The sequence below is a fragment of the Streptomyces sp. NPDC033165 genome (genome assembly GCF_055577965.1).
In genome coordinates this window covers 112,886-167,086 of the sequence record NZ_JBVIPK010000015.1, presented here as the reverse complement: position 1 = coordinate 167,086, position 54,201 = coordinate 112,886, and the positions used below count along the sequence as shown (strand labels likewise).

The window sequence follows — 54,201 nt, the reverse complement described above, 5'->3', positions numbered from 1 at the left end:
CCGTTGAAGAACCCGAGCCAGTCCACCAGCTTGGTCCGGTGGTAGCGCTGCCAGACGACCGCGGTCAGCAGGCCGATGATGATGCCGCCGAGCACTCCGGGGTTCTGCGGCTCGCCCAGGGGCAGATCGTCCGTCACGGTGCCGTCGATGGGGAACGCCCCGAGGACGCCCCGGTAGACCAGGAAACCCACCACGGCCGCCAGCGCGGTGGAACCGTCCGCCTTCTTCGCGAAGCCGATGGCCACGCCGATGCAGAAGAGCAGGGGGAGGCCGAGCTTGCCGTCCAGGATCGCGGTGCCGCCGTTGAGCAGCACCAGGGACGTCTTGTCCCAGAAGGCCCCGTGCAGATAGGAGGCGAAGAGGTTGCCGAGGCTGACGAGCAGGCCCGCCGCCGGGAGGACGGCCACCGGGAGCTGGAGGCTCCGCCCGACCTTCTGGAGGCCCTGGACCGGTCCGTTCCACCATTTTCGCTGCGGTGCCGCAGCGGCGCTCGAACTCATGGGCGTCCTCCCGGAACACATCGCGTTTGGCGGTCGTTGCAAACTGGTGTAGACCAGTTGCGTCACGGTCCGGGCCCCGCCCGGAGGCAGGGGACCGGTGATCGTCATCTTTGGGGATCGTCCGGTCACCCGCCCGCGAAGTTGGGCCAACCGTGCGTTACCGTGACGAAACGGACCCGCAGCGGGCGGCCGTCTGCGCGCGAAGAACCAGGGAGAAGGACATGGCCACCAAGGCTGAGAAGATCGTCGCCGGGCTCGGCGGTATCGACAACATCGACGAGGTCGAAGGCTGCATCACCCGCCTCCGCACCGAGGTCCACGACCCCAGCAAGGTCGACGAAGCCGCCCTGAAGGCCGCCGGCGCCCACGGCGTCGTCAAGATGGGCACCGCGATCCAGGTCGTCATCGGCACCGACGCCGACCCCATCGCCGCCGACATCGAAGACATGATGTGACCGACTGACCCTCGACGGCGCACGCCGCCCCGACGGCCCGGCTCCGCACCCCGCAGGCCCCGCACCCACGTGACTCGGTGCGGGGCCCGCGCCGTACCGGGCCCCACACGCCGACGCGTCCCCCGTACGGCCGCCGACCGCACCCGAACGGAGCCACCCGCGTCAGCGGATAAAGTCGAGCCCATGTCTCGCATCGACGGCCGCACCCCCGAACAGCTCCGCCCCGTCACCATCGAACGCGGCTGGAGCAAGCACGCCGAAGGCTCAGTCCTCATCTCCTTCGGCGACACCAAGGTCTTCTGCACCGCCTCCGTCACCGAAGGCGTCCCCCGCTGGCGCAAGGGCAGCGGCGAGGGCTGGGTCACCGCCGAGTACTCCATGCTGCCCCGCTCCACCAACACCCGCGGCGACCGCGAAGCCGTACGCGGCAAGATCGGCGGCCGCACCCACGAGATCAGCCGCCTGATCGGCCGCTCCCTGCGCGCCGTCATCGACTACAAGGCCCTCGGCGAGAACACCATCGTCCTGGACTGCGACGTCCTCCAGGCCGACGGCGGCACCCGCACCGCCGCCATCACCGGCGCCTACGTGGCCCTCGCCGACGCCGTCACCTGGGCCCAGGGCAAGAAGATCGTCAAGGCCGGACGCAAGCCCCTCACCGACACCGTCGCCGCCATCAGCGTCGGCATCGTCGACGGCACCCCGCTCCTCGACCTCTGCTACGAGGAGGACGTCCGCGCCGAGACCGACATGAACGTCGTCTGCACCGGCGACGGCCGCTTCGTCGAGGTCCAGGGCACCGCGGAGGGCGCGCCCTTCGACCGCAAGGAACTCGGCGCCCTCCTCGACCTCGCCACGGCGGGCTGCGTGGACCTCGCCACGCTCCAGCGCGATGCACTCGCCAGCACGCAGGACGCGTAACGACCCGCCCCTCCCGGGTAAAGAAGCAACCAAATACGCACCACAGAGCGTCGTTACCGGCACGGACGCACGGGTCGAACCGTGCGTCCGTCCACGTAACGATCCCCGGGGAGGGACTCCACCATGGCTTCGCGCCGCCACCAACGCCTCGCACTCGCCACCGCCGCCACGCTGCTGACGCTGACCGCGGCCGTGGGCTGCGCCGGACTCGACAAGGCGCTCGACTGCGTACGCACCGCCGACGCCATCGCCACCAGCGTCGGCAACCTCCAGAACGCCGTCTCCAGCGCCTCCGAGGACATCACCCAGGCAACCGAGGCCCTGGACGACATCGACCGCGAACTCAAGAACCTGAACGACACCACGGACGACGCCGACCTCTCCAAGGCGGTCGACGACCTCCAGGCGGGCGTCACCAACGTGCGCGAGTCCATCGAGAAGGGCGACGCCACCCCCGACATCACCCCGGTGACGGAGGCGGCCACGGAGATCGGCAAGGTCTGCACGCCGTAGGGGGAGCGGCCGCGGACCGACGGAGACCGGCGACAATGGGCCCATGACGCGCCTGATCCTCGCCACCCGCAACGCCGGGAAAATCACCGAACTCCACGCCATCCTCGCCGACGCGGGACTCGACCTCGACCTCGTCGGCGCGGACGCGTACCCCGACATCCCCGACGTCAAGGAAACCGGCGTCACCTTCGCCGAGAACGCGCTCCTCAAGGCCCACGCCCTGGCCCGCGCCACCGGCCTCCCCGCCGTCGCCGACGACTCCGGCCTCTGCGTCGACGTCCTCGGCGGCGCCCCCGGCATCTTCTCGGCCCGCTGGTCCGGCACCCACGGCGACGACAAGGCCAACCTGAACCTGCTCCTGGCCCAGCTCGGCGACATCGCGGACACCCACCGCGCCGCCCACTTCGCCTGCGCCGCCGCCCTCGCCCTCCCCGACGGCACGGAACGCGTGGTCGAGGGCCGCCTGAACGGCACCCTGCGCCACGCCCCGTCCGGTACGAACGGCTTCGGCTACGACCCGATCCTCCAGCCGGAGGGCGAGACCCGCACGTGCGCGGAGCTGACGCCGGCGGAGAAGAACGCGATCAGCCACCGCGGCAAGGCGTTCCGGGCGTTGGTGCCGGTGGTGCGGGAGTTGGTGGGGTAGACCGGGACGGAAAACGGCCTGCGCATCGGTTCTTCGATTCGCAGGCCATTCTCGGTGCGGCGGAAGGGATTCGAACCCTCAAGCCGTTTCACGGGCCACAGATCCTAAGTCTGCTGTGTCGCCAGTTGCACCACCGCCGCCAGACGCATGTCATCGTACCGGGCGAGGTGGCCGGGGCGGCGTGCGAGTTCCCTGGCGTGGGATTCCCCGGGCGCCTCCTCGGCACCAGGTGCTGGTGACGGCATGGCAGTTCGGACACAGCAACCGGAGGTTCTCGGTGCGGTCGTCGCTCCAGTCGCCGTTGATGTGGTCGATCTCCAGAGTGATCGGCGATCCGCGCCAGACCGGCTTGGTTCCGCACTCGTCGCACTGCTCGGCCACCCCGATCTCGCGCAAGACCCGACGTAGCAACACAGTCTTCGTGCGATGTCTGCCGTCGTGCCTAACCAACACTTCCTCGGGGCGTCTGGCGGGAGTCGGGCCCGGCCTGCCACGTTGGTGTGCCTGGCCGAGGAAGTGCGAGGTCGACAGGCCCTCTTCCGCGATCCACTGTCGCAAAAGGTTTCGCTGGTGCCCGTTCGCGGGGCGTCCGAGTTTGCGGAGCAGCTCCGCGATGGAGCGTGAAGCTGCCACAGCCTCACGGAGTGTGTCCCGTGAGGGACGTGAGGCAACGGTGTGTGAACCGCGGTGCCTGAAGTGGGAGACATCGATGCCGAAGTGGGCGAACCGCCTCAGTAGATGGCGTTGGAGCTGCGCGTAGGGACGAGTGCCCAGGAACGTGATGACCTCGTCGATGTCCGAGCAACGTTCTGCGGCCTCGACCAGCCGCTCGCGGGTGTGGTGCTGTCGCTGGTTCACCGGCTGCCGCCATGCCTGGCGCGGCGGCCTTTGGCCCGGCCGCGGTAGGTGTCGGTCGCCGAGTGACAGTTGGGGCAGAGGAGCCGTAAATTCTCCAGGCGGTTGTCGCTCCACCTGCCGTTGATGTGGTCCACCTCCAACGGAAGCGGACGACCGCGCCAGAGCGGTTCCGTGCCGTGGAGGGCACAGCGTTCCGCCACCCCGAGCGCGGCCATGGCGGGCTTGAGGCGAGAGCTGGGGGTGCGGCGAGGGTGTGGTGAGCGGTCTTCCACCAGCAGGTTCTCAGGCGACAGGCGACGTTTCTTCGTCCCGGCACGCGACGGCTGGGCGAAGTGTGAGGTATCGATGCCGTACGCCTTGATGCGTCTGCTGATGTTGCTGTGGTGGCCCCCCACGGTCTCCAGGCCGAGACGCCGCAGCACCTCATAGACGCTTGTCGACACGGCGACCACGGGCTCAAGGACCTCTTTCGTCCAGCGAGCGCCCTCGCGCTCGAAGTGCTCCGTGGCTATGCCCATCCTCCTCATGCGGTCACGGACGTACCGCCGCGTCGGACTCTTCGGATCCACCCCCAACTTCGTCAGCGCCTCCGAGAGCGTCCGCGACGACCCCGCCGCCTCCGCCAGCCGCTCCCGTGTGTACGGGCTGCTCCCCATGTCCCCCTCCGTCTCCGGCCGCACGTTCGCAGCCTCGTACGGAGTAACGAACCGTTTATCGGATGGTTACGTCCGAAATCCGGATGAGGTGCACGGAGAGGGCGAAGGCAACAGGTCTCAGAACCTCGGCTCCGGCGCCTGCGCATGCACCAGCTCCGCCGCCTCCTCCTCCGTCTCCACCGACGGCGGGGACCCGATCAGCGGCTTCTGGGCGGTCTCCTTCATGCAGGCCACCGCGATCACCCCGACCAGCGCCGCCGCCATCGCGTAGTACGCGGGCATCAGGTTGGAGCCGGTCCAGCTGATCAGGGCCGTGATCACCAGCGGCGTCGTGCCGCCGAAGAGCGACGCGGACAGGTTGTAGCCGACCGACAGGGACCCGTAGCGGACGTTCGTCGGGAACAGGGCCGGCAGCGCCGCCGACATCGTGCCGAGCATGCAGACCAGGGAGAGGCCCAGCAGCAGCATGCCGACCGTGATCGGGAAGATGCCGTCCACCCGGATCAGGAGGAAGGCCGGGAGCGAGAGGAAGAGGAAGCCCAGCATCCCGGTCATCAGCAGCGGCTTGCGGCCGAAGTGGTCGGAGGCCCTGCCGATCTGGCTGATGACCGCCATCAGCAGCACCATCACCGCCAGCAGGATCAGCAGCCCGTGGGTCTCGCTGTAGCCGAGCTCGTCGGAGAGGTACGTCGGCATGTACGACAGCAGCATGTAGTCGGTGACGTTGTACGCGCCGACCAGGCAGATGCAGAGGATCAGGGTCCGCCAGTACTGCCGGAAGATCTTGGCCAGGTCGCCCTTGGCCGTCGTCTCGACGCCGTCCGCCGCCTCGCTCGCGTGCGCCGTGCCGCCCTCCAGCTTCTGGAAGGCCGGGGTCTCGTCCAGGCGCAGGCGCAGGTAGAGGCCGACCAGGCCCAGCGGGCCCGCGACGAGGAAGGGGATGCGCCAGCCCCAGGTTTCCATCTGTGCGTCGCTCAGAAGGGCGTACAGGGCCGTTACGAGGCCCGCCGCGCAGACGTAGCCCGCCAGGGTGCCGAACTCCAGGAAGCTGCCGAAGAAGCCGCGGCGCTTGTCGGGTGCGTACTCGGCGATGAACGTGGACGCACCGCCGTACTCACCGCCCGTCGAGAAGCCCTGGAGCATCCGGAAGAAGATCAGCAGGACCGCGGCCCAGACCCCGATCGTCTCGTGCGAGGGGATGAGGCCGATGGCGAACGTGCCGACCGCCATCAGGATCATCGTCAGTGCGAGGACCTTCTTGCGGCCGATCTTGTCGCCCATCGGGCCGAAGAACATGCCGCCGAGCGGGCGTACGAGGAAGGCCACCGCGAAGGTCGCGAAGGAGGAGAGGAGCTGCGTGGTCTCGTTCCCGGACGGGAAGAACACGTGCCCGATGGTGACGGCCAGGTAGGAGTAGATGCCGAAGTCGAACCACTCCATGGCGTTGCCCAGCGAGGCGGCCTTCACGGCCCGCTTGACCGCGGCGTCGTCGGTGACCGTGATGTCGGTCCGGCGCAGCCGCGGATTCCGGCGCTTCCGGATGGCCCGGAAGAGCGTGGGGTGGCGTTTGACCGCTGCTGGGTCGGCCGCCTGGTGGGGGTCGGGGGCCGCCATGGCCGGAGTCCTTTCCTCGGAGGGTGTTCCAGGAAAGGCTTCTGCGCGGTCATGGCGGCCGCAAACCGGCTTGGCGAGCCGGTGTGATCTCCCTCACGCCGCCCGGCGTGCGATTCCGGCGCGCCGGACGTCGGGAGGGGCTCAGATCCCGAGGTCCCTGATGATCTTGGCTACATGGCCCGTCGCCTTGACGTTGTAGAACGCGTGCTCGACCTTTCCGTCCTCGTCGACGACGACGGTGGACCGGATCACACCCGTCACCACTTTGCCGTAGAGCTTCTTCTCGCCGAAGGCGCCGTACGCCGTCAGGGTCTCCTTGGCGGGGTCGCCCACCAGAGTGACCTTGAGGTCTTCCGCCTCGCGGAACTTCGCGAGCTTCTCCGGCTTGTCGGGGGAGACGCCGATGACGTCGTACCCGGCGTTCGCGAGCAGGTCGAGGTTGTCCGTGAAGTCGCAGGCCTGCTTGGTGCATCCGGGGGTGAGCGCGGCCGGGTAGAAGTAGACGATGACCTTGCGGCCCTTGTGGTCCGCGAGCGATACGTCGTTGCCGTCGGCGTCGGGAAGGGTGAAGGCGGGAGCGGTGTCGCCGGGCTTCAGTCGCTCGCTCATGGGTTCTCCTCGGGTGGCGCATGGGTCGGACGGGACCGAGCGTAATAGGGGTGCCGTCGGGTATGCGGAGGTTCGAGCTGACAGACTGTCGACGAAGGTTCAGATGAAGGTTGACCGGACGACGACCACGGAGGCGGCGCAGTGTCGGATGCCAGGACCCCTGCGCAGATCGAGGCGGACATCATCAGCAGGCGGGAGCAGCTCGCTGTGGTGCTCGACGAGATCGGGGTGCGGGTACACCCGAAGACGATCATCGGTGACGCGAAGGCGAAGGCGGCCGAGTCCGTGGACCGTACGGTCGGCCGGGCTTTCGTCGCGGTGAACCGCTCGGTGTCGGATGTGAAGGCGCAGTTCGTCGCGGAGGACGGCTCGCCGCGGCTGGAGCGGGTGATTCCCGCGGCACTGCTGGTGGTGGGGGTGGTGGGGCTGCTCACCGCGTCGAGGAAGCGCCGCAGCGCGTGATCCGTACCCGGAGGCGTACGGTCCGGGGCGCGGCAGGTAGGTTGCGGGCGTGAGCGAGAACACCCACGACGACAAGCTGCCCATCCGGATGCTGCACGACCGGGTGCTGGTACGGAACGACACGTCCGAGGGGGAGCGCCGTTCCGGCGGCGGCATCCTGATCCCGGCGACGGCCGCGGTGGGCCGGCGCCTCGCCTGGGCCGTGGTGGTCGCGGTCGGGCAGAACGTGCGGACGGTCGAGCCCGGTGACCGCGTGCTGTACGACCCCGAGGACCGTGCCGAGGTCGAGGTGCGGGGCGTGGCGTACGTCCTGATGCGGGAGCGCGATCTGCATGCGGTGGCCGCCGACCGGTTCGAGGGGTCGGTGGATTCGACCGGGCTGTATCTGTAGGCGTCCCGGAGAGAGGCACTCCAGGAGAGTGCGGGGAAGGGTCTGGTGACCGGTGTCACCGGGCCCTTCCCCTCTTTCTTGCTACGGTGGAAGCACCCCGACGAGACGCGCCGTACCGGGTTGGCAAAGACGACGCACCCGTTCTGTTCGCGTGGTTGTCGTCGGAGGTTCCTGTCATGGCGTGGGTTCTGTTGACCATCGCCGGTCTGCTCGAAGTGGGCTGGTCGATCGGGATGAAGTACACCGAGGGGTTCACCCGGCTGTGGCCGAGCGTGTTCACGGGGCTCGGGATCGTGGCGAGCATGGTGCTGCTGTCGCATGCGGCGAAGACGCTGCCGATCGGTACGGCGTACGGCGTGTGGGTCGGCATCGGCGCGGCCGGTGCGGCGATCCTGGGCATGGTCGTGCTGAACGAGCCGGTGACCGCGGCCCGGATCTTCTTCGTGTGTCTGCTGCTGGTGGCCGTGGTGGGTCTGAAGGCGACCTCGGGGCACTGAGCCTCGGGGCACTGAGGCCGTGGGGCGCTGGGTCCCTGCCGTATCACCCGGTGTCCGTGGGGGCGTCGGAGCGGGCGGCCGACGGCGGGCCGGACGGGTCCGTGCCGCTGCCGGGGTCCTCGTCGAGGTCGGGTTCGTCCACCTCGTCGGAGCCCGGGGCCGTCTCCAGGTCGAACTCCCTGGCCGGGGAGGAGCGCAGTGCCGCTTCCGTGTAGGCGGCCCAGGTCTCGGCGGGGACGCCGCCGCCGTTGACGCGGGACAGGCCGAGGGCTCCGTACAGCGGGGTCTGGGCGCCGGTGTCCGGGTTCTGGCCCATCACGGCGACGACGGTCGCGAGGTCGGGGGTGTACCCGGCGAACCAGGCGGCCCGGTCCTCCTCGGCGGTGCCGGTCTTGCCCACCGCGGGGCGGCCCACCGCCTGGGCGGCGGTGCCGGTGCCGCCCTCCACGACGCTGCGCAGGACCGCGGTGGTCGTGTCGGCGGCCTCGCGGCTGACGGCCTGTTCGGTCGTGCGCTCGGGCAGTTCGATCTCGGCGCCGCCCTTGGTGACCTTGTCGACGAGGACGTACGGGCCGCGCCGGCCGTGGTCGGCGAGGGTGGCGTACGCCTGGGCCATGTCCAGGACGCTGGCGTTGGCGGTGCCGAGGGCGATGGAGGGGGAGGCGGTGAGGTCGGGGGTCTTCGCGGGGATGCCGAGGGCGACGGCGGTGTCCCGCACCCTGCCGGGGCCGACGTCCTGTGCCATCTGCGCGTAGACGGAGTTGACGGACTTGTCGGTGGCGGTGCGTACGGTGATGGAGCCGTAGTCGACGTCGTCCTCGTTGGCGGGCGCGTAGTCGGTGGCGCCCTGCGGTCCGGTGACGGGGCGTTTGTTGGAGCCGTCGTAGACGGTGTTGGGGGTGATGGGCCGGCCGTCGCCGGTCGTGGAGCCGTTGACGAGGGCGGAGGTGAGGACGAACGGCTTGAAGATGGAGCCGACCTGGTAGTCGCGGCGGGTCGCGTTGCTGACGTACTGCTCGGTGTAGTCGATGCCGCCGTACAGGGCGACGACCGCCCCGGTCTCGGGGACGATCGAGGCCCCGCCGACGCGGATGTTGCGGTCGATCTCGCGCTCGTCGCTGGTCTTGGCCATCACGTTCGTGTCGACGGCCTGGACGAAGGCGTCCTGTTTGGCCTTGTCGAGGGTGGTGGTGATGCGGTAGCCGCCGGTGGCGAGGGTCTCCTCGTCGAGGATGCCGTGCCGGCTCAGGTAGTCCTCGACGGCCTGCACGATGTAGCCGCGCTGTCCGGAGAGCCCGGTCGGGGGCCGGGCCTCGCCGGGTGCGGGGAACCGGGTCGTCGCCCGTTCGGCCGCGTCGAGCCAGTGTTCCTTGACCATGCCGTCCAGGACGTAGTTCCAGCGGCGTAGCACGGCCGGCTCGTTGTCGGGGTGGGCGACGACGTCGTACGCGCTGGGGGCGTTGAGCAGGGTGGCGAGGTAGGCGCCCTCGGCGGTGGTGAGGTCCTCGACGTTCTTGCCGTAGTAGGCCTGGGCGGCGGCCTGGATGCCGTAGGCGTTACGGCCGAAGTAGCTGGTGTTGAGGTAGCCCTCAAGGATCTGGTCCTTGCTCTCCTCGCGGTTGAGCTTGACCGCGATGAAGAGCTCCTTGGCCTTGCGGACGACGGTCCGTTCCTGGCCGAGGTAGTAGTTCTTGACGTACTGCTGGGTGATGGTGGAGCCGCCCTGCTTGCCCTTGCCGGTCACGGTGTTCCAGCCCGCCCGGAGCAGCGCCTTGACGTCCACGGCGGGCTGGGAGTGGAAGTCGCGGTCCTCGGCGGCCAGTACGGCCTGCTGGACGGTGAGGGGGACCTGGGAGAGCTTCACCTTCTCCCGGTTGACGTCGCCGTCGCGGACGATGACGCTGCCGTCGTTGTAGAGGTAGACGTTGGACTGGGCGGTGGCGGCGGCGTTGGCGGCCGGGATGTCGACGAGGTGGTATCCGGCGATGAGCCCGCCGCCGAGGAGGAGGGCCAGGCCCAGCGCGGTGCCGAGGGCCATCCGCCAGGTGGGGAGGGCGCGCCGCCAGCCGGTGCGCCGGGGCCGTTTCGGGTGACCCTTGCGCGGTGTCCTTCCCGGCTTCCGCGGGCGGTCGCCTCCGGGTGCGGCCATCGCGCCCGAGGGGTCGCGGGGGGCCCAGTTCTGCGGCTCGTCGCTCATATCGGTGAGGGCTCCTCGGGCGTGGGCAGTTCTTCCATAGTGCCCGTTTAGTCACAAAAACTGCTGTTTCTGATAGTTCGTTCCCTCCTCCGGTCGTCTCACCGGCCGTCAGAAATGCGGTCGCGGCCGCCTTCACGCGCGCACTAAGCTCGCGGGCTTTGGTGTCGGGAGCCGTTCGGCGGCGGGGGAGAGGGGGCGGCGTGCGGCTCTACGCGGTCGTGGCGGCGGGCGGATTCCGGCGCTACGCCACCTACCGGACGGCCACGGCCGCGGGGGTGTTCACCAACACGGTCTTCGGCTTCATCGTGGCGTACACCTACATCGCCCTGTGGGACGAGCGCCCGCAGCTCGGCGGCTACGACACCGCGCAGGCGCTGACCTACGTCTGGCTCGGGCAGGCCCTGCTGATGGCCTGCGCCATGATGGGCGGCGGCTTCGAGGACGAGCTGGCGGAGCGGATCCGTACCGGGGACATCGCCGTCGACCTGTACCGCCCCGCCGACCTCCAGCTGTGGTGGCTGGCGGCCGACCTGGGCCGGGCGGCCTTCCACCTGCTGGGCCGGGGCGTCGCACCGATGTTCCTGGGGGCGCTCGCCTTCGACCTGGCGCTCCCCGGCTCCCTGTGGACCTGGCCCGCGTTCCTCGTCTCGGTGTTCCTGGGCCTCGTCGTCAGCTTCGCGGTGCGCTTTCTGGTCGCGCTGTCGGCGTTCTGGCTGCTCGACGCGGCGGGAGCGATGCGGATCGCGTCGCTGGCCGGGCTGTTCTTCTCCGGGATGCTGCTGCCCCTGAACCTGTTCCCCGGCCTGCTGGGCGAGGTGGCGCGGGCGCTGCCGTGGTCCTCGCTGCTCCAGGTCCCGGCCGATGTGTTCCTCGGCAGGCACACGGGGTGGGGGCTGGTGGAGGCGTACGCGTTCCAGGGCGGCTGGGCGGTGGTCCTGCTGCTGGCGGGGCGCCTGTTGCAGTCCGCGGCGACCAGGAGGGTGGTGGTCCAGGGTGGCTGAGACGGCGGTACGGGCCGACGAGGGCCGGGAGGCGGGCGGCTTCGCGTTCGAGGAGCGGCCCCGGCTGCTGGAGGGGCTGCGCGCGTACGGGCTGATCATGGCGATGTGGGTGCGCTCGACGATGGCGTACCGGGCCTCGTTCGTGATGACCGTGCTCGGCGACTTCGCGGTGACGGCCTTCGACTTCGTGACGATCCTGCTGATGTTCACGCACGTCGACGCGCTCGGCGGCTACACGCTCCCGGAGATCGCCCTGCTGTACGGGCTCTCGGCGACGGCGTTCGGGCTGTGCGACCTGCTGCTGGGGTCGATGGACCGGGTGGGCCGCCGGGTCCGGGACGGCACGCTGGACACGCTGCTGGTGCGGCCGGTGCCGGTGCTGGCGCAGGTGGCGGCGGACCGGTTCGCGCTGCGCCGGGCCGGGCGGATCACCCAGGGGCTGCTGGTCCTCGGCTATGCGCTGATCACCCTGGACATCGCGTGGTCGCCGCTGAAGGTGCTGATGCTGCCGGTGATGGTGGTGAGCGGCGCGGCGATCTTCGGCTCGGTCTTCGTGGCGGGGGCGGCGTTCCAGTTCGTCGCGCAGGACGCCTCCGAGGTGCAGAACTCCTTCACGTACGGCGGGACGACGCTGCTCCAGTACCCGCCGACGGTCTTCGCGAAGGACCTGGTGCGCGGGGTGACGTTCGTGGTCCCGCTGGCCTTCGTCAGCTGGCTGCCCGCGCTGTACGTACTGGACCGGGACTACCCGGTCGATCTGCCGCAGTGGGTGGCCTTCCTGCCGCCTGTGGTGGCGGCGGTCTGCTGGGTGCTGGCGGGTCTCGCGTGGCGGGCGGGGCTGCGGGCCTACCGGAGTACGGGCAGTTGAGGAAACGGGAGCCGGACTCCTCGGGCTGGGTGCCGGACCTCTCGGACAGGGGCTCGGACGGGAGGCCGGACAGGGTGCCGGACGGGTTGCCGGGCGGGTTGTCGGACAGGACTACGCAGGAGGTTACGGGAATGGGCGGCGACGGCTTCATCACCCTCGACGGCGTCGAGAAGGTCTTCCAGGTCCGCCGGAAGGCCGGTCTGCTGCGCCGCGAACGGCACGAGGTCCGGGCCGTGGACGGGATCGGTTTCCAGGTCCCGCGCGGCGAGATGGTCGGCTACATCGGCCCGAACGGGGCGGGCAAGTCGACCACGATCAAGATGCTGACGGGCATCCTCACCCCGAGCGGCGGCCGGCTGCGCGTCGCGGGCATCGACCCCGCCCGGGAACGTACGCGCCTGGCGCACCGCATCGGCGTCGTCTTCGGCCAGCGGACCACGCTCTGGTGGGACCTGCCGCTGCGCGACTCGTACCGGCTGATGCACCGCATGTACCGCATCCCGGACCGCCGTTACCGGGAGAACCTGGACCGCTGTGTCGAACTCCTCGACCTGGGCGAGCTGTTGGACGTTCCCGTACGGCAGCTCTCCCTCGGCCAGCGGATGCGCGGCGACATCGCGGCGGCGCTGCTGCACGATCCGGAGGTGCTGTACCTGGACGAGCCCACGATCGGGCTCGATGTGATCTCCAAGGTCAAAGTGCGCCAGTTCCTCAAGGAGTTGAACGCCGAGCGCGGGACGACGGTCCTGCTGACGACGCACGACCTGACCGACATCGAGCACTTGTGCAGCCGGGTGATGGTGATCGACCACGGCCGTCTGATGTACGACGGTTCGCTCGCCGGCCTCCACGAGGTGGGGGAGAGCGAGCGGATGCTGGTGGTGGACCTGGAGCGCGAACTCCCGCCGATCGAGCTGACGTCCGGCCCGTCGGGGCCCGTGCTGCGAGCGGTCAAGGTGGAGGGCCCGCGCCAGTGGCTGGCATTCCCCGCCGAGGCTTCGGCGGCCCCGCTGGTGGCGCGGATCGCGGCAGAGTACCCGCTGGTCGACCTGTCGGTGCGGGAACCGGACATCGAGGCGGTGATCGCGAGGATGTACGAGTCGGCGCCCTGACGGTTCCTGCCCTGACGGTCCCTCTCCGGGACGGCGGGCGCGACTGCTTGGCCTGCACGTCTGTGTCTTGAGCGGGTGCGTTCAATAGGCTGCGCGGTATGACAAGTGAACGTCCGGAAATGCGCGCATCCGACACCGAGCGTGAGCGGATCGCCGAGCTGCTGCGCGAGGCCGTGGCCGAGGGCCGACTGGAGATGGACGAGTTCGAGCAGCGCCTCGAAACGGCCTACAAGGCGCGTACACACGGGGAGCTGGAGCCGCTCGTCCAGGACCTTCCGGCGCCCGGCTCGGCGGTGGCCCCGGTGGGTGCTACCGCGCCCGCCCCGCTGCGGGGTTCCGCGGCGAACTGGCCCGCCCGGATCGGTGGCACCGCGACCTCCAAGGGCGGGTTCGCGCTCTGGGGCGGCTTCAACCGGAAGGGCCGCTGGACGGTGGCCCGGAAGTTCACGGCGTTCGCGATGTGGGGCGGCGGCGAGATCGACCTGCGCGAGGCGCACTTCGAGGACCGCGAGACCGTGATCCGCTGCTTCACGATCATGGGCGGTCTGCATGTGACCGCGCCGCCGGAGCTGAACGTCGACGTCAGGGGCGTCGGCATCATGGGCGGCTTCGGCGAGGGCTCCAACGAGGAGGGGGAGCCCGCGCCCGATGCCCCGTACGTACGGATCACCGGCTTCGCGCTGATGGGCGGCGTCGGCGTGGAGCGCAAGCGGACGAAGGCGGAGCGCCGCCGCCTGAAGGAAGCGGAACAGGCGGAACTGGAGGCGCGCCGCCGACGCGGGCTGGAGGGCCCGGACGGCGGCACCCCCAAGGAACTCTGAGGGAGGGGGAGGGCGGGGCCGGCGCGACTGTTCAGCACGTCGCGCGCCTCGCAGCGCCTCGCAGTACGTCACGTGCCTTGCAGTGCCTCGCAGCACGTCGCGCGCCTCGCAGTGCCTCACGTGCCCGCAGTGCCTCACGCGCTTCGCAGCGCCTCCTCTGCCTCACACACCCTCACCGCGTCTCGCAGTGCCTCACCGCGCCTCCTGCCGATCGGGGCCGGGGTGGCCGCTCAGCGGCCGCTCACAGTGCGTCGGACCGGTGGGTGCGGGCCCGGTCCAGGGACGCCAGGTCCACCCGGTCGCCGAGCGCGCGGTAGCCGTCGTCGTTGAAGTGCAGGTGGTCGCCGGAGTCGTACGCGGTGAGCAGCCGGTTCGGCGCGGCGGGATCGCGTACCGTCTCGTCGAAGTCGACGTACGCGTCGAACACCGTCCCGGCCCGGATCTGCTCGTTGACCGCCAGCCGTACGGCGTTGCGCTCGGGCGTCCAGCTGGGGAAGCCCTCGAACGGGGTCAGCGTCGCGCCGACGACCGTGAGCCCGCGGGCGTGCGCCCGCTCGGTGAGGGAGCGCAGGCTGTCCACGATGCGCTGGGGGTCGGTCTCCTGGGGGGACTGCTGTACGTCGTTGATGCCGAGGGCCACGATGACCGTCCGGACCCCGGCGACCGACAGGACGTCGCGCTCGAACCGGTCGGTCCCGGATTCGCCACCGGTGCCGCGCCCGATGCCCACGACCCGGTTGCCCGAGATGCCCGCGTTGGCGACCCCGTACCGGCCGCCCAGCCGGTCGGCGAGGACGTCGGTCCAGCGGGCGTTCGCGTCGGTGGTGGAGCGGCTGCCCGCGGTCAGGGAGTCGCCGAGGGCGACGATCGCGCCGAGGGCGCTCTCGTTGCGGACGTCCACGGCGGTCAGGTAGCGCCACTTCGTGGTGGGCCAGGTGCCGCGCTCGTCGACGAGGTAGGACGTCTGGTGGCTGTTGGGGTGGTAGGTGACCGGCCCGCCGGGCTCCGGGGTACGGAAGCCGACCTCAAGGTCGGAGTCGGGGGCGACGGGCACGACGACGGGATCGCTGACGATCCGTCCGCCCGCGGCGATGGTGACGGCGGCGGCGCCCTTGAAGGTCACCGGCCGGGTGTTGACGGTGGCCTGGTCCACGACCAGGGGGGCCGTGCCGAAGAGGTTCGACAGCGTGATGCGGGCGACGTTCCCGCCGACACTGGTGTGGACGATGTTACGGATGGTGCGCCCGGGTAGCCCGTTAGGGGTGTTGGGCTCGGCCCGGACCGGCGCGGCCGTCCAGGTGGCGACCCAGTTGCCGCCCGAGGTGGCGGGGGCGACCGGGTTACGGGCGGCCGCATGGGTCTCGGCGGGCGGGGGCGGCGTCGGCCGGGGGCCGGAGAACAGCGTCGTGCCGAAGGCGACGGCGGCGGCGAGCGCGACGGTGCCCGCCACGAGGGCGATGAGCAGGGCATACCCCTGGCGCCTGGGCATGTGCGGTGTTTCTCCTTGTGATGATCGTGCTGGTCCCATGATGCGACAGGCCGTCGGGAACTCGACGTGCGGCCCGGGAGTAGGTGAGGTAGGGACAATGCGTACGTCACGGGGGTGAGGCGTACGCGGACGGGTGGAGCGGATGGAACGGACCGGATCCGAAGAGCAGGACGCGGGGCAGGGGCAGAAAGCCGAGCGAACATCAGTGGGCCCGGGCCCGGGCTCCGGCGCGGGCTTCGGGCCAGGGCCGGGACCGGGCGAGGGGCCAGGGCCGGGGCCGCTGGCCTCGTTCGCGTACACCGCCGCCGACGAGGAGAAGCAGCGCGGCGTACGGCGCATGAAGACCACGGCCACCGGCCTCCTTCTGCTCGTCGCGCTCGTGTACGTGCTGGCCACCTGGGCGAAGAGCTCAGGTGTGGAGGGCTGGCCGGGCTACGTCGCGGCGGCTGCCGAGGCGGGGATGGTGGGCGCCCTGGCGGACTGGTTCGCCGTCACGGCGCTCTTCCGGCGCCCGCTCGGTCTGCCGATCCCCCACACCGCCATCATCCCTACCAAGAAGGATCAGCTGGGACAGTCCCTCGGTTCCTTCGTGGGTGAGAACTTTCTCTCCGGAGACGTCATTCGTGACCGAATTCACGCGCTGGGCGTCGGAAAGCGGCTCGGTGTCTGGCTGGCGGAGCCCGCCCACGCGGACCGGGTGACCGCCGAGTCGGCGACGGCGCTGCGCGGAGCGCTGACGGTGCTGCGGGACTCCGACGTCCAGGCGGTGGTCGGTGAGGCGATCACCCGGCGCGCGGACGCGGCTGAGGTCGGCCCGAGCCTCGGCAAGATGCTGGAGAAGGTCGTCACCGACGGCGGCCACCGCAAGGTCGTCGACCTCGTCTGCGTACGGGCGCACGACTGGCTGGTGGAGCACGGCGACTCGGTGATGAACGCGGTGCAGGGCGGGGCGCCGGGCTGGACGCCGCGGTTCGTGGACAAGCGGGTGGGGGAGCGGGTCTACAAGGAACTGCTGCGGTTCGTCACGGAGATGCGGGACATGCCGGAGCACCCGGCGCGCGGTTCCATCGACACGTTCCTCAACGACTTCGCGGCCGACCTCCAGAGCGATGAGGACACCCGGGCCCGGGTGGAGCGGCTGAAGTCGGAGATCCTTGGCCGCGGCGAGGTGCAGGACGTCATCGCGTCCGCCTGGTCCTCCGTCCGTACGATGATCATCGCGGCGGCCGAGGACGAGCGCAGCGAACTGCGGCTGCGGGCGCGCGCGTCGCTGATGTCGCTGGGCGCCCGGCTGGCGAACGACGAACGGCTCCAGGCCAAGCTGGACGGCTGGCTGGAGGACGCGGCGGTGTATGTCGTGACGACGTACCGCGCGGAGATCACGTCCCTCATCAGCGAGACGGTCGCGGGCTGGGACGCGGACCAGACCTCGAAGAAGATCGAGGCGCACATCGGCCGCGACCTCCAGTTCATCCGGATCAACGGCACAGTGGTGGGTGCGCTGGCCGGCCTGGCGATCTACACGGTGTCGCACGCCCTGGGCGGCTGAGGGCCCATCGGGTCTGTGGGTTCCGGGTACGTACCCGTCCTGTGGTGTACGGGCACGCACCCGGCTCACACGGGGGAGTTGCCCGGTAGTACGGGCGCGGCTCGGCGGGTGTTCAACGCCGCGCCGCCTTTTCTGTCGCCCACCGGCTTCGGTCGGTTCGGCCACGGCGCTCTCACCCTCACCGGTCTCGGCGAAGGCGTCGATGTCGGCGAAGTCATCGACCTGTTCCGGCTGTTCCGGTGTCAGCCCCTGCCCGACCACGAGGCGACCCACGCGCGGCGACGGCAGGGCTCTCCCTGACGCCGGGCGCGGCGGGTGACGGCCCAGGAAGCGGCGGCCACGCCCCCGGCGACGGTGAACACGGCGGGCCAGGCGCCGACCTTCTTGGCGAGCGGGTGCGACCCGGCGAAGGCGGCGACGTACGCGGCGGTCAGCCCGGCGGCCGCGCGCGGCCCGGCCTGTCGGTGCCACTCGTACGCGGCGAGGGACCCGGCGGCGGCGAGCGCGACGCCGCCGAGCGGGCGCTTCCCGGTCCACCGGGCGACGCCGTAGCCCCCGACGAGCCCGCTCGCCGCCACTGCCGCCACCGGAACGTTCGCCATCGTTGCTTCCCTCGTGTGTCTGTCGTATGCCCGTGGTCCGATTCCGCTCCTGAGGCTAACGTCCGGTACGGCGTCGCCGACGGGCGGGCGAACAAGCGGGGCTGGACAGGGGGAACCAGGTGAGGACGTTCACGGTCACGGTGGCGAGCGGCGACGGGGTGCAGGCGGCCCCCGTACGCCTCTTCTGCACCGACCACGGGGGCGACGGCCCGCCGCTGCTCCTGCTGCACGGGCTGGCCGGGCACTGCGGCGAGTGGGACGCGCTGGCGGCCCGGTTCGCGGCGACCCACCGCGTGGTCGCGTTCGACGCCCGGGGCAGCGGGGCGAGCACCCGCCGCCCCGGCGACGTGTCGCGCGCGGCGCACGTGCGCGATGTCCTGGCCGTGGCGCGCACCCTGGGCCTGTCCGGCGAGGGCACGGTGCTGGTCGGTCAGTCGATGGGCGGTCTCACCGCGCTGCTCGCCGCGGCGGCGCACCCGGAGGCGTGCCGGGCGCTGATCCTGATCGAGGCGGGCCCGGCAGGCCCGAACCCCGAGCTGCCGGAGCAGATAGGCGCTTGGCTCGACTCCTGGCCCGTGCCGTTCCCGGACGCGGAGGCGGCCACCGCGTTCTTCGGCGGCGGCCCGGCGGGCCGGGCGTGGGCGGCGGGCCTCGCACCCGGCCCCGGCGGCCTGTACCCCCGGGTGGACCGGGACGTGATGGTGGCCACGGTTCAGGAGAACGCGCACCGCGACTACTGGGACGCCTGGGACCGGGTGCGTTGCCCGGTACTGGTGGTGCGGGGCGAGAACGGCGCGATGCAGCCGGACGAGGCGGACCGGATGCGGGTCCGCCGGCCGGGGACGCGGGTGTGCGTGATCCCGGGGGCGGGCCATGACGCCCATCTGGACGACTCCGACGCGGTGTACGGGGAGATGGCGGCCTTCCTCGCAGGAACCCGGGCCGAGGGTGCCGTGTAAGGTCTGGGCCATTCGCGCGAGGGGGTCTCATGCAGTTCCGCACCGTTGCCCGCACCACCGTCCGCACCACCGTCCGTACCGATGGCGCGGGTGCTCGCCGCTCAGCCCGAACGGGGTTGCGCGCAGGTGCGCTTGCCGTGGTCGTGGCCGCGGCGCTGGTGTCCTGCACCCAGGCGTCGGGCGGGGACGGCTCCGCAGCGGACGGCCCCGCGGCCCCGGCGTCCTCCTCTGCGGACGTGGACTCCACCCGCACCGCGGAGGACGCCGAGAACGCGGACAAGGCCGAGCGGGCGGCCACCGGGGCGCCGGACACCGCCGCCCCCTCGCCCGCCCCCGCGCTGGTCCGTGACGCCTTCGCCACGTTGCAGGCGACGCTCGACGACACCTGCACCCCCGGCGCGGGCGACTGCGCCTACTTCCTCGGCCGGGTCACCCGGGAGCTCACGGAGCTGGACGAGGCGATGCGGGCGGACAGCAAGGGCCCGGGCCACTTCAAGAAGCCCCTCGCCGACATGAAGGTCCTGTTCGGCAAGCTGGGCGAGGACCGGTCCACGGCGCACCTGGAGAAGTACTTCTCCGAGATCGTCGGCACCCGTGACGGCATCAACACCTGGATGCAGGACCACCCGGACGACTACCGCTGACAATGCCCCCGGGCCCCTGCCCCTACTCGCAGGCGATGCCGTCCCCGTCGCGGTCGAGGTGCCGGCCGTAGCCGGGTTCCCCGGCACGGATGGGCGCGGCGCCCGCGGCCCGTACGGCGGTGCAGTTCGCGTAGTACGTGCTGCTGCCCCCGCCCCCGCCACTCGTACCACCACTGCTCGAACCGCCGCCGCTGCTCCCGCCGGAGGAGGACGACGACCCGCCGCCCCACGGCTCGCAGCCCACGCCGTCGCCGTCGCGGTCCAGGTGGGGCGCGTAGCCGGGGTCGCCCTTCTCGACGGGTGCGGCCCCGGCGGCACGGGCGGCGTCGCAGTTCTCGTAGTACACCGGCGCCGCGGTCGTCGCCTTCGGTGTGGGCTTGGGCGTGGGCTTCGGGCTCGGCTTCGGCGCGGTCGCGTCGATGCGGACGACGGCCGTGGCGGCAGGTACGTCGGTCCCGGTGACGAGCACCCGGTACGTGAACGTGTCCTCGCCCGCGTACCCGGCCGCGGCGGTGTACGCGATCGAGGCCCCGGACACCGTGGCGGTCCCGTGGCCGGGGGCGGTGGCGACGCTCAGGGTCAGGTCATCCGGGTCGTAGGCGTCGAGCAGGGCTGCCGCGTCGCCGCTCTCCAGGGTGATGGAGTCGTTGTCCAGGACGTCGATGTCCAGGCTCTTCCCGGCCACCGCGCGCTGCTCCTCGTCGTCCATGAGGGCCAGGGCCCGCTGCACGGAGGGCGACGGACTGGCCGACGTGGCGACTTTGGCGGCACCCTTCCCGCCCCCGTCGTCCGTATCGCCCCCGCCGCCCCCGCACCCCGCGAGGAACAGCGCGAGCGCGACGGCCCCCACCAGTATCCGGAGGAAGTCGCGCCTCGGCTGCCGTGACTGCTTCGTCGTCTGCATGTGTTGCCCCCAAGGCGGAACTCGGCGCTGTGGTGCGGTGGAGCAGCCGATGCTCGCAGCGGGGCCGGGGCGGTTTCAGGGGCATGGGGGAAGCGAAGCGGAATTGTGATGAAAGCATGGATGAACCATGGAGGGGCCAGGGACCAGGGGCCAGGGGTCAGGGACCAGGGGTCAGGGATCGGGGGCCGGGAGCCGGTCGGTCGGTCGTGGGCGGCGCCCCGCTCGCCGTCAGCGTGGGGACTCCAGGCTGACGCGGGCGGCGACCGGCAGGTGGTCGCTGCCGGTGGCGGGCAGGGTGCGGAGGTGGCCGACGGTGGCCGAGCGGGCCATCACCTGATCGATCCGGGCCACCGGGAAAGAGGCGGGGAAGCTGAAGGCGAACCCGCGCTCGGCAACGTTCAACTGCGAGACGAGAGGCCTCAATCCCCGGTCGTCGACGGCCCCGTTGAGATCCCCGAGCAGGATCAGTGCCCCGGTCTCCTCGGCGGCGATGGCCCGCCCCAGCAGCCGGGCGCTCTCGTCCCGCCAGGCGGACGCGAGACCGCCCGTTCCGATGCGCATGGAGGGCAGGTGGGCGACGTACGCGGCGACCTCGCCGTGCGGAGTACGGGCCACGGCCCGCAGCCCACGGCTCCATCCCTCCGCGATTCCGTCCGGTTTGATGTCCACCGACCGCGCTCCGGACAACGGGTACTTCGACCACAGCCCGACGGTGCCCCGGACGGCGTGATGGGGGTACTCGGCGGCCAGCGTCCTCTCGTACACCGACAGGGCCGGAGGCACCAGCTCCTCCAGCGCGATGAGATCGGGCCCGGCGGCGGCCAGCGCACGGGCCGTCCCCGCCGGGTCGCGGTTCTCGTCGCTGGCGTTGTGCTGTACGACGACGAGGTCCCGCGCACCGGGACCGGCCTCCGGCAGGAGCAGCGCGCCGAAGGAATGCGTCCAGACGGCCACCGGCAGCAGCACCGCCACCAGGGCGACCGCCGACCGCCGCACCAGGGCGAGGACCAGCAGCAGGACGACGGCCAGCCCGGCCCACGGGAGGAAGTTCTCCACCAGACTGCCCACCTGCCCGGGCGAGTTGGGAATCCACCGGTGAAGGCCCATCACCCCGGCCACCGTCACCGCGAGCCCGGCGAGCACCGCCCCCCGCCGCCCGCTGCCCGCGCCGAAGGCGCCCCGCCCGGCCGACGGCGCCCCACGACGGCTCGCCCGCTCCCGCAACTGAAACCGCACCCGCACCCGCTCCACCACGTCTTTCTGTCCGCTGCCCGTTCCCTGCTCCGTAGTTTCATAGGACGAGCGTCCAGGGGGGAACGGTTTCCGCTCGGCCGGGCCGACCGCGCCCCAGACCTTATGGGGAAGGGGTTCGGTAGGCCCGGAGGAAGGTCCGCACTCCCTCGACGACGAGTGGCCGGACGCGGGAGTCCTGCGCCGCGTTCGCCGAACCGAGCCGGTCCAGCGCGACGCCGAAGGTCAGCGCGAGGAACTGGTCGGCCGCGAGCCGGGGGTCGGGGACGTCGAGCAGCCCGGCCGCGGCGAACGCGGCGAGTCGCTCGGCGATCGCCTCGTCGGGGGTGTCGGCCATGGGGTTGTAGTCCTGGTGCGGCAGGTGGCCCGATTCCGCCCGGACCAGCCGTCGCAGCGTGGCGTACTCCGCCGAGCCGAGCATGTCGGTCGCGATGCGCATCGAGAACGTGACCAGCGCGTCTTCGAGGCCGGCGGCCTCGGTGCGGTCGGTGAGGGTGTCGTCGAGGGTGCGCCGGACAGCGGTGACCAGTGACTGCCCGACGGAGTCGACGACCGTTCGCAGCAGGGTCTGCTTGTCGCCGAAGTAGTCGTAGACCGTCCGCTTGGACACTCCGGCCCGGGCGGCGACCGCGTCGACGCTGGACCGGTCGAAACCGTCGGTGAGGAACAGCTCGCGGGCCGCCGAAAGGATGGCGGCCCGCTTCGGCGCGGACCCCTCGCGCAGGGTCTTCGTGGGCGGCATGAGCACATCGTAACGCTTCTACACTGCACGGTGTAGTGTAGAAGCGTTGACGGAAGGGACTGCCCATGACGGGAACGAACGCACCAACCGGCTTAACCGGCTCAACCCGCTCAACCGACTCAACGGAATGCCCAGCTCCCCCGGTTCGTATCGGAAGGGCCGCCGTCGGCGCCCTCGGCGCACTGGCCGTCGCCACCGGCGCCCTGGAGTCGGTGGTGACACCGACGCTCCCGCTCCTGCAACGCGAGCTCGCAATGAGCCCCTCCGAAGGGGCGTTGCTCAGCGTCGCGCTCCTCGTCACCGGCGCGCTCGTCACACCGGTCGCGGGCAGGTTCGGCGACCGCTACGGCGGGAAGCGGGTCCTGATCCGTCTGATGGCGGTGGTCTGCTCCGGCGGCCTGGTCTCCGCCCTGGCCACCGGCCTGCCGATGCTGCTGCTCGGGCAGGTGCTGCAAGGGGCCATGGTGGGCGCACTGCCCCTCTCGTTCATCCTCGTGCGCAAGCACCTCCCCGAGGGGGAGTCGAAGGTGGCCATCGGGGTGGTCAGCGGGCTGTTCGTAGGCGGCGGGATGGCGGGCACCCTGTCGGCCGGGCCCGTGGCCGAAGGACTGTCCCGGCACTGGATGTTCGCGCTGCCGACGATCGCGGTCGTCGGGGCCACCCTGCTGGTGAACCGTCTGATGCCGAACGATCCGCCGGCCCGGCCTGACGATGCCGGGGTCGACTGGCCCGGCCTGGTCCTCCTGAGCGGGACCCTGGTCACGCTCATGCTCGCCCTCGCGCTGGCGGCCGACCTCGCCTCCTCGCAGCCCCTCGTGCTCGGCGCCCTTCTCGTGATCACGGCCGCCTGCGCGACCGGATGGGCGGCGGTGGAGCGCCGCGCGGCCTCGCCGATGGTCGATCTGCGCATGCTGGCCCGGCCGGTGGTGTGGAAGTCCTGCGTGCTGACGTTCATGCTGTGCGTCGGCACCGCGGTGCCGGTCCATCTCGTCCCGCAGCTGTTCGCGGTGCCCTCCGAGGCGTACGGCTTCGGGGCCGACGCCACCCGGATCGGCTTCTTCCTGCTGCCCGGGGCCGTGGTCGCGTCGCTGGCCGGGCCGATCAGCGGGCTCGGGGCGCGGCGCTTCGGCCCGCGTGCCGTGGTCACCGCGGGGACAGCCATCATGGCCGTCGGCCTGCTCGGCCTGGCAGCCGTGCACAGCGAGGTCTGGCACCTCGTCCTCGGCAAGGCGATGATCGCGCTCGCCAACGGCCTGATCGTCACGGCGATGGTGACCAGCACCGCCACCACCGTCGACCGGGGCGACACCGGCATCGCCACCAGCCTGGTCCTGGTCACCCGCGTGATCGGTTACGCCGTGGGCGTGCAGATCAGCGGCGCGATCCTCACCGCCGGCACCCCGCCCGGGTCGGACGTCCCGGCCGAATCCGCCTTCGTCACCGGTTTCGCCCTGGCCGCCGTCGTCACAGCGCTCTCCCTGCTGGTCACCCGCACCATGAGCAAAGGAGCCGAAGAATGATGCCCCCAATCGATCTGCCGAGCGGCAACCGGACCACACCCAGGCGCACCGCCCTGATATCCGGGGCCAGTATCGCGGGGCCCGCCCTCGCGTTCTGGCTGAACCGTTACGGCTTCGAGGTCACGGTGGTCGAGAAGGCGGACGCCCTGCGCGGCGGCGGCTACCCCGTCGACGTACGCGGCACCGCACTGGAGGTCGTCCGGAGGATGGGAATCCTGCCCCGACTGCGGGACGCCCACATCGACCTGCGCCGGCTGACCTTCCTCGACGAGGACGGCGGCGAGGTGGCCTCCCTCGCCCCGCACACCGTCACCGGAGGCGTCGCGGGCCAGGACCTGGAGGTGCCGCGCGGGGAGCTGACCCGCGCTCTCCACACGGCGGTCCGCGACGACGTGGAGTTCCTCTTCGGCGACTCGATCGACACCCTCGGCACCCTCGACCGGCCGGACCACGGGGTCGACGTCACCTTCCGCCGGGGCGGCAGCCGTACGTTCGACCTGGTATTCGGCGCGGACGGCCTGCACTCGCACACCCGCCGACTGCTGTTCGGCCCGGAAGAGCAGTTCCACAGCTACCTCGGCTACTGCTTCGCCGGGTTCACCATGCCCAACACCCTAGGCCTCCGCCGCGAAACCGTGCTGTGGAACGCCCCGGGCAGGGCGGCGGCCCTCTACGCGGCGGGCGACAACGCCGACGAGGTCCACGCCTTCCTGAACTTCACCCGCCAGGCCCCGCCGTTCGGCGCCTTCCGGAACCCGGCAGCCCAACGGGCTCTGGTCACCGAGGTCTTCGCCGAATCGGCCTGGCGGATCCCGGAGATGCTCACCGCCCTGCACATCGCGGGCGACCTCTTCTTCGACGTGGTCAGCCAGATCCGCATGCCCCGCTGGTCCAACGGCCGGGCCGCCCTTGTCGGCGACGCCGCGTACGCCCCCTCGCTCCTCACCGGCCAGGGCACCAGCCTGGCCCTGGTGGGCTCCTGCATGCTCGCCGCTTCCCTGGCAGCCCGAGACCACACCACGGGTTTCGCCGCCTACGAACACGACACCCGCGCATTCGTCACCCTGAACCAGGACCAGGCAGGCAAGGGCGCCGCCACCCTCTTCCCCGCAACGGCCCGCGCGTTGGAGCAGCGAAACAAGGGGCTGCGCGAGCTCAGCACAACCCCGCCGCAAAGATCCGGCCGCCCGGCCTATTCGGCCCTCACCTTGCCCGAGTTCACCGATGTGGCCTGATCTCCTTGGCCGGCAGCGGGAGTCTGGCTATGGCGAACCCTGTGTTTGATTTGTCCCGTCGACGCCGGAGAGTATGTCCACTCGGCCCGAGGCGCCTGGAAACAGGGCACGGGGAAACGGGGAAGTGGGGAGAGTTTCGCGGTGGCGTGGGACGAGTGGGAGCAACTGAAAGCTGATGCGTCGGCGCGCGGAACTGTCCACATGCAGCTGAACGGGGCTCCTTCGGAGGACGGGGCCTCAGCTGGGCCGGCTTCAGGAGATCTGAAGACGAACAAAAGGGCATGGGTGAAGGCCGGAGAGGGCGTCCTGGGTCTCAAGGACGGTGTTGGCAAGGCATTGACGAAGCTGACCGAGGGGCAGACGGGGCTCGGTGACACCGGGGGATGCCGGAGCGCCGCAGCGCAGAAGGAGCTCTACGACTCCTGGAAGAAGTACGTCGGCGACGTGAGCGGCCGCTGTGACACGTTGGGCGGGCTGCTGCAGAAGGCAGGCCACGATCTGTCGAAGTCCGAGCAGGAAGTCAAGGCGGAGCTGGACAAGCTCGCGGTGAAGTACCGGGACACCGAGGCCGTTGGCGGCCAGGCAAAGGAGCGGTGATCCAGCTCATGAACCTGGCCACGTTGAAAGCCTTCAAGCCGTCCGAGTACGAAGAGGCCGCGGACGGATACCGGGCGACCGGTGACATGGCCTCCACGGCCAAGGACACGATCGACAACCAGATCAGTGTGGGACTCCGCAACCAGGTGGAGGGCGAGGCGGCGAAGGCCGCTCTCGACGAGCTCAAGAGCCTGTCGAAGAACTTTCACTACGCGCAGGTCGAGTGCGGCCTGGTGAGCACCGCGCTGAACGGTTTCGCCTTCGACATGGCGGCGGCCAAGCGCAAGCTGGAAGCGGCCATGGAGGACGCCCGAGCCGACGGTTGCACGGTCAACCCCGACGGCTCCGTCTCGTATCCGGCAGGCAAGAAGCCCGGCGACGAGAAGCCCGCCGACGGCGGCACGGTGACCGGGCGCGCCGGGGGCAGCCCGATGTCCGACGCGCTGGAGCGCCAGGCGGCCAACATCCACCCGAATCCGAACTACGGCAAGGCGATGGGGTACGCGAACCGGATCGCCGACGCCTTGAAGGAAGCCACGGACGCGGATGTCAAATGGGCACCGAAGCTCCGTGCCCTGAAGGCCGACGACGACCTGGTGGTCTCCAAGCGCGACTGGGCCGACACGCAGTCGGACCTGGGAGGTGTCCGCGAGGCGGGCAAGGACTACCTCGACTCCCTGCCGGAGCCTCCCAAGGACGGCAGCCCGAAGGACAACGCGTCATGGTGGAAGGGGCTCAGCCCGGAGGACCAGTCTGCCTATCTCGCCACCGGGGCGGCTTCGGTCGGTGCGCTGGACGGGCTGCCCGCGGAGGTCCGTGACGAGGTCAACCGCATGGCACTGGCAGGGGCCCGGGCGCAGGTACAGCTGGAACTCGACAAGATTCCTGCTGAGCCCACGAAGTACTCCCCCAATCCCAACGGTTCTTACCCGGCTGTCATCCAGAACGACAGCTGGAGCAAGTGGAACGCGCAGTACGGCGAGCGGCACGCGCAGCTCACCAAGTCCAATGAGGGCATGAAGAGCATTGAGGCGCGATTCGACAGGACAGGTGAGGAAGGGCTGCCCGAGGCGTACTTGCTGGGTTTCAGTACGGAGGGCAATGGCCGGGCGATCGTAGCGAACGGAAATCCGGACACGGCTGATCATCAAGCGGTGTACGTCCCGGGCACGACGTCGAATCTGGGCAGCATCGGCGGAGATATCGGCCGGATGGAAAATGTCTGGCGTGTGGCTGACGCGGCACCGGGCAACGACTCGATCTCCACTATCACCTGGCTCGGGTACGACGCGCCGCAGAGCGTCGTGAAGGATGCGCCGTTCAGCCACTACGCGGATGACGGTGCCCCGGCCTACAACCGCTTCCTCGACGGCCTCGACGCCTCGCGTACCGCCGAGTCGGCCCCGCACCGTACTGCCATCGGTCACTCGTACGGCACGACTCTCATCGGGTCCGCGGCCCGGCAGGGTGAGCTGAACGCGGACGATGTGATCCTCGTCGGCAGTCCCGGAGTCCAGGTGAGCAAGGCCGAGCAGCTGGACGTTCCGAAGGGGCACGTCTGGAACCAGGAAGCCGACTGGGACGTGGTCCCGGACCTTGGCCGATTCGGGCACGGAGGACACGACCGGGACGGGGTATGGATCATCCCCAGTGACCCGATCTTCGGCGCCAATCAGATGACCACAGACACGGAAGGCCACAGTGATTACTGGAAGGAGGGCACGGACAGCCTATGGAATCAAGGAATGGTTGTGGCAGGGCGTGGTGATGATGTCGAGCTGAAACCGGTGCCCCCCGCGCACACAAGGGGGCGATAGCAGTGTCCGGTGTTTGTAGGGGCTGGCGGACCCGCCCAAGCGTTGATTGCACACCTAATCCGCCCGCTGCGCAACCGAATTGACCGGATCGCTCCGGTCCGAGCCACCGAGGTTCACCGACGTGAAGACGAGACTTGGCGCACTGGCGCTCATCGGGTCCATCACCCTTACTACCATCACTGGATGCAGCATGACTGACGCAGAGGACACCGGTGCCCTTCCCTCCGCGGGAACCAGTACGACGGAGGACGCCGTAAACGCGGCGAAGGAGGTCTCCAGTGAGATCTACGACTTGATCGGCATCAAGGGAAAGGCGTCCAATAGTGGAGCGGGCGTCAAGGAGTGCGGTGCCAAGGACCCGGACAAGTACTTCCAGATTTTTCACCCTTGGAGCTTCACTCCGGCATCAGCCGCCCAGCTTGATGGCGTGATGGGGCGACTCAAGGAGGAACTTCCCCGACGCGGCTGGAAAGTCGTCGATTACGGGCCCGACACCAGCAGGAACAAGAACATCAAGCTCACGGCCGACAATGACGAGAAAAAACACAGCGTCAAAATTGTCCATTTCGCGAAGGACGAAACGCCAAGCCTCAACCTGATGGTCGTTTCCGGCTGCTATCAGGTCCCGGACGGTGAGAAGGTCGAGCGATCTTGAGGCCGTTGGGATCGTTGCGGCCATGTCGGGCGGGCGTGAGGCGGCGCGGCCTATCGCCCATGCCCACCCGGCGCGCGGGGGTCCCAGCCTCAGGTGGTGCACTCCTTCTCGGCTTCGGCGGCTCGGCGTGCGTTCCCGGATCGCGAACGTCAGGTGGACACTGCGGACCTGCGCGTCGAGCGCATGAGGGTTGTTGCGCCCAGCCTCTCGGTGGGAGCAGAGACTGTCCAGGCCGGAGGTCGGCCTCCAGATCAGGGCCTGCGGCCTCCCGTTCCGGGATGAAGCCGGGGTCGTGGACGCGGAAGGACTCCTGGTATCCGCGCATCGGCGCGGAGGACTTCGGCCGCCAGGGCTGCCATCGCTTGATACCCGCGATCTGCACGATGGCGGCCATCTGTTGGTCCCAGTGGTGGAGCAGACACTGACGTCCGGGCGGGGGGCAGGGAGGCGTGCGAGTAGTTGCTGTGGCCCCGTGACGTACCGCCGCACGCTGCCCGGCAAGAGCCTCCAGGCGTCCAACTTTCGCCACGGTCAAAAGGCCCTGGAACTGGCCGACTCGGCGGCCGAGGCAGCACCGGACGCCGGCCCACGCCTGGTGGCCTTCCTCCGTGGGCAACAGGCCCACGCCTCCTCGACGGCCGGTGACCGCAGTCAGGCTTACGGGAGGCCGCGAGAGGCAGAGCCGGCGCTTTCGAAGGCCGATTCGCGGCGGGAGTCGATCGGTGGATACGACCAGTCCGCCAACCAGTTGCACGTCGCGCATGTTCTGTACGAGACACGTGGCCTCCCGGGCTTCATCGCAGCCTTGAAGACATCGCTCCGCGCGCAGCCCGGGCAGGAGAGGCAGGGACGACTCCACGCCAACGCGGTCATGGCCCAGTGGCAGTTCGAGTGCGGCCATATCGAGGCGGCCTGCACCACGTGGGGCACTTTCCTCGACGACTACGTGGGGCACTCTTCGGCACGCGGCGACGAGCACTTCGCGACCATGCGCAAGCGCATTGCGCCGTACTGCAAGCTCCGGGCGGCGGGTGAACTCCAGGCGCGATCGAGGCAGGTGGCGGGGATGAAGGGGTAGCTCCTGCGCTTGGGGGAGAAGCCCCCGCAGAGCCGACGCAAGCGCTGGCACTCCAGCCGCAGATCACGATCTGGCGTCACGACGGACGCGCGAGGCGCCCCGCAGGCCAGCGGGCAGCTTGTGAACCGGGGCCTTCCTGGCCGAGTTCCTGCCCGTCGGCGGTAGCGACTGCTATGGAGCTGGGCTCGTGGTGGCGTGGCCCGTAGGACTCGTCGAGCAGGCGTCCGGCATCGTGAACGGGTTGGAGGAGTCCCGCTTGCCCTGTTCCGCTGTCACAGAGTCATGGCGGATGCCAGACGGCTCAGTCGGTTCAGTGCAGACGGCCGTGATGGCGGACACGGATGATGCCCACGAGTCCGGTCGAAAGGTCAGAGGCTGGCCTTCTGGGTCCTTCGAGTCGCGTATCGCTGTTGCCTCGTGGAAGTGCGCGCCCTCGACGCATTCCGTGGCACGGCCGCCGCTGTGGGAGGACTTGAACCAGTTGTGGAGCTCGCCGGACGAGGGAGGGAGCATTCGTCAGATCTCCTTGCAGACACGCCTGATCAGTGCTGATGACGCCGCCATGTCCAACGCTTGCGTGCGCAGGTAGTCGAACGCAAGGCGATACCGGTCAAGTTCGTGGTCCTTCTCCATGAAGACGGAGCCCACGTGGAGATCCACGTAAACGACGTCGAGCGAGGGCTCGGCACCTCCCAGGACGACGAAGCTTCCTAGCGCCGCGGCGTGCGCACCCTTGGCGAACGGGAGGACCTGGAGGGTGATGTCCGGCGACTCGTTCGCCTCCAGGAGATGGGCGAGCTGCTGGCGCATGAGCGACGGTGATCCGGCTACCCGCCGGATCACCGACTCGTCCAGGACGGCCCAGAGGTGCGGAGGGCGAGGGCGGCGGAGGATCTCCTGGCGCTTCATGCGGATGTCGACGAGCTGTTCGATCTCTTCGGACGCCAGGAGCATTTCGTTGGCCTGCTGGATCGCCGTGCTGTATTCGCGAGTCTGCAGAAGGTCCGGTACGTACATGCAGGAGAAGTGGTCCTCGCGCACGGCGGCGTCTTCGAGCGTGAGGAGAAGGTTCATATCGGCAGGAATGGAGTCTGCGAAGGGAGCCCACCAGCCATGCTGCTTCGCGTCCATGGCGAGGCACACGACCGCGCTCCGTTCCGCCTCCGTGGCGTCGTACTGCCGGCACAGTGCATCGACGATGGGCCACTTCACCGGGCCTTCCTGCGTCTCGTAGCGGCTGACCGTGGCTTTGGAGACACCGACGAGCCGACCAGCCTCCTCAAGGGTCATGCCCTTGGCTGCTCGTAGCTTCCGCATCATCGCGCCGAGCTGGCGGCGGCGCGTTGTGGCCGTTCGAACGGGCATCAAGGGCGCCTTTCGTCACAGGTGGTCCGGCTTACGCCGACTCCCGGCAGGCTATGAGGCCGACACTAACGCCAACTGCACGTTCACTCGAAAGAGAAGCGTGAGAAGTTACATGGAGAGACTTCTCAGTGTCATACTTCCGGCATGTCGGCTGGCGTGAACGGGTTGTCGCCGGGCCGCTTCGGTTCACGTGACGGAAAAGGGCTGAGCGGCCTCGGGCTGATGGCCTCTCTTCATTTCGTCGCGCAATGCTGCGGGAGTTCGCCAAGATAGTCCGCGATGGTTCCGGTGACACATGCGATGGCAGTTCGCGCAGACGAAGGCAAGGTCGTCGAGCCTTGTCTCCCGAGGGCCTGAGGCGTGAAGGGGGAGTACGTGATGAACCTCAATGTAGCCCTGCCCCAGGGGACCGTAAGCGTCGCCGAAACGGAAGTCGCAGACCTCACATTGGATGGGCAGCCCCCGACGCCGCGCGTCGCTGATCTTTCGCCGCCGCAGAGCGGGGTTCCGCTCGCGGTAGATGGCCCAGCGGGCCAGCAGCCGCCCCTCGTACGCCGTGGAGCCGTCTTCGTCGGCCTCGTCGGGTTGCTCTGGGATCTTCAAGAGCTCGCCGGAGCTGATGCCGGATTCGATAGCGTGAGCCGCTGCCATCATCTCAGCCTCACGCTCCGTGAACGCGACTGCGATCAGCCGTGTGAGACGACCTCCGCGCGTCGCTGGCCCGGCGTATCCAGGGCGGCTCGTCAGCAGGTCGGCACTCTTGCGGCTGACGCTCTTCGCGGAGCGGAACTCGGGAACTTGCTGCGCGGCACCTTCATGGAGAGGGAGGGAGCGGAGCAGCTCGGCGAGCTCATGAGTGGCTGGCTGGTAGGCCCGGAGCTGGCGCCAGTCGTTCTCGACCACACGCGAGCAGATCAGCAGCAGCTCGTCCCAGGTCCACGCAGGGCTACGCATGGGCAATATCGTACGGGTGTTCCTAGTGGTGAGAGTGATGTTCGGGGCATGATGCGCCGTGCCGCACAATTGAGAGCTGTGTTGTCAGTGGGGTCTGTCACCCTCTGTAAGGACGGGTCGCGTGACGCGTCCGCCAGGCAAGTAGGTAAGGAGGGTGTATGACCAGCACTGACCGAGCGTTCACCTCGGTGGAGATCTGCGCGGGCGCGGGGGGCCAGGCTCTCGGGCTGGAGCGTGCGGGATTCGAGCATGCCCTGCTGATCGAGATGGATAAGAGTGCCTGCGAAACTCTGCGATTTAACCGCCCGTCATGGAATGTACTTGAAGGCGATCTCCGCGAGTACGTGGAAAGCGAGGCCGCAAAAGATCTTGCTGAAGAGATCAGCATTGATTTGCTTGCCGGGGGAGTTCCCTGCCCCCCGTTCTCGCTTGCGGGCAAACAGCTTGGACGCGATGACGAGCGGGATCTTTTCCCGACCATGATTAATCTCGCCAAGCAGCTGAACCCTTCAGCCATCATGATCGAAAATGTTCGCGGCTTGATGCAGTCAAAGTTCGACGGCTATCGTGCAGAGATTATCTCGGATCTCGGGAAGCTCGGATATGAGTGCGACTGGCGTGAGCTTCAGGCCGGTAACTTTGGTGTCTCACAGCTCCGGCCGCGGAGTATTCTCGTAGGGCTGAAGCCTGAATTCTGGAATCACTTCGACAGGGAGGGCTGGTACCTCCCCGCCGAAGATCAGGAGCCGGCGCTTACCGTCGGAGAGCTGCTAGCGGATTCCATGAAGAGGCGCGGCCTGAAGGGCAAGGCATTCACGGAATGGTTCAATAGGGCTTCGAAGGGGATTGCGCCGACGCTGGTGGGCGGTTCAAAGAAGCATGGCGGCGCCGACCTCGGACCCACGAGAGCCAAGCGAGCGTGGGCTGACCTAGGTGTTTGTGGCATGGGCGTGGCTGACGAGCCCGACGAGAAAACTGGGACGACGAAGAACCTCGCCCGGGATCTTGGTGTTGGAACGGACAACGGGCCCATGCTGACGGTTTCTCAGGCGGCGATGATTCAGGGGTTCAACCCTGAGCCTGGGGAGAAGCAGTGGGAATTCATGGGCCGTAAGACTGCGGCATACCGGCAGGTGGGGAACGCCTTTCCTCCGCCCGTCGCCAAAGCGGTTGGTCTCCAGATCAAAATGGCGCTGACGAAGTATGAAATTCAGAAGAGGGCGCTCTCAGGGGGTGTCCCCGCGCCGACGGATTCTCTTCACCGTGCGGGCGATCTCGTCAGCGCACGCGTCGGGTGATTCGTGTTCCCAGAAGCGCAGAACGGTCCAGCCTGCCTGACCGAGTCGCTCATCGGTGTCTCGGTCACGTGCGACGTTGCGGGCTACCTTTTCTGACCAGTAGCCCACGTTGGTCTTGGGGGGTACGTAGTGGTCAGGGCATCCGTGCCAGTAACAGCCGTCAATGAAAACGGCCACCCGCGCTGGGCGGAATACCATATCGGCCGTACGGCGAAGGTCGGGCAGGGGCTTGGCGGCCACGCGGTATCGCAAACCTTGAGCATGAACCAGCCGTCGGATGAGGCGTTCGGGCTTGGTGTCTCGGCTACGGATAGCCTGCATGTTCCTGCGGCGGGCAGCTGATGAAGCCCAGGATCCTTCGGGGGGAGACCAGTCGGTGGGCAAGGTTGGTTCCTCGGCGTCCGGGCAGGTGGTTCTGTCGTCGAAAATTCGTCGGCTAATGAATTGCCGGTGATTCTTTTTGGGGGAATTAGTGAGTGATCTTGGTGTTCCGGTCTGGCTGCCCAAGCTGTTCGCTTGGAAGCCTGCAACAGTCAAGAATAAGCCTCTGGTGAAGAAGACGCTACGGCGCGATAACCTGCCGAACGTAGCAGACGGGGCACAGAGGGCCAGCCTGAGTATCTCAGGTCACATGTTTGACCGCTTGGGTGTTAGTGATGTAGTCGATCGAGATGCTGACAAAGCAAACGACGAGAGCCTGGGAAGGCTTCTTGAGGAGGAAGTGGAGCGGGACCTCCGTGCGAAGCTGACCAAAGAGTGCCCGCATATCGCTTGGGAGGTTGAGCGAAATGCTCGCATCTGGAACTTCACGCAGTATGCGCACATCAAGGAACTGAGAGATGTGGCCAGTAAGTACCCCGAAGTCGAGGGGCTCGTCGGGGGTGACTACCTGATTGATCCCGACGTGACGGTAGGGGTACCCGGCCGTTTCGGCGTTTCCCTCCGTGCTGTGGCGTCATGTAAGTGGACTATTCGTTCCGACCGGGCGCAGAATGTCCGGCACGAGTTCAATTCTCTGATCAAGTCGCGCCGGGGCAGGGCGCCGCACCTTATCGCTGTGACAGCAGAGCCGTTGCCAAGTCGGCTGAGCTCTCTGACGCAGGGTATGGGTGAGATCGATGCTGTCTATCATGTGGCATACGATTTGATCGGTGAGGCAGTGAGGGAGTATACGCCGCTTCGTAGCGGATCTGGCGATGTGTCACAGCTCCAGCACTGGGAAAGAATGACGCGTCAGGGGCGACTCCGAGACTATCGGAACCTTGTTGGTGACATTCTGGCCGACTGAATGTGCATCAGAGGTTCGGTCCTGCTTGCGGCGTCAGCGCTTGTGTGATGGCAGCTGTGGTGCGAACTCGGGGGTATCTCCCGGAGCGGCCAAAATCCACGTTCTCCCGTCAAGGGAAACTGAATTTACTGCATTCTGTCCGTCGATGAGCTCCTTGACCTGAGTGCTCACGAATTCTCCCTCGCGTGGAGCGGGGAGCCCCAGTTCGCGGGCGATTCCTCTGTGGCTCTCATAGTCGCCCATGATGATGATCCCTTCTCGCTGAAGCGCGGAACGGGATCCTCCATTTCCTCGAACGCGCTTCATGTAGTCTTTTTGCTGTGCCACCGTGCGAATGACGTTCCGGCTGATTTGCTGCCTCTGAACCCTGCGGAAGAGTTCGTTGAGTCGGGCTTGTCCGGAAGCGTGGGAGAAGACGGCCGCTCGGTCAGTAGGCGACATGTGGAGCAGGATGTTCCTGGGCAGCTCGGCTTCATGATGAAGCCAGAGAATCCTGTTCCTGTGAGCCGCTTTGATCGTGAGCTTCAGGTCTCTGTTGTTGCCGCCGTTAAGCCATTTCCGGTCGATGCGGAGCAGGCCGGCACTCCACCGGCTCTCATAGTCGTCGGCCCACACCAGCAGACACAGATGCCCCACGGCCTCTGGAGGGATCATCCACCCGCCGACTGACTGCGAGTACTTGCAGTCAACGTCGATGCCGTCGATCTTGTAGTCCATCGCGTCGCCGTCGTCGAACTTGAACTCACGCTGGAGGTTGATCTCGACGATGGTGCCAGCGTGGGTCTTCTCCGTTTTGAACAGCGTCTTCCATTCGTACCTTCCTGTGACTTCCCCATTGAGTAACTGGTCGATGGTGTTGCGCAGCACGGTGGCGAAGCGCAGCCCAGTCGGGTCAAGCAGGCGAAGCCGGTGGTAGACAGCTGCCAGTTCCGGATCTTCATCGAGCAAGGGCCGTGAGCTGATGTTGGCTGCGGCTGAAATGTCGAGGGGCAGCAAGTTCCCTTTTTCCGTTTCTTTTGTTGTGGTCGCTTGGTAGTCCGGCCATCTGCCGGGCGCGGCCCGGAACCCTCGCACCAGCGTGCGCAGTTCCGGGCCGCAGCCGACGGGGCGAAGCGCTCACGCCCCGTGGCAAGCCCCGTACGTTTCCCCCGAGCCGCACCAGCAGGCTGCCGTGCGGGACGGGGGCCAGGGGGTGGCGCGGCCTCGGGCGGCGAGGGTGGTGGCGTACTGGGGGAGGAGGCCCGGGTCGGCCGGGGACGTGGCTTCGGAGGCGGCGAATGCTTCGTAGGAGGGGACGGTGCCCGTGACGATGCCCAGGTTCGGCGTGCCCGCCGTGTGGAGGTCGCGCAGGGACGCCTCCAGGCGGGACAGGTGGGTCTCGCGGTCCACGTACTCCTCGGTCAACTCGGGGTAGGAGGACAGCAGTTCCTGGAGTTCCTGCTCGGGCCAGTGCAGTACCGCCACCGGGAACGGGCGCGAGAGTGCCGTGCGGTAGGTGCCCAGCTCCGCGCGGAGGCGGGTGATCTCGGCCTTCAGCTCGACCGGGTCCGAGGAGCCCAGCGACCACAGGCGTTTGGGGTCGTGGAGTTCGTCCAGGGGGACCGGGGCGGTGTGCAGATCGCCCGCCAGCTCGTCCCAGGAGTCATGGTCCAGCCCCATCAGCCGGCGCACCCGGTGGCGGCCGGTCAGCAGCGACTGCGTCGCGTACGGGACTTCCTCGCCGGGAGCCAGCAGCAGGGTCAGCGCGGTCGAGAAGAAATCGTGTGCCGACTCCAGCTCGTCGTGGGCCTCCAGTGTCTCGGCGGCCACCTGCCACGGCGCCGCGTTCAGGGGGCCCGCGGTGCGGATGCCGTCGATGATCGCGCGGGCCTCGGCCTCGTGGCCGTACTCCCAGAGGTTGGCGGCCTTCAGGGCCTTGATCAGGTGGGGGTTGTCGACAGTGGACTCGGGGGCGGCGAGGAGGTCGTCGTAGAGCGTGCTCGCGCGGGCGCGGTCACCCGCGAGTTCCAGATGGGCCGCGGCCTGGAGGATCAGCGGTTCGTGGTCCTCGGGGTACTGCGCCGCGGTGCGGAGCAGACGCTCGGCTTCGGTGATGTGGTCGGCAGGCGTGTCGGGGCGCATGGATCACACGGTACTGCCGGAGAGCCGTGGCAGGGAGAAGAGGGCGAAGGAGGAGGAGTGAGGAGAAGCGGGAGGAGGCTGGAGAGTTGTGGGGTTTGCCCCTATCGTTCGCGCCCCGGGGGAGGGGAGTAGAGGGGGGAGGGGATGACGTCCGGCCCGTAGAGGAGGACATGCCCGCTGAGGTGGACAGGCCCGCCGCAGAGGTGGACAGCCCGCAGAGGCGGAGAAGCCTTGCGCGGGCGGAGAAGCCCCGCGAAGACTGGAGAAGGGTGGCGGCGATGCCGGAGCGTGGGGCGGTTCCCGCGGTGCGAGGGCACGCGCGGTACGTACTCGCCCGCGGTCTCTGGGTGTCCGCCGAGCTCGTCGTCACCCTCGGGCTCGTCCTCCTGCTCCTTGTCGCCCATCAGCTGTGGTGGACCAACCGGGAAGCGCGCGCGGACGCCGGGCGGACCGTTCAGGAACTCCAGCAAGAGTGGGACGAATCCCCTGCCGTTGACGACCGAGACGACCTTGACGGCCGTACGGAGATGGGGACCGATACAGGGGAGGAGGGTGCGAGGGGTCCCAGTCCGTCTTCCTCCGGTCGCGCGTCCGGTGCGCCCGCCGCGCCGGACGCCTCCGCCGGCCGTACCCGCCCCTCCGCCCCCCGCTGGGACCAGGCCTACGCCGTACTGAGCATCCCCCGTATCGGTCTCACCGCCCCCGTAGCCGAGGGCACCAGCAAGGGCGGGGTGCTCGACCGGGGGTATGTCGGGCACTACGTGCGCACCGCGCAGGCCGGGCAGGCCGGGAACTTCGCGCTCGCGGGGCACCGCAACACCCACGGTGAGCCCTTCCGGCGCATCGACCGGCTGAGGCGCGGCGACCGGATCACCGTCGAGACCCGGGACGCCGTCTTCACGTACACCGTCGACAAGCGCCTCGCGCGGACCGCCCCCTCCGACAGCGGGGTCATCGCGCCCGTGCCGCGCAGCAACATCACGACCTCCGCCGGGTACAGCGAGCCGGGGTACTACCTGACGCTCACCACCTGCACCCCCGAGTTCAGCTCCCGCTACCGGCTCGTCGTCTGGGGGAAGCTCACCGCGATGAGTCCGCGATGAGCCCGATGAGCCCGATGAGCCCGATGAGCCCGAGATGAGCCCGCGATGAACAACGCGCGCAAGAGCAGCGCCGCCGGGCGAATCCGGTCATCGTGTATGAGGAAAGGTCGTGTATAACGAAAGATGAAGATGAACGGGACCACGGACAGGGGGGTGAGCGCCATGCGGGACGCCGACGCCCTGCGGCACGCGTTCGCGCGGCTGCTCCGGCCCGCCGGACTCCTCGTCCTCCTTCTCACCGAGGTCCTCCTCGCCGAAGGCGGCAGCCTCTCCGCCGCCGTCGCGCTCGCCGCCACCGCCGCGGCCGGATCCGCACTCCTCGCCTGCTCCGTCATCAGCGCCCGCTGCGCGCCGCCGGTGCCCCGCACTCGGGTCCGTACGGCCATCAGGGACCGGGAGCAACGCACCGCGTTCCTTCCGCAACGCGACCCCGACGCCCGCGGCCGCACCCGGCCCCGAGCACCCGGGCACGCCCTCCTGACGGCCGCCGTCGCCGCGTAGGGCTCCCGCACTTCATCCTGTAGCGTCCTGCGCCCTTCCACGCCGGTCGTCATGCCGAGTACCGAGCACCACGTACTTCTCCCGGCACGACGAGACCCCCGGAGGGCTCACCCATGTCCGCCTTCATGTCCGCCTTCGCGAGCCTGGTCGGCTCCCTCGCCGATCTGGTCCAGCCGCTGTTCCACAGCGCTTCCACCGCCGTCGCGATCATCCTGTTCACCGCCTTCGTACGGCTCGCCGTCCACCCGCTCTCCCGGGCTGCCGCCCGAGGCCAGAAGGCGCGCAGCCGTCTCCAGCCGCAGATCGCCGAACTCCGCAGGAAGCACGGGAAGAACCCCGAGCGGATGCAGAAGGCGATCATGGACCTGCACGCCGCCGAGAAGGTGTCGCCGCTCTCCGGCTGCCTGCCGAGCCTGCTCCAGATGCCCGCGTTCTTCCTGCTCTACCACCTGTTCTCCAGCGGCTCCATCGGCGGCGAGCCCAACGCGCTCCTCAGCCACGACCTGCTCGGCGCGCCGCTCGGCGGGCGCTGGCACGACGCCCTCGCGCACGGCGGGGTGTTCGGCGCGCAGGGGTGGGTCTACCTGGGGCTCTTCGCGCTCGTCGCCGCCGTCGCCACGTTCAGCTACGGACGCACCAAGCGGCAGCTGGCGGCCAACCCGATGACGCCCGCCACGGGCCCCGACGGGCAGCCGATGCCGGGCCTGGACGCGATGACGAAGGTGATGCCGCTGCTGTCCTTCGCGACCCTGATCACCGTGGCCGTCGTCCCGCTCGCCGCCGCCCTGTACGTCGTCACCACGACCACCTGGACCGCCGTCGAGCGGGCCTGGCTGTACCGGGACATGTCCGTGCCCGGCGGCGCTATGGCCACAGCGGCGTAAACCGGCCGGTCAGTGCGCCGGTCCAGTGTGTGAACGAGGTCTTGCGGAGTGATCGCAACTCTTGGAGGATCAGCCAAGCCCTTCGTCGGCCGCACCCCGCCGAAAGGCTTCAACTCGACCAAGAGGAGTTGGACCGTTGAAGCTGCTTCGAGTCGGTACGGCGGGCGCCGAGCGCCCCGCGCTTCTCGACCGCGACGGGACACTGCGTGATCTGTCGGGGATTGTCCCCGACATCGACGGCGAACTGCTCGCCGACGCCTCCGCGCTCGCCCGGGTACGGGCGGCCGCCGACGCGCCCGGTGTGCTGCCCGCCCTCGATCCGGCGGGGCTGCGCATCGGGCCGCCGCTGGGACGCATCGGCAAGATCGTGTGCATCGGGCTGAACTACCACGACCACGCCGCTGAGACGGGCGCGGCGATTCCGGCGGAACCGATCCTGTTCTTCAAGGCCCCCGACACCGTCGTCGGACCCGAGGACACGGTGCTCGTGCCGCGCGGCAGCCGTAAGACGGACTGGGAGGTCGAGCTGGCGGTCGTCATCGGGCGTACCGCCCGGTACCTGGACTCCGCCGAGGAAGGGCTCGCGCACGTCGCCGGATACGCGACCGCGCACGACGTCTCCGAGCGCGAGTTCCAGATCGAGCGCGGCGGCACCTGGGACAAGGGCAAGAACTGCGAGACGTTCAACCCGCTGGGCCCCTGGCTCGTCACCGCCGACGAGGTGCCCGACCCGCAGGCCCTGCCGCTGCGCCTCTGGGTCAACGGCGAGCTGAAGCAGGACGGCACCACCGCCGACCAGATCTTCCCGGTCGGCGAGGTCGTCCGCTACCTCAGCCACTTCATGACGCTCTACCCGGGCGACATCATCAACACCGGTACGCCCGCCGGGGTCGCGATGGGGCAGCCCGAGCCGAAGCCGTACCTGAAGGCGGGCGATGTGGTGGAGCTGGAGGTCGAAGGGCTCGGCCGACAGCGGCAGGAGCTGAAGGGGGCGTAGGCCCGGCGGAGCCCGGAGGGCGCTGTCACTTCGCCGGTGACGGCGCTCCCGGCCCCGTACCCGACGTGCCCGTACTGGCTGGTCCCGTACCCGTACCCGTCCTCGTCCTCGTACGTGCGGCACTCATGCGTGTGTTCCCTCACGCGTACGTCCTCTCACGCGTACGTCTCTTACGTCCCCGGCGTCGCCGTGAACTGCTCCAGCGCCTCGACCACCATCGCGTGATCCTCCGCCTGCGGCAGCCCGGACACCGTGACTGTGCCGATCACCCCCGCGCCCTCCACCGCGATCGGGAACGAACCGCCGTGCGCGGCGTACGTGTCCGGGTCCAGGCGCGAGGACTCCTCGAACGTCGTGCCCTTCGCGCGGAACCGGGTGCCGACCAGGTACGAGCTCTCGCCGTACCGCTCGACCACCTTGCGCTTGCGGTCGATCCAGGCGTCGTTGTCCGCGCTCGAACCGGGCAGCGCCGCGTGGAACAGCTGCTGCGCGCCGCGCCGGATGTCGATCGCCACCGGGGCGTGCCGCTCCCGGGCCAGGGCGACCAGCAGGCTGCCGAGCGCGAGCGCGTCGTCGCAGGAGAAGCGGGGGAGGGCGAGCCGGCGCTCCTGGGCGATCAGCTCGGCGATGGTGGGGGAGGAGGTGGTGCTCATGCGTGCTGCTCCTCTTCGTCGTGGTGCGGCAGAAGCGTGACCGAGGCGCCCTCGCGGGCCGAGCGGCGGGCCGCCTCCAGTACGTCCAGGGCGGCGGCCGCCTGGAGCGCGGTGACCGGGTTCCGGCCCGAGCCGCGTACGGCGGCGGCGACGGCAGCGTAGTACGCGGGGTAGTCGCCGGGGAGCGTACGGACCGGGGTGCCGCCCCCGGTCAGCGGGGACTCGCCGGAGCCGAGGTGGCCCCACAGCTCCGGCCCCTCCTCGCCCCACGGCTCACCGGCCGCCGGGCGCAGGCCCTCGCGCAGGGCGGCCTCCTGCGGGTCCAGGCCGTACTTCACATAGCCCGCCTTCGAGCCGAGCACCCGGAAGCGCGGGCCGAGCTGGGCCGTGGTGGCGCTGACGTACAGGTGCGAGCGGACCCCGTTGGCGTGGGTGATCGCGATGAACGTGTCGTCGTCCGCCGCCGCGCCCGGGCGCCGCACGTCGGACTCCGCGTACACCTGGACCGCCGGGCCGAACAGCACCAGGGCCTGGTCGACGACATGGCTGCCCAGGTCGAACAGCAGCCCGCCGATCTCCTCCGGGTCGCCCGACTCGCGCCAGCCGCCCTTCAGCTGCGGCCGCCAGCGTTCGAAGCGGGACTCGAAGCGCTGCACCTCGCCCAGCTCGCCGTCGGCGATCAGCGTGGCGAGGGTGCGGAAGTCGTTGTCCCAGCGGCGGTTCTGGAAGACCGAGAGCAGCAGCCCGCGCTCCTCGGCCAGTGCCGCGAGCTCGCGGGCCTCGGCGGCGGTCCCGGCGATCGGCTTGTCCACGACCACTGGCAACCCGGCCTTCAGCGCGGCCGTCGCCAGCGGGACGTGCGTCTTGTTCGGGGCGGCGATCACGACGAGGTCCAGCTCGCCGGCGCGCTCCCACAGCTCGTCCGGCGAGCCGGCGAACCGCACGTCCGGACAGGCGGCGCGGGCCTCGGCCCGGCGCTCCTCGTTCGACGTGACGATCGTGTCGAGGACCAGGCCGCCGGTCGAGGCGATCAGCGGGGCGTGGAAGACGGACCCGGCCAGGCCGTAGCCGACGAGGGCCACGCGGAGGGGGGCGGGGGCGTTGACAGTCATGACTTCCACTTAAGCAACGCTGTTGCCAAAGTGCAAGCGACCGGCACAATGGGACGGGTGAAGGGGAGTGGACCGTGAACACGAGCAGGGCGAAGGCCCCGGCCGGGGTGAATCTGCCGGCGCTGCGCCACCACAACGCCGCGCTGGTGCTGGACCTGTTGCGGGGGGCCGGGGCGGAGGGCATCAGCCGGCTGGAGCTGGCCGAGGGCACCGGCCTCACCCCGCAGGCCGTCAGCAAGATCACCGCCCGGCTGCGGGAGGACGGGCTCGCCGTCGGTGCGGGCCTGCGCCCCTCCACCGGCGGCAAGCCGCGCACGGTGCTGCGGCTGGTCCCCGACGCCCAGTTCGCCGTCGGGCTGCACCTGGACCGTGACGGGCTCACCGCCGTCCTGGTCGACCTCGCGGGCCGGTCGGTCGCGGTCACCAGAGCCCCCCTCGACTTCGGAGCTCCGGCGGAGAAGGTGCTCGGCGACGCCGCGGAAGCCGTACGGGACCTGTGCGCCGCCGAGCCGCACAAGCCGTTGCTGGGGGTGGGGGTCGCGGTACCCGGCCCGCTGGACCACCGGGACGGCGTGCTGCACCGGGTGACCGGGTTCCCGCAGTGGGACGGGTACCCGCTGCGCGACGCGCTGGCCGAGCGGACCGGGCTGCCGGTCGTCGTCGACAAGGACACCAACGCCGCTGCCCTCGCTCTGGCCCTCGCCCGGGGCGGGCCGAGCGGTGACTTCGCCTACCTCCACCTCGGTACGGGGCTCGGCGCGGGCCTTGTCCTGGGCGGCGAGGTGCACCGGGGCGCGCGGACGGGCGCGGGCGAGTTCGGCCACCAGATCCTCCAGCTGGACGGGCCGCTGTGCGAGTGCGGGGGGCGCGGCTGCATCGAGGCCCTGTGCCTGGCCGCCGAGGCGCGCGGGGACCGGGGCGAGGCGGCCCGGGTCCTCGGAACGGGCGCGGCGAATCTGGTCGGCCTGCTCGACATCGACCGGGTGGTGCTGGGCGGGCGCACGGTGGCGGCCGACGAGGACGCGTACGTACGGGGCGTGCGGGCCGTGATCGAGGAGCGGGCCGCGCGGGGCGGGGCGGGCGCGGGAGTGGGCGTCACTGTCACCGTCGCGGCTGGTGGTGACCGGCCGGTCGCGGAGGGCGCGGCGCAACTGGTGCTCGCGCCGGTGTTCGGGCGGGTGGGGGTAGGGAGGTAGGGGGGACAGGCGGCCAGCGGGGTTGGAGGTCAGCGGGGTAGCGGGGGTAGAGGGGCGGCGAAGTGGGGCCTGGGTTTCGAGGTGGGGTCGGACTTCGAGGTGCGGTCGGGTGATCCTATTAATTGGGTCGGCATGTCGACTCTCTGGGTTCGCGCGCGCGTGGTTGCGTCGGAGGCCATCACCGGTGGCCATCGCCCCGGTCGTTCACGAGCAGCGAAGGGTGTCCCCCCCATGCCCCCCACATCTGTGTCCCCCAAGTCCTGTGCGCGGCCGCGTGGCTGCCGTGCGCTCGCCGCCCTCGGGCTGGCCGCCGGGATCGCGGTGCCCGCCGCGCTTCTGGGTGGACCGCAGGCGGCCGCCCTGTCGGTTCCGGCTGCTCAGGTCTCCTTAGCCGCCGAGGTCGCGGCCCTCGACGAGCAGCCCGCCTGTGGCGACCCGGACGCCAAGGAGTTCCCCATCGAGACCCGGCTTCAGGGCGCCCCGGGCACGTACGCGTCCGGGGGCGGTTACGGCACCTGGTTCCTGGAGCTCACCAACACCACCGACGCCTCCTGCCGGGCCCTGCACCCGGTCCTCGTCCTCGCCGACCGCGACCGGCGGCTGGCCGCGGAGCAGATCCAGCTGGAGTTCACCGAGCCCGGGCGGCCCGGCACCGTGCACCGCGCCGTCTGGGAGACCACCGACCACGACGAGCAGATCGGTGTCTTCGGGGGCGAGACGGCGGGCGCCGCACGCGATCCGGGCGACTCGGACAACGCGTTCCGTGGGCTCACCGTCCCTGCCGGAAAGACCGTCGCCGTACGCGTCCGGATGGCGTTCACCTCCGACACGGACCCCGGGCCGGTCACCGCCCACGCCGCCGTCGTCCAGCGCCTCCACCGGGACGAGGCCAAGGGCGGCGGGCGCGAGGACGGTGACTGGGTGGGGGAGTCGGAGGAGTACCCGTTCGTGATCGTCGACGGCGCCACAGACGGCGTCCGCGAACCGGAACGCCCCGACCCCGGGCGCACCGGCGCGGGCAAGGAGACCCTCCCGGACCGCGACCCCGGCGCCCGTCCGGAGGCCGGGGACGGCGACGGCGGGGGCAGGGACGGGGGCAAGGAGCGCCCCGGCCTTCCACTCCGCGACAGCGCCGGCCGACCGCTCCCCGAACTCGCCCGCACCGGACCGGCATCCCTCGCCTGGGCCGGGGCCACCGCCGGAGCCCTGCTGCTCGGCGGAACCGTCCTCCTGGCCTACGCCCGCCGCTCGCGGCGCACGGCGGGCTGACGACCACCCGGGCCGGGCATCCGCCCGCGACCTGCACCGAACCCTCACCCCGCGCCCGCCTCTGCTGTCCGTCCCGCGCGGCCTGAAGCGAGTCCCCCGCCCGCCCCGCAGCTCACCCCGACGGCCCGGGCCGAACGCCCCCCCCGCGTGCCCGTATGCCCGTATGCCTTCTCTCCGTAGCCCCGCTACCAGTACCCCAGCCCGGGTGTTCACGTACGTCTGCCACCATCGGGCCGTGGACTACCCGAACGGCCAGGCACCTGGCGCACCGATCCGCTCCGGCATCCCCGAGCACGGCCGCATCCCGAAGTACTACGCCGTCAAGGCCCGCATCGCGGTGCTGCTGGACGAGCTGGGCGAGGGCGGGCTCCTGCCCACCGAGCGGGAGCTCGCCCAGCAGCACGAGGTCTCGCGTGAGACCGTCCGCCAGGCCCTGCGCGAACTGCTCCTGGAAGGGCGGCTGCGGCGGCAGGGGCGCGGGACCGTCGTCGCCGGACCCAAGCTGGAACAGCCGCTCTCCCTCGCCAGCTACACCGAAGGAGTCCGCCGCCAGGGCAGACGGCCCGGCCGCAACCTCATCGGCCTGGAACGCTTCCCCTGCCCCGAGGCGCTCGCCGCCGAGGTCGGGGTCGGGCGGGGCGAGCCGGTCTGGCACCTGGAGCGCGTGCTGCTCGCCGACGACGAGCGGGTCGGCCTGGAGAGCACGTACGTGGCCGTCGAGCGCGTCCCGGACCTGGACACGCGGTTCGACCCCGACTCCTCTTTCTACGCCCACCTCCGCGAACGCCTCGGCATCGCCTTCGGCGACGCGGACGAGCGGATCGAGACGGTCCTCGCGACGCCCCGCGAGGCCCTGCTCATCGGGACCCCGCCCGCCCTGCCGATGCTCCTGATCCACCGGCTCTCCCGCGACACGGAGGGGCAGCCGCTGGAGCGGGTACGGACCCTGTTCCGGGGGGACCGCTTCTCCTTCTCCGCCCACCTGACGGGCGAAGGTCGGGACTGAGGCGGGGCTGACGTCGAAATCCGGCGGCGATGACCAGCCCGCCTATCATTACAGAATGGTAACGGGTCTGGTCCAAACTTGATAGGTCGTTCACCGTCCCGTCGGTGACCGGATGCACCCGGGACACCCGCCCCCAGGAGCGTGGCCGCCGTGAGAGTCATCGTCGTAGGAGCCGGCGTGGTGGGAACCATGCACGCCTGGCACGCAGTCAGCCGCGGCCACGAGGTCGTACAGATCGAGCGCGAAAGAGAGGCGCGCGGGGCATCGCTCCGCAATTTCGGACAGATATGGGTCAGTGGCCGGGCCGGTGGCGATGAGCTGGAAACCGCCCTGCGCGCACGGGAGTTGTGGGAGGAGATCGGGCGGCGGGTGCCCGGGCTCGGCTTCCGGGCCTGTGGTTCGCTCACCCCGCTGCGGACCGTCCGAGAGGTCGCCGTCGCCGAGGCGGCGCTCGCCCGGCCGGACGCGGCGGAGCGCGGCTACAAGCTGCTCACCGCAGCCGAGGCCCGCGCGCTCAACCCCGCCCTGCGCGGCGCGTTCACGGCTGCCCTGTGGTGCGAGCGGGACGCGGCGGTCGAACCACGCACCGCCCAACTCGCTCTGAAGCAGGAGCTGCTGGCCTCCGGGCGCTACACCTACCTCGGCGGCCGCGAAGTGCGGGACGTCGTCGGGACCGCCTCGGTGCGCGACGACCACGGTGACGTCCACACCGGCGACGCCGTCATCCTGGCGACCGGCGCCTGGCTCGGCGGGCTCGTCCGCGAACTCGCCGGTCCCGAACTGCCCGTGCGGCGCGTCCGCCTCCAGATGATGCAGACTGACCCGCTCGGCGAACCCCTCACCACCTCGGTCGCCGACGCCGACAGCTTCCGCTACTACCCCGCGTACCGGAGCGATGCGCTCGACGCCCTCAACGCCGGGCAGCCGCAGGACCCCGTCGCGGCCGAACACCGCATGCAGCTCCTCATGGTGCAGCGCGGCGACGGCGGGCTGACCATCGGGGACACCCACGAGTACGAGCACCCCTTCGCCTTCGACACCGTCGAGGAGCCGTACGAGCACCTCGCCCGGGTCGTCGAGTCCTTCCTCGGCCGCCCGCTGCCGCGCATCCGCCACCGCTGGGCAGGCGTCTACGCCCAGTGCGCGGACACCTCCCGGGTCGTCCACCGGCAGCAGGTGCGTGACGGGGTCTGGCTCGTGACCGGGCCCGGCGGTCGTGGCATGACGTGCTCGCCCGCCATCGCCGAAACGACCGCCGACCAACTGGGCTGGTGAACCTCATGACTTCAGCAACGAAGGCAACGCAAGCAGCGCAGGCAGCGCAGGCAGCGCACGCAACCCAAGCGGTACAGGAAGCGACCGGTAACCGCTTCGGGCTCGTCGTCCTGGACATGGCCGGGACCACCGTCGCCGACGGCGGCCTCGTCGAGCAGGCCTTCTCCGCCGCAGCCCAACGCCTGGGAGTGGAGCCGGAATCCGAAGATCACGAGCGCCAGCTCGCCTATGTTCGCGCCACTATGGGCGAGTCGAAGATCTCCGTCTTCCGGCACCTCTTCGGGGAGGAGGAGAGGGCTCAGTACGCCAACACCGCCTTCGAGGAGGCGTACGGGGCACTCGTCGACGGCGGCCGCATCGCCCCGCTCCCCGGTGCGCGGGAAGCCGTCGAGCGGCTCAGCGCAGAGGGGCGGACCGTCGTCCTGACCACCGGGTTCGCCCGCACCACCCAGGACGCCATCCTCGCCGCCCTCGGCTGGCAGGACCTGGTCCCCCTCACCCTCTGCCCCGCCGACGCGGGCGGCCGGGGGCGCCCCTACCCGGACATGGTCCTGGCCGCCCTCCTGCGCACCGGGGCGGTGGACGACGTCCGGCGGATCGCGGTCGCCGGGGACACCTCGTACGACATGCTCAGCGGCGTACGCTCCGGCGCCGGGCTCGTCGCGGGGGTCCTCACCGGTGCCCACGGCCGGGACCAGCTCGACCGGCACGGCGCGACCCATGTCCTCGGGTCGGTCGCCGAGCTGCCCGACCTGATCGCGCGGGCCGAGGCATGACGGACCTGCCCACCTCCACCCCGCCCGCCACCGCCACCGCCACCGTCCCCGCCGCCCCCAGCGGTATCCGCTTCGACGGCGTCACCGTCGCGTACGGCCGGACCGTCGTCCTCGACCGGCTCGACCTCACCGTCGAACCCGGCGAGGTCATGGCCCTCCTCGGGCCCTCCGGCTCCGGCAAGACCACCGCCCTGCGCGCGGTCGCCGGGTTCGTCCGGCCCGCGTCCGGGCGGGTCCTCCTCGGTGGCCGGGACGTCACCGCCCTGCCCCCGCATCGGCGCGGCATCGGCATGGTCGTCCAGCAGTACGCCCTCTTCCCCCACCTCAAGGTCAAGGACAACGTGGCCTTCGGGCTCAAGGCCCACCGCACCCCGAAGGCCGAGATCCCCGGCCGGGTCGCCGAGGCCCTGGAACTCGTCGGCATGGCCGCGTACGCCGACCGTCACCCGCGCGAACTCTCCGGCGGCCAGCAGCAGCGCGTCGCCATCGCCCGCGCCCTCGCGATCCGCCCCGGCGTCCTGCTCCTGGACGAACCGCTCTCCGCACTCGACGCCCGGCTCCGCTCCGGCATGCTCGCCGAACTCGCTCGCCTTCACCGCGAGTTGCCTGATGTCTCCATCCTGTACGTCACCCATGACCAGGTCGAGGCGCTCACCCTGGCCGACCGCATCGCCGTGATGGACCGAGCCCGGCTCCAGGACTGCGGCACCCCCGAGGAGCTCTACCGCCGACCCCGTACGGAGTTCACCGCCTCGTTCGTCGGCAACGCCAACCTGCTTCCCGTCACCGTCACGGGCGACGGGAGCGTCGCGCTCAGCGGCCCCGAGCACCGCCCCGAGCACGGCCCAAAGAACCGCCCCGGGAACCGCCCCGATGGCGACGACGGCCGAACCGCTCGCCGCCCCCTCGCCGTCCCCACCGACACCGCCGCCCCCGGAGCCACCGCCACCCTCTGCGTCCGGCCGCACCTCGTCGGCCTCGGCGCCGGGCCCAACGCGCTCACCGGCACGGTCACCGAGGTCCAGTGGCGCGGCGCCACCCACCGCGTCCACGCCGACGTCGACGGACACCACGTCATGGCCGACCTCCGTGAACTGCGCGAACCCCCGGCCCTCGGCGACCGTGTCACCCTGCACTTCGCGGCCGAGGACGCGGTGCTGCTGCCGACGGGAACGACGGGGGGCAGCTCATGACCCCCACCGCCACCACCTCCGCCGCCACCGGCACAGCTTCAGCGGTCCCTCTCCCCACCGGACCCGCCCCCGCCCCCGCCTCCGCACGTCCCCGCTCCATCCCCACCTGGGTCTGGGCCCTCCCGCCCGTCGTGGTCCTCGCGCTGGCGTTCCTCTACCCCCTGGCCCTCGTCGTCCAGCAGTCCTTCACTCCCGAAGAGAGCGGCGCCTCGCTCCGCCCGTACGCCGAGGTCTTCGCATCCGCCGTCTTCCGCGACGCGCTCGCCACCACCGTGTGGCTTGCCGTCGGCTCGACCGTGGGCTGCCTCGTGCTCGGGTTCGTCCTCGCGCTGGTGATCGCGTTCGTCCCGTTCCCCGGCGGCAGGGCGGTCGCCCGGTTCGTCGACGTCTTCCTCTCCTTCCCGTCCTTCCTGATCACGCTGGCCCTGCTCTTCATCTACGGCTCGGTCGGCATGGCCAACGGGCTGTGGACCGACGCCACCGGGGCAGCAGACGGGCCCTTCCACTTCCTGACGACCCCCTGGGGGGTGCTGCTCGCAGAGATCACGTACTTCACGCCGTTCGTCATGCGCCCGCTGCTCGCCGCGTTCTCCCAACTCGACACCGGGCAGCTGGAGGTGGCCTCCTCGCTCGGCGCGGGACCCGTCCGGATCATCCGGCAGGTGATCCTGCCCGAGGCGCTCCCGGCCCTCGCGGCGGGCGGCAGCCTCGTCCTGGTGATGTGTCTCAACGAGTTCGGGATCGTCCTGTTCACCGGGGCCAAGGACGTCACGACGCTGCCGATGCTCGTCTACAGCAAGGCGATGCTGGAATCGGACTACGCGGCCGCCTGCGTCGTCGCCGTCGTCAACATCGCGATCTCCGTGGGCCTTTACGGTCTCTACCGGGTGGTGAGCCGTCGTGCTGGTGCATAGCCGGGCCGGGAAGTGGGCCACCTGGGCCGTCTTCCTCCTCCTCTTCGTCCCGCTCTTCGCGGTGCCCCTGCTCGTCATCCTCGCCGCGTCCCTGGCCACCAACTGGTCCGGCGCCTTCCCCTCGGGACCCACCGTCGAACGCTACGCCGCCGCGACCAACGGAGACTCGCTCCAGGCGCTGACCACCAGCCTGGTCACGGCCCTGGCCGCGAGCGTGCTGGCCCTCGTCCTCGGCGGCTGGGCCGCTCTTGCCGCCGCCTCTCTCCGCGAGCGCGGGAAGCGGCTCCTGGACGCGCTGTTCATCCTGCCGGTGGCCGTGCCTTCGGTGGTCGTCGGCCTCGCGGTTCTGGTCGCGTTCAGCCGGCCGCCCGTCCTGCTCAACGGGACGCGCTGGATCGTGATCCTCGCCCACACCGTCCTGGTCACCGCGTTCGCCTACCAGTCGGTCGCGGCCGCCGTACGCCGCCTGGACCCGATGTACGAACAGGCCGCCGCCGGTCTCGGCGCCGGTCCCGCCCGCGTCCTGTGGCGGGTCAGGCTGCCGCTGCTGCTGCCCTCGCTCACCTCGGCCGCCGGGCTCTGCTTCGCCCTGTCCATGGGGGAGTTGAGCGCCACGATGATGCTCTACCCGCCGGACTGGACCCCGCTCCCGGTGCAGATCTTCGCCGCCACCGACCGGGGCTCGCTCTTCACCGGCGCCGCCCTCGCCGTGGTGCTGATGACGACGACGCTCCTCGTGCTCGCCGCCGTCTCCCGTATCCGGACGCGCGCTTCGTACCGCTGACCCCCGTCCCCGTAACGCTTCCTCCCCCACCCACCTCGCCCCGCTCTTCATCTGGAGGCAACCCATGCGCAAGCACGCCCGCACCCTCGCCCTTCCCCTGGCCGTCCTCGCCGCCCTCACCCTCACCGCGTGCGGTGGCTCGTCCGCCGCCGACGAGAAGTCCGTCACCGTCTACAGCGCCGACGGCCTCAAGGGCGAGAACGGCAACGGCTGGTACGACAAGGTCTTCAAGGACTTCGAGAAGAAGACCGGCATCAAGGTCAAGTACGTGGAGGGCGGCTCCGGCGAGATGGTGCAGCGCGCCGCCCGGGAGAAGGCCAACACCCAGGCCGACGTCCTCGTCACCCTGCCGCCCTTCATCCAGCAGGCCGACGCCAAGGGGCTCCTCACGGCGTACGAGCCGGAGGGCGCAGACCGGGTCGACGGCGCCGACCGGGCGGCCGACGGGAAGTGGACCTCCGTCGTCAAGAACTACTTCGCCTTCATCCACAACAAGAAGGAGCTGAAGACGCCCCCCACCACCTGGGAGGAACTGCTGAAGGGCTCCTACAAGGGGAAGATCCAGTACTCCACCCCCGGCGTCGCGGGCGACGGCACCGCCGTCCTCATCAAGGCCATGCACGACTTCGGCGGCCAGGAACCCGCCATGGCCTACCTGAAGAAGCTCCAGACCAACAACGTCGGGCCCTCCGCCTCCACCGGCAAACTCGCCCCCAAGGTCGACAAGGGGGAACTCCTCGTCGCCAACGGGGACGTACAGATGAACTTCGCCCAGTCCAGGGACATGCCCAACCTCGCCATCTGGTTCCCCGCGAAGGAGGGCGGAAAGCCCACCAGCTTCGCTCTCCCGTACGCGGCCGGGCTCGTCGCGAACGCCCCGCACAGCGAGAACGGCAAGAAGCTGCTCGACTTCCTCCTTTCCGAGCAGGCGCAGCGCGACGTCAGCGCGGTCGGCGGGGGCTTCCCGGCCCGCAAGGACATCAAGGCCACCGACGCCAACGCCGTCGAACTGGCCGGGCTGATGGAGGGCGTGGAGATCTTCGAGCCCGACTGGTCGGACATCGGCGCCAACCTGGACACGTACATCGACGCCTGGAAGTCGGCCACCGGAAGCTGACCGGCCACCTTTCGGCCACGGATTCCTGCGAACGTCTGTACCCGCAATGCGAAGGTCTGGACTCGGTCCGCTTGTCTCGCCAAGGTAACAGGTCTGGTCCAGAAGGCAGTTCGCACCCAGCACCGACCCGTCCAGCCCCGACCCGTCCAGCCCCGACCCGACCCGACCCGTCCAGCCCCGACCCGACCCGTCCAGCCCCGACCCGTCCCGCCCAGCCCCATCCCGTCCCACCCCGACCCCGCCCGCCCCTCTCCCTGGAGGATCACGTGTCCCGGTCCCGATCCCTGTCCCGCCGCTCCGTGCTCGCCACCACCGCCGCAGCGGCCACCGCCGCCACCGTCGGCCCGCTCGCCACGGCCACCGCCGCGTACGCCGCGCCCACCCTCCCCGACGGCACCAGCAAGGACAAGGTGCTCGTCGTCGGCATCGACGGGCTGCGCCACGACGTCATCGCCGCAGCGAACGCCCCGCACCTCAAGTCGATGATGGCGAACGGCACGTACGGCACCTCCCTGCTGTACGCCAACCCGATGGCCGCCACCTCCTCCGGCCCCGGCTGGTCGACCATTTCCACCGGAGTCTGGCCCGACAAGCACCGCGTGAAGGACAACTCCTTCGCCGGGAAGAACTACGGGCAGTACCCCGGCTTCCTCGCCCGCCTCGCCCAGGTCCGCCCCCAGCTCTCCACCTACGCGGCCGTCGACTGGAAGCCCCTGGACACCCAGGGCACCGTCACCCCGGGCGCGGACGCCAAGCTCGTGCTGGACGGAGACCGCGACGGCTACACCGGCCACGACGCCACCATCGCCGCCGAGACCGAGTCGATCCTCCGCGACCAGAACCCGGACGTCCTGTTCGTCTACTTCGGGCAGGTCGACATCGTCGGCCACAACCAGGGTGCGGCCAGCCGGCGTTACCGCGAGGCGACCGACGTCGTGGACGGCTACCTCGGCCGTCTCCTCGCCGCGATCAGGGCCCGGCCCTCGTACGCCACCGAGCGCTGGACCGTCATCGTCGCCACCGACCACGGCCACACCGACTCCGGCGGCCACGGCGGCAGCGCGATCGAGGAGCGGCGCACCTTCGTCCTCGCCCAGGGCCCCGGCATCGCCGCCGGTGCCACGCCCGGCGACACCCGTCTCGTCGATGTCGCCGCCACCGTCTTCAAGCAGCTCGGCATAGCCCCGGACCCCGCCTGGGGCTTGGACGGCAAGCCGATCCAGGAGCGCTCCACCGACCCCTTCGAGGCGCTGTACCCCTCCCTCTCCGCCCGCGTCGACGAGACCGGCATCCCGGCGGGCGTCCTCGGCTGGACGCACACCGCGCCCAGCGGCTGGTCGGTCGTCAACTCCGCGATGGGCACCGGAGGCGTCACCGAGTGGCGTGGCTGGGCCTTCGCCACCGACGAGTTCTGGAGCCGTAGCCACCGCGACCAGTCCCGTGAGCTGAACGTCCGCTCGCGCGGGGTCTTCGCGGTCGCCGACTCCGACGAGTGGGACGACAAGGCGTCCTCCGGCCGGTACGACTCCACGCTCGTCACCCCGGCGTACGCGGTCGGCGGCAGGTCCACCGTGACGCTCGGCTTCACCACCCTCTACCGGCAGGAGGGCAGCCAGAGCGCCCGGGTACTCGCCTCCTGGAACGGCGGCACCCCCGTCGTCGTGAAGAGCTACACCTCCGACGTGATCTCCCAGCCCCAGTCGCTGACCCTGGACGTCCCGGCCGGCGCCGTCAACGTGAGCTTCCGGTTCCACTACACCGGCAGCAACAACTGGTACTGGGTGATCGACGGGGTCAAGGTCGCCACCAGCTAATTATGCTGGGGGTGCCGGGACGGCGTGGTCCGGGCACCCCCAGCACGCAGTGCGTACGGCAGGAGTCCCGACACATGGCAGAGCGCAAGCCGATCACATCCTGGCTCACCGACATGGACGGCGTCCTCATCCACGAGGGCACCCCCATCCCCGGTGCCGATGCCTTCATCAAGCGGCTGCGGGATTCCGGGCTGCCCTTCCTCGTCCTCACCAACAACTCCATCTACACCGCGCGCGACCTGCACGCCCGGCTCAGCCGCATGGGCCTGGACGTGCCCGTGCAGAACATCTGGACCTCCGCGCTCGCCACCGCCCAGTTCCTGGACGATCAGCGCCCCGGCGGCACCGCGTACGTCATCGGCGAGGCGGGCCTCACCACCGCCCTGCACGACATCGGGTACGTCCTGACCGACCACGCCCCCGACTACGTGGTGCTCGGCGAGACCCGTACGTACAGCTTCGAGGCCCTCACCAAGGCGATCCGGCTGATCAACGGCGGCGCCCGCTTCATCTGCACCAACCCCGACGAGACCGGCCCGTCCGCCGAGGGCCCGCTGCCCGCCACCGGTTCGGTCGCCGCCCTCATCACCAAGGCCACCGGCAAGGAGCCGTACTTCGCGGGCAAGCCCAACCCGCTGATGATGCGGACCGGGCTGAACGCCATCGGCGCGCACTCCGAGACGAGCGCCATGATCGGCGACCGGATGGACACGGACGTGCTGGCGGGCCTGGAAGCGGGGATGCAGACCTTCCTGGTCCTCACCGGGCTGACCGGTGTCGCGGACATCGACCGCTACCCGTTCCGGCCGTCCACCGTCGTCGACTCCATCGCGGACCTGGTCGACCTCATCGATCTGCCGGACCAGGCCGACCGCTCCTGACCTGTGCGAACCGCATCCGCAGTGGTCCGGGCACCGCCCGGGTCTCGCCCGAATGGGGGGCTGCGGATGCGGGGCCCGGCCGCAGGCGTGAACCTTCCTGTAGGAGGTTCACGATGCGTTCCATGCCCATCACGTTCTGTGCCGCAGCGGCGGCCGCGCTCATAGCCGTGCCCGCCCCCGCCGCGCTGGCATCCCCGGCCGCCCCGGCCGGTGACGACGACCGGGGCACCGTCTCGGTCACCCCGTCCACGATCGCCCCGGGCGGGCAGGTGGAACTGTGGGTCGACGTCTGCGGCAAGGGCCGCCGGGCCAAGGGCAACTCCGACGCCTTCGCCTCGGCCGTCCAGTTCCGCCCCGGCGACAGAAAGGGCCTCTTCGCCGAGGCCCGTATCCGGTCCGACGCCGAACCCCGCTCCTACGACGTCTGGGTGACGTGCGAGGACAGCGACGGCAAGGCGACCGGCACCCTCACCGTCATCCACCACAACCGGCCCACGCCCGCCGCACCCGTCAAAGCGGGCGGCGGAGGCACCGCGA

General features: G+C 70.1%; 57 protein-coding genes, 1 tRNA gene, 1 pseudogene and 1 riboswitch (2 of these 60 only partly in view). Of the genes and pseudogenes, 38 read left to right on the top strand and 21 right to left on the bottom strand.

The window, feature by feature from the left end:
* Nucleotides 1–500, bottom strand: partial view of a PTS transporter subunit EIIC gene (locus ACZ5WC_RS28540; protein ID WP_468543492.1) — the 5' portion only. It extends 760 nt beyond the left edge of the window; 500 of the gene's 1,260 nt are visible here — the first part of the coding sequence; the start codon lies at nt 498–500; its stop codon lies off the left edge, out of view.
* A gap of 152 nt (nt 501–652) precedes the next feature.
* Between ACZ5WC_RS28540 and ACZ5WC_RS28535 the strand changes: the two genes are divergently transcribed.
* The 4 genes from ACZ5WC_RS28535 to rdgB all read left to right on the top strand — a co-directional run bounded on the left by ACZ5WC_RS28535 (nt 653) and on the right by rdgB (nt 3,035).
* Nucleotides 653–955 (top strand): PTS sugar transporter subunit IIB, encoded by a 303-nt coding sequence (locus ACZ5WC_RS28535; protein ID WP_257002259.1) that lies wholly within the window; start codon nt 653–655, stop codon nt 953–955.
* Between the two features lie 183 nt (nt 956–1,138).
* On the top strand, nt 1,139–1,876 hold the full coding sequence (gene rph, locus ACZ5WC_RS28530; protein ID WP_468543491.1) for a ribonuclease PH: 738 nt from the start codon (nt 1,139–1,141) through the stop codon (nt 1,874–1,876).
* A gap of 123 nt (nt 1,877–1,999) precedes the next feature.
* Nucleotides 2,000–2,389 carry a hypothetical protein gene (locus tag ACZ5WC_RS28525; protein WP_468543490.1) on the top strand — a complete coding sequence of 130 codons (390 nt, stop codon included), beginning with the start codon at nt 2,000–2,002 and terminating at the stop codon, nt 2,387–2,389.
* A gap of 43 nt (nt 2,390–2,432) precedes the next feature.
* Nucleotides 2,433–3,035 carry an RdgB/HAM1 family non-canonical purine NTP pyrophosphatase gene (rdgB, locus tag ACZ5WC_RS28520; RefSeq protein WP_468543489.1) on the top strand — a complete coding sequence of 201 codons (603 nt, stop codon included), beginning with the start codon at nt 2,433–2,435 and terminating at the stop codon, nt 3,033–3,035.
* Between the two features lie 55 nt (nt 3,036–3,090).
* Here rdgB and ACZ5WC_RS28515 read toward each other — a convergent pair.
* The 5 genes from ACZ5WC_RS28515 to bcp all read right to left on the bottom strand — a co-directional run bounded on the left by ACZ5WC_RS28515 (nt 3,091) and on the right by bcp (nt 6,772).
* Nucleotides 3,091–3,175 (bottom strand) — tRNA-Leu (locus tag ACZ5WC_RS28515).
* A gap of 10 nt (nt 3,176–3,185) precedes the next feature.
* Nucleotides 3,186–3,416, bottom strand: a complete 231-nt coding sequence (locus tag ACZ5WC_RS28510) for an HNH endonuclease (RefSeq protein ID WP_468543507.1) — start codon at nt 3,414–3,416, stop codon at nt 3,186–3,188.
* Nucleotides 3,417–3,889: 473 nt separating this feature from the next.
* Nucleotides 3,890–4,549 carry an HNH endonuclease signature motif containing protein gene (locus tag ACZ5WC_RS28505; protein ID WP_468543488.1) on the bottom strand — a complete coding sequence of 220 codons (660 nt, stop codon included), beginning with the start codon at nt 4,547–4,549 and terminating at the stop codon, nt 3,890–3,892.
* Between the two features lie 117 nt (nt 4,550–4,666).
* Entirely contained in the window at nt 4,667–6,163 is a 1,497-nt protein-coding gene (gene proP / locus ACZ5WC_RS28500; protein WP_468543487.1) for a glycine betaine/L-proline transporter ProP, read from the bottom strand.
* A 141-nt stretch (nt 6,164–6,304) separates the two neighbouring features.
* Nucleotides 6,305–6,772, bottom strand: coding sequence for a thioredoxin-dependent thiol peroxidase (gene bcp, locus ACZ5WC_RS28495; RefSeq protein ID WP_468543486.1), 468 nt, complete (start codon nt 6,770–6,772; stop codon nt 6,305–6,307).
* Nucleotides 6,773–6,913: 141 nt separating this feature from the next.
* Between bcp and ACZ5WC_RS28490 the strand changes: the two genes are divergently transcribed.
* From ACZ5WC_RS28490 to ACZ5WC_RS28480, 3 genes are all read left to right on the top strand, one after another.
* The gene (locus tag ACZ5WC_RS28490) at nt 6,914–7,234 is read left to right on the top strand and encodes a DUF3618 domain-containing protein (RefSeq protein ID WP_468543485.1); all 321 of its coding nucleotides are present in this window, start codon (nt 6,914–6,916) and stop codon (nt 7,232–7,234) included.
* Between the two features lie 49 nt (nt 7,235–7,283).
* Complete coding sequence (locus ACZ5WC_RS28485; protein ID WP_030629018.1) at nt 7,284–7,625, top strand: GroES family chaperonin; 342 nt, start codon at nt 7,284–7,286, stop codon at nt 7,623–7,625.
* Nucleotides 7,626–7,700: 75 nt separating this feature from the next.
* A riboswitch (guanidine-III (ykkC-III) riboswitch) is annotated at nt 7,701–7,764 on the top strand.
* 37 nt (nt 7,765–7,801) lie between these two features.
* Complete coding sequence (locus tag ACZ5WC_RS28480) at nt 7,802–8,122, top strand: DMT family transporter (protein ID WP_468543484.1); 321 nt, start codon at nt 7,802–7,804, stop codon at nt 8,120–8,122.
* A gap of 43 nt (nt 8,123–8,165) precedes the next feature.
* Here the strand turns inward: ACZ5WC_RS28480 and ACZ5WC_RS28475 are convergent, their stop codons facing one another.
* Nucleotides 8,166–10,319, bottom strand: coding sequence for a transglycosylase domain-containing protein (locus tag ACZ5WC_RS28475; RefSeq protein WP_468543483.1), 2,154 nt, complete (start codon nt 10,317–10,319; stop codon nt 8,166–8,168).
* Nucleotides 10,320–10,519: 200 nt separating this feature from the next.
* On the opposite strand from ACZ5WC_RS28475, the gene ACZ5WC_RS28470 reads away from it, so the two are divergent.
* From ACZ5WC_RS28470 to ACZ5WC_RS28455, 4 genes are all read left to right on the top strand, one after another.
* Nucleotides 10,520–11,320: an ABC transporter permease gene (locus ACZ5WC_RS28470; RefSeq protein ID WP_468543482.1), complete on the top strand. Its 801-nt coding sequence runs from the start codon at nt 10,520–10,522 to the stop codon at nt 11,318–11,320.
* Entirely contained in the window at nt 11,313–12,188 is an 876-nt protein-coding gene (locus tag ACZ5WC_RS28465) for an ABC transporter permease (RefSeq protein WP_468543481.1), read from the top strand. The genes ACZ5WC_RS28470 and ACZ5WC_RS28465 overlap by 8 nt, the downstream gene beginning before the upstream one ends.
* A gap of 131 nt (nt 12,189–12,319) precedes the next feature.
* A complete protein-coding gene (locus tag ACZ5WC_RS28460; RefSeq protein WP_468543480.1) occupies nt 12,320–13,300 on the top strand; it encodes an ABC transporter ATP-binding protein in 981 nt (326 codons plus the stop codon).
* A 119-nt stretch (nt 13,301–13,419) separates the two neighbouring features.
* Nucleotides 13,420–14,121, top strand: coding sequence for a DUF1707 SHOCT-like domain-containing protein (locus tag ACZ5WC_RS28455; protein WP_468543479.1), 702 nt, complete (start codon nt 13,420–13,422; stop codon nt 14,119–14,121).
* Nucleotides 14,122–14,362: 241 nt separating this feature from the next.
* On the opposite strand, the gene ACZ5WC_RS28450 is transcribed toward ACZ5WC_RS28455, so the two are convergent.
* A complete protein-coding gene (locus ACZ5WC_RS28450) occupies nt 14,363–15,610 on the bottom strand; it encodes an SGNH/GDSL hydrolase family protein (protein ID WP_468543478.1) in 1,248 nt (415 codons plus the stop codon).
* A 142-nt stretch (nt 15,611–15,752) separates the two neighbouring features.
* Here ACZ5WC_RS28450 and ACZ5WC_RS28445 point away from each other — a divergent pair, with 142 nt between their 5' ends.
* Complete coding sequence (locus ACZ5WC_RS28445; RefSeq protein WP_468543477.1) at nt 15,753–17,159, top strand: DUF445 domain-containing protein; 1,407 nt, start codon at nt 15,753–15,755, stop codon at nt 17,157–17,159.
* Nucleotides 17,160–17,401: 242 nt separating this feature from the next.
* Here ACZ5WC_RS28445 and ACZ5WC_RS28440 read toward each other — a convergent pair whose 3' ends face one another.
* Entirely contained in the window at nt 17,402–17,761 is a 360-nt protein-coding gene (locus tag ACZ5WC_RS28440; protein ID WP_468543476.1) for a hypothetical protein, read from the bottom strand.
* A gap of 119 nt (nt 17,762–17,880) precedes the next feature.
* Between ACZ5WC_RS28440 and ACZ5WC_RS28435 the strand changes: the two genes are divergently transcribed.
* Both ACZ5WC_RS28435 and ACZ5WC_RS28430 read left to right on the top strand, forming a co-directional pair.
* A complete protein-coding gene (locus ACZ5WC_RS28435; protein WP_468543475.1) occupies nt 17,881–18,720 on the top strand; it encodes an alpha/beta fold hydrolase in 840 nt (279 codons plus the stop codon).
* 137 nt (nt 18,721–18,857) lie between these two features.
* The gene (locus ACZ5WC_RS28430) at nt 18,858–19,364 is read left to right on the top strand and encodes a hypothetical protein (protein WP_468543474.1); all 507 of its coding nucleotides are present in this window, start codon (nt 18,858–18,860) and stop codon (nt 19,362–19,364) included.
* A gap of 22 nt (nt 19,365–19,386) precedes the next feature.
* Here the strand turns inward: ACZ5WC_RS28430 and ACZ5WC_RS28425 are convergent, their stop codons facing one another.
* The 3 genes from ACZ5WC_RS28425 to ACZ5WC_RS28415 all read right to left on the bottom strand — a co-directional run bounded on the left by ACZ5WC_RS28425 (nt 19,387) and on the right by ACZ5WC_RS28415 (nt 22,261).
* Nucleotides 19,387–20,268: an excalibur calcium-binding domain-containing protein gene (locus ACZ5WC_RS28425; RefSeq protein WP_468543473.1), complete on the bottom strand. Its 882-nt coding sequence runs from the start codon at nt 20,266–20,268 to the stop codon at nt 19,387–19,389.
* A gap of 228 nt (nt 20,269–20,496) precedes the next feature.
* Nucleotides 20,497–21,375, bottom strand: a complete 879-nt coding sequence (locus ACZ5WC_RS28420) for an endonuclease/exonuclease/phosphatase family protein (RefSeq protein ID WP_468543506.1) — start codon at nt 21,373–21,375, stop codon at nt 20,497–20,499.
* A 247-nt stretch (nt 21,376–21,622) separates the two neighbouring features.
* Nucleotides 21,623–22,261 carry a TetR/AcrR family transcriptional regulator gene (locus ACZ5WC_RS28415; RefSeq protein WP_468543472.1) on the bottom strand — a complete coding sequence of 213 codons (639 nt, stop codon included), beginning with the start codon at nt 22,259–22,261 and terminating at the stop codon, nt 21,623–21,625.
* Between the two features lie 65 nt (nt 22,262–22,326).
* Here ACZ5WC_RS28415 and ACZ5WC_RS28410 point away from each other — a divergent pair, with 65 nt between their 5' ends.
* The 5 genes from ACZ5WC_RS28410 to ACZ5WC_RS28390 all read left to right on the top strand — a co-directional run bounded on the left by ACZ5WC_RS28410 (nt 22,327) and on the right by ACZ5WC_RS28390 (nt 28,085).
* The gene (locus ACZ5WC_RS28410; protein WP_468543471.1) at nt 22,327–23,781 is read left to right on the top strand and encodes an MFS transporter; all 1,455 of its coding nucleotides are present in this window, start codon (nt 22,327–22,329) and stop codon (nt 23,779–23,781) included.
* Nucleotides 23,781–25,016: an FAD-dependent monooxygenase gene (locus tag ACZ5WC_RS28405; RefSeq protein ID WP_468543505.1), complete on the top strand. Its 1,236-nt coding sequence runs from the start codon at nt 23,781–23,783 to the stop codon at nt 25,014–25,016. The genes ACZ5WC_RS28410 and ACZ5WC_RS28405 overlap by 1 nt, the downstream gene beginning before the upstream one ends.
* 141 nt (nt 25,017–25,157) lie before the next feature.
* Complete coding sequence (locus tag ACZ5WC_RS28400; RefSeq protein ID WP_468543470.1) at nt 25,158–25,613, top strand: hypothetical protein; 456 nt, start codon at nt 25,158–25,160, stop codon at nt 25,611–25,613.
* 8 nt (nt 25,614–25,621) lie between these two features.
* Nucleotides 25,622–27,430, top strand: coding sequence for an alpha/beta hydrolase (locus ACZ5WC_RS28395; protein WP_468543504.1), 1,809 nt, complete (start codon nt 25,622–25,624; stop codon nt 27,428–27,430).
* 190 nt (nt 27,431–27,620) lie between these two features.
* A complete protein-coding gene (locus ACZ5WC_RS28390; RefSeq protein WP_468543469.1) occupies nt 27,621–28,085 on the top strand; it encodes a hypothetical protein in 465 nt (154 codons plus the stop codon).
* Here the strand turns inward: ACZ5WC_RS28390 and ACZ5WC_RS28385 are convergent.
* Nucleotides 28,021–28,479: a hypothetical protein gene (locus ACZ5WC_RS28385; protein ID WP_468543468.1), complete on the bottom strand. Its 459-nt coding sequence runs from the start codon at nt 28,477–28,479 to the stop codon at nt 28,021–28,023. The two genes, ACZ5WC_RS28390 and ACZ5WC_RS28385, sit on opposite strands and share 65 nt — an antisense overlap.
* 78 nt (nt 28,480–28,557) lie before the next feature.
* Here ACZ5WC_RS28385 and ACZ5WC_RS28380 point away from each other — a divergent pair.
* Nucleotides 28,558–29,163, top strand: a pseudogene (locus ACZ5WC_RS28380) (hypothetical protein); the annotation flags it as partial.
* 171 nt (nt 29,164–29,334) lie between these two features.
* Here ACZ5WC_RS28380 and ACZ5WC_RS28375 read toward each other — a convergent pair.
* From ACZ5WC_RS28375 to ACZ5WC_RS28365, 3 genes are all read right to left on the bottom strand, one after another.
* Nucleotides 29,335–29,676: a DUF397 domain-containing protein gene (locus tag ACZ5WC_RS28375; RefSeq protein WP_468543467.1), complete on the bottom strand. Its 342-nt coding sequence runs from the start codon at nt 29,674–29,676 to the stop codon at nt 29,335–29,337.
* 3 nt (nt 29,677–29,679) lie between these two features.
* Complete coding sequence (locus ACZ5WC_RS28370) at nt 29,680–30,528, bottom strand: helix-turn-helix domain-containing protein (protein WP_468543466.1); 849 nt, start codon at nt 30,526–30,528, stop codon at nt 29,680–29,682.
* Nucleotides 30,529–30,714: 186 nt separating this feature from the next.
* Nucleotides 30,715–31,482 carry an HNH endonuclease gene (locus ACZ5WC_RS28365; protein ID WP_468543465.1) on the bottom strand — a complete coding sequence of 256 codons (768 nt, stop codon included), beginning with the start codon at nt 31,480–31,482 and terminating at the stop codon, nt 30,715–30,717.
* A 158-nt stretch (nt 31,483–31,640) separates the two neighbouring features.
* Here ACZ5WC_RS28365 and ACZ5WC_RS28360 point away from each other — a divergent pair, with 158 nt between their 5' ends.
* Nucleotides 31,641–32,780, top strand: a complete 1,140-nt coding sequence (locus ACZ5WC_RS28360; protein WP_468543464.1) for a DNA cytosine methyltransferase — start codon at nt 31,641–31,643, stop codon at nt 32,778–32,780.
* Here the strand turns inward: ACZ5WC_RS28360 and ACZ5WC_RS28355 are convergent.
* Nucleotides 32,709–33,164: a very short patch repair endonuclease gene (locus ACZ5WC_RS28355; protein WP_468543463.1), complete on the bottom strand. Its 456-nt coding sequence runs from the start codon at nt 33,162–33,164 to the stop codon at nt 32,709–32,711. The two genes, ACZ5WC_RS28360 and ACZ5WC_RS28355, sit on opposite strands and share 72 nt — an antisense overlap.
* An 88-nt stretch (nt 33,165–33,252) precedes the next feature.
* Between ACZ5WC_RS28355 and ACZ5WC_RS28350 the strand changes: the two genes are divergently transcribed.
* A complete protein-coding gene (locus tag ACZ5WC_RS28350) occupies nt 33,253–34,068 on the top strand; it encodes an NgoMIV family type II restriction endonuclease (protein ID WP_468543462.1) in 816 nt (271 codons plus the stop codon).
* 33 nt (nt 34,069–34,101) lie between these two features.
* Here ACZ5WC_RS28350 and ACZ5WC_RS28345 read toward each other — a convergent pair whose 3' ends face one another.
* Nucleotides 34,102–35,064 (bottom strand): NaeI family type II restriction endonuclease, encoded by a 963-nt coding sequence (locus tag ACZ5WC_RS28345; protein WP_468543461.1) that lies wholly within the window; start codon nt 35,062–35,064, stop codon nt 34,102–34,104.
* A 120-nt stretch (nt 35,065–35,184) separates the two neighbouring features.
* Entirely contained in the window at nt 35,185–36,189 is a 1,005-nt protein-coding gene (locus ACZ5WC_RS28340; protein ID WP_468543460.1) for an SEC-C domain-containing protein, read from the bottom strand.
* 278 nt (nt 36,190–36,467) lie between these two features.
* On the opposite strand from ACZ5WC_RS28340, the gene ACZ5WC_RS28335 reads away from it, so the two are divergent.
* The 4 genes from ACZ5WC_RS28335 (at nt 36,468) to ACZ5WC_RS28320 (ending at nt 39,674) form a co-directional block, all read left to right on the top strand.
* Entirely contained in the window at nt 36,468–37,292 is an 825-nt protein-coding gene (locus ACZ5WC_RS28335; protein ID WP_468543459.1) for a class E sortase, read from the top strand.
* Nucleotides 37,293–37,454: 162 nt separating this feature from the next.
* Nucleotides 37,455–37,793, top strand: a complete 339-nt coding sequence (locus ACZ5WC_RS28330; protein WP_468543503.1) for a DUF6412 domain-containing protein — start codon at nt 37,455–37,457, stop codon at nt 37,791–37,793.
* A gap of 113 nt (nt 37,794–37,906) precedes the next feature.
* Entirely contained in the window at nt 37,907–38,677 is a 771-nt protein-coding gene (locus ACZ5WC_RS28325; RefSeq protein ID WP_468543458.1) for a YidC/Oxa1 family membrane protein insertase, read from the top strand.
* A 136-nt stretch (nt 38,678–38,813) separates the two neighbouring features.
* Nucleotides 38,814–39,674, top strand: coding sequence for a fumarylacetoacetate hydrolase family protein (locus ACZ5WC_RS28320; RefSeq protein ID WP_468543457.1), 861 nt, complete (start codon nt 38,814–38,816; stop codon nt 39,672–39,674).
* A 170-nt stretch (nt 39,675–39,844) separates the two neighbouring features.
* Here ACZ5WC_RS28320 and ACZ5WC_RS28315 read toward each other — a convergent pair whose 3' ends face one another.
* Nucleotides 39,845–40,327, bottom strand: a complete 483-nt coding sequence (locus ACZ5WC_RS28315; RefSeq protein ID WP_468543456.1) for a heme-degrading domain-containing protein — start codon at nt 40,325–40,327, stop codon at nt 39,845–39,847.
* Nucleotides 40,324–41,439 (bottom strand): Gfo/Idh/MocA family oxidoreductase, encoded by a 1,116-nt coding sequence (locus tag ACZ5WC_RS28310; protein ID WP_468543455.1) that lies wholly within the window; start codon nt 41,437–41,439, stop codon nt 40,324–40,326. The genes ACZ5WC_RS28315 and ACZ5WC_RS28310 overlap by 4 nt, the downstream gene beginning before the upstream one ends.
* A gap of 74 nt (nt 41,440–41,513) precedes the next feature.
* Here ACZ5WC_RS28310 and ACZ5WC_RS28305 point away from each other — a divergent pair, with 74 nt between their 5' ends.
* From ACZ5WC_RS28305 to ACZ5WC_RS28250, 12 genes are all read left to right on the top strand, one after another.
* Nucleotides 41,514–42,635: an ROK family transcriptional regulator gene (locus ACZ5WC_RS28305; protein WP_468543454.1), complete on the top strand. Its 1,122-nt coding sequence runs from the start codon at nt 41,514–41,516 to the stop codon at nt 42,633–42,635.
* Nucleotides 42,636–42,866: 231 nt separating this feature from the next.
* Nucleotides 42,867–43,904, top strand: coding sequence for a peptidase (locus tag ACZ5WC_RS28300; protein ID WP_468543453.1), 1,038 nt, complete (start codon nt 42,867–42,869; stop codon nt 43,902–43,904).
* A 235-nt stretch (nt 43,905–44,139) separates the two neighbouring features.
* The gene (locus tag ACZ5WC_RS28295) at nt 44,140–44,910 is read left to right on the top strand and encodes a GntR family transcriptional regulator (RefSeq protein ID WP_468543452.1); all 771 of its coding nucleotides are present in this window, start codon (nt 44,140–44,142) and stop codon (nt 44,908–44,910) included.
* A 150-nt stretch (nt 44,911–45,060) separates the two neighbouring features.
* Nucleotides 45,061–46,185: a TIGR03364 family FAD-dependent oxidoreductase gene (locus ACZ5WC_RS28290; RefSeq protein WP_468543451.1), complete on the top strand. Its 1,125-nt coding sequence runs from the start codon at nt 45,061–45,063 to the stop codon at nt 46,183–46,185.
* A 5-nt stretch (nt 46,186–46,190) separates the two neighbouring features.
* Nucleotides 46,191–46,961, top strand: coding sequence for a phosphonatase-like hydrolase (locus ACZ5WC_RS28285; RefSeq protein ID WP_468543450.1), 771 nt, complete (start codon nt 46,191–46,193; stop codon nt 46,959–46,961).
* Nucleotides 46,958–48,154: an ABC transporter ATP-binding protein gene (locus ACZ5WC_RS28280; RefSeq protein WP_468543449.1), complete on the top strand. Its 1,197-nt coding sequence runs from the start codon at nt 46,958–46,960 to the stop codon at nt 48,152–48,154. The genes ACZ5WC_RS28285 and ACZ5WC_RS28280 overlap by 4 nt, the downstream gene beginning before the upstream one ends.
* Nucleotides 48,151–49,068, top strand: coding sequence for a 2-aminoethylphosphonate ABC transporter permease subunit (locus ACZ5WC_RS28275; protein WP_468543448.1), 918 nt, complete (start codon nt 48,151–48,153; stop codon nt 49,066–49,068). The genes ACZ5WC_RS28280 and ACZ5WC_RS28275 overlap by 4 nt, the downstream gene beginning before the upstream one ends.
* Nucleotides 49,055–49,852, top strand: coding sequence for an ABC transporter permease (locus ACZ5WC_RS28270; RefSeq protein ID WP_468543447.1), 798 nt, complete (start codon nt 49,055–49,057; stop codon nt 49,850–49,852). Before ACZ5WC_RS28275 ends, ACZ5WC_RS28270 begins: the two co-directional genes overlap by 14 nt.
* A gap of 64 nt (nt 49,853–49,916) precedes the next feature.
* Nucleotides 49,917–50,969, top strand: a complete 1,053-nt coding sequence (locus ACZ5WC_RS28265; protein ID WP_468543446.1) for a 2-aminoethylphosphonate ABC transporter substrate-binding protein — start codon at nt 49,917–49,919, stop codon at nt 50,967–50,969.
* Between the two features lie 266 nt (nt 50,970–51,235).
* On the top strand, nt 51,236–52,783 hold the full coding sequence (locus ACZ5WC_RS28260; protein WP_468543445.1) for an alkaline phosphatase family protein: 1,548 nt from the start codon (nt 51,236–51,238) through the stop codon (nt 52,781–52,783).
* 74 nt (nt 52,784–52,857) lie between these two features.
* Nucleotides 52,858–53,664, top strand: a complete 807-nt coding sequence (locus tag ACZ5WC_RS28255) for an HAD-IIA family hydrolase (RefSeq protein ID WP_311119696.1) — start codon at nt 52,858–52,860, stop codon at nt 53,662–53,664.
* Nucleotides 53,665–53,777: 113 nt separating this feature from the next.
* Nucleotides 53,778–54,201: the 5' portion of a hypothetical protein gene (locus ACZ5WC_RS28250; protein ID WP_468543444.1), read on the top strand. It continues 137 nt past the right edge of the window; only the first 424 of its 561 coding nucleotides appear in the window; it begins with the start codon at nt 53,778–53,780; its stop codon lies off the right edge, out of view.

What these genes read in the sequence shown, in the direction of transcription:
- rdgB (WP_468543489.1), top strand. Translation starts at nt 2,433, where the DNA reads ATGACGCGCCTGATCCTCGCCACCCGCAACGCCGGGAAAATCACCGAA.
- bcp (WP_468543486.1), bottom strand. Translation starts at nt 6,772, where the DNA reads ATGAGCGAGCGACTGAAGCCCGGCGACACCGCTCCCGCCTTCACCCTT.
- ACZ5WC_RS28445 (WP_468543477.1), top strand. Translation starts at nt 15,753, where the DNA reads ATGGAACGGACCGGATCCGAAGAGCAGGACGCGGGGCAGGGGCAGAAA.
- ACZ5WC_RS28330 (WP_468543503.1), top strand. Translation starts at nt 37,455, where the DNA reads ATGCGGGACGCCGACGCCCTGCGGCACGCGTTCGCGCGGCTGCTCCGG.
- ACZ5WC_RS28340 (WP_468543460.1), bottom strand. Translation starts at nt 36,189, where the DNA reads ATGCGCCCCGACACGCCTGCCGACCACATCACCGAAGCCGAGCGTCTG.
- ACZ5WC_RS28390 (WP_468543469.1), top strand. Translation starts at nt 27,621, where the DNA reads ATGACTGACGCAGAGGACACCGGTGCCCTTCCCTCCGCGGGAACCAGT.
- ACZ5WC_RS28440 (WP_468543476.1), bottom strand. Translation starts at nt 17,761, where the DNA reads ATGGCGAACGTTCCGGTGGCGGCAGTGGCGGCGAGCGGGCTCGTCGGG.
- ACZ5WC_RS28480 (WP_468543484.1), top strand. Translation starts at nt 7,802, where the DNA reads ATGGCGTGGGTTCTGTTGACCATCGCCGGTCTGCTCGAAGTGGGCTGG.
- ACZ5WC_RS28425 (WP_468543473.1), bottom strand. Translation starts at nt 20,268, where the DNA reads ATGCAGACGACGAAGCAGTCACGGCAGCCGAGGCGCGACTTCCTCCGG.
- rph (WP_468543491.1), top strand. Translation starts at nt 1,139, where the DNA reads ATGTCTCGCATCGACGGCCGCACCCCCGAACAGCTCCGCCCCGTCACC.
- ACZ5WC_RS28335 (WP_468543459.1), top strand. Translation starts at nt 36,468, where the DNA reads ATGCCGGAGCGTGGGGCGGTTCCCGCGGTGCGAGGGCACGCGCGGTAC.
- ACZ5WC_RS28365 (WP_468543465.1), bottom strand. Translation starts at nt 31,482, where the DNA reads ATGCGTAGCCCTGCGTGGACCTGGGACGAGCTGCTGCTGATCTGCTCG.
- ACZ5WC_RS28385 (WP_468543468.1), bottom strand. Translation starts at nt 28,479, where the DNA reads ATGGCCGCCATCGTGCAGATCGCGGGTATCAAGCGATGGCAGCCCTGG.
- proP (WP_468543487.1), bottom strand. Translation starts at nt 6,163, where the DNA reads ATGGCGGCCCCCGACCCCCACCAGGCGGCCGACCCAGCAGCGGTCAAA.
- ACZ5WC_RS28405 (WP_468543505.1), top strand. Translation starts at nt 23,781, where the DNA reads ATGCCCCCAATCGATCTGCCGAGCGGCAACCGGACCACACCCAGGCGC.
- ACZ5WC_RS28325 (WP_468543458.1), top strand. Translation starts at nt 37,907, where the DNA reads ATGTCCGCCTTCATGTCCGCCTTCGCGAGCCTGGTCGGCTCCCTCGCC.
- ACZ5WC_RS28525 (WP_468543490.1), top strand. Translation starts at nt 2,000, where the DNA reads ATGGCTTCGCGCCGCCACCAACGCCTCGCACTCGCCACCGCCGCCACG.
- ACZ5WC_RS28450 (WP_468543478.1), bottom strand. Translation starts at nt 15,610, where the DNA reads ATGCCCAGGCGCCAGGGGTATGCCCTGCTCATCGCCCTCGTGGCGGGC.
- ACZ5WC_RS28360 (WP_468543464.1), top strand. Translation starts at nt 31,641, where the DNA reads ATGACCAGCACTGACCGAGCGTTCACCTCGGTGGAGATCTGCGCGGGC.
- ACZ5WC_RS28285 (WP_468543450.1), top strand. Translation starts at nt 46,191, where the DNA reads ATGACTTCAGCAACGAAGGCAACGCAAGCAGCGCAGGCAGCGCAGGCA.
- ACZ5WC_RS28455 (WP_468543479.1), top strand. Translation starts at nt 13,420, where the DNA reads ATGCGCGCATCCGACACCGAGCGTGAGCGGATCGCCGAGCTGCTGCGC.
- ACZ5WC_RS28410 (WP_468543471.1), top strand. Translation starts at nt 22,327, where the DNA reads ATGACGGGAACGAACGCACCAACCGGCTTAACCGGCTCAACCCGCTCA.
- ACZ5WC_RS28275 (WP_468543448.1), top strand. Translation starts at nt 48,151, where the DNA reads ATGACCCCCACCGCCACCACCTCCGCCGCCACCGGCACAGCTTCAGCG.
- ACZ5WC_RS28310 (WP_468543455.1), bottom strand. Translation starts at nt 41,439, where the DNA reads ATGACTGTCAACGCCCCCGCCCCCCTCCGCGTGGCCCTCGTCGGCTAC.
- ACZ5WC_RS28255 (WP_311119696.1), top strand. Translation starts at nt 52,858, where the DNA reads ATGGCAGAGCGCAAGCCGATCACATCCTGGCTCACCGACATGGACGGC.
- ACZ5WC_RS28475 (WP_468543483.1), bottom strand. Translation starts at nt 10,319, where the DNA reads ATGAGCGACGAGCCGCAGAACTGGGCCCCCCGCGACCCCTCGGGCGCG.
- ACZ5WC_RS28265 (WP_468543446.1), top strand. Translation starts at nt 49,917, where the DNA reads ATGCGCAAGCACGCCCGCACCCTCGCCCTTCCCCTGGCCGTCCTCGCC.
- ACZ5WC_RS28375 (WP_468543467.1), bottom strand. Translation starts at nt 29,676, where the DNA reads ATGCTCCCTCCCTCGTCCGGCGAGCTCCACAACTGGTTCAAGTCCTCC.
- ACZ5WC_RS28280 (WP_468543449.1), top strand. Translation starts at nt 46,958, where the DNA reads ATGACGGACCTGCCCACCTCCACCCCGCCCGCCACCGCCACCGCCACC.
- ACZ5WC_RS28505 (WP_468543488.1), bottom strand. Translation starts at nt 4,549, where the DNA reads ATGGGGAGCAGCCCGTACACACGGGAGCGGCTGGCGGAGGCGGCGGGG.
- ACZ5WC_RS28395 (WP_468543504.1), top strand. Translation starts at nt 25,622, where the DNA reads ATGAACCTGGCCACGTTGAAAGCCTTCAAGCCGTCCGAGTACGAAGAG.
- ACZ5WC_RS28370 (WP_468543466.1), bottom strand. Translation starts at nt 30,528, where the DNA reads ATGCCCGTTCGAACGGCCACAACGCGCCGCCGCCAGCTCGGCGCGATG.
- ACZ5WC_RS28460 (WP_468543480.1), top strand. Translation starts at nt 12,320, where the DNA reads ATGGGCGGCGACGGCTTCATCACCCTCGACGGCGTCGAGAAGGTCTTC.
- ACZ5WC_RS28300 (WP_468543453.1), top strand. Translation starts at nt 42,867, where the DNA reads ATGCCCCCCACATCTGTGTCCCCCAAGTCCTGTGCGCGGCCGCGTGGC.
- ACZ5WC_RS28420 (WP_468543506.1), bottom strand. Translation starts at nt 21,375, where the DNA reads ATGGGCCTTCACCGGTGGATTCCCAACTCGCCCGGGCAGGTGGGCAGT.
- ACZ5WC_RS28415 (WP_468543472.1), bottom strand. Translation starts at nt 22,261, where the DNA reads ATGCCGCCCACGAAGACCCTGCGCGAGGGGTCCGCGCCGAAGCGGGCC.
- ACZ5WC_RS28315 (WP_468543456.1), bottom strand. Translation starts at nt 40,327, where the DNA reads ATGAGCACCACCTCCTCCCCCACCATCGCCGAGCTGATCGCCCAGGAG.